This is a genomic window from Cypionkella sp. (assembly GCF_030652235.1).
In the GTDB taxonomy this organism is placed as follows: Bacteria; Pseudomonadota; Alphaproteobacteria; order Rhodobacterales; family Rhodobacteraceae; genus Cypionkella.
In genome coordinates, this window is the sequence record NZ_JAUSBA010000032.1 from 1 (window position 1) to 57211 (window position 57211).

Sequence of the window (57211 nt, forward strand, 5' to 3'; positions counted from 1 at the left end):
GCCAACACCGTCTTCGACAGCTACGATAAAATCCTCGACCAATGCGCCGCAGCCTGGTACTTCTTCGCGAACGAACCGGCAGCGATAACCTCGATCATGTCCAGAGACTGGGCAACGGTCAATATCTAGGGCCGTTGGTATAATTCTATATAATAATTTAATATCATAGCTTTGCCATAATAACCTCATGTGTTACATGAGGTCTTTATGGCTGCTCTATTGCGTCGGGTGTGGCGCGGCTGCGCTCGGTCAGTGTGATGTAAAGCGCGCAGGCGATCAGCACGGCGACGCCGAGGAAGGTCAGGGCATCGGGGAAGTCGCCGAAGAAGTACCAGCCGACGACGGTGGCGACCACCATCTCGGTATAGGCCAAAGGGGCCAGCAGCGAGGCCTCGGAATGGTCATAGGCGCGCACGATCAGGTAGTGGCCGAAAGTGGCGATGGCACCTAAGCCTGCGCACATCAGCCATTGCATGGGCGTTGGGCTATGCCAGACGAAGGGCATCGCGAGGCTGAGAAATGCCGCTCCGACGGCATTGGTTTGGAAGGTGGTGACCATGGCGGGCGCGCGGCCCGAAATGTGGCGGGTCATCACGAAATAGATCGCAAGAAAGCTGCCTGCGGCCAGTGCCAGCAGGCTGCCGGGGTTCATAGCGACAAAGCCGGGGCGGATGATGATCAAGGTGCCAATGAAGCCCACGGCGACGGCGGCCCAGCGGCTGCGTGGCACGGCTTCTTTCAGCACCAGCGCGGACAGCACGGTGACGATGAGCGGCTGCACGAAGAAGATCGCCAGCGCGTCGGCGATCGGTAGGTACTTCAGCGACAGAAAGAAGCAAAAGGTAGCGAGGATCAGGAAGGTGGCCCGCAGGCTGTGGTAGACGGGGCGGTCGGGGATCAGGCCTTTCGCGCCTTTGTGGGGCAGCGCGAAGGGCAGGGCCACCAGCGCGCCGACGCTGAGCCGCGCCCAGACGATTTGCAGCACCGGCACGCCCTGCTGGCCAAGGAATTTCGCGAAAACGTCGATGAAGGGCAGACTGGCCATCGCGCCCAGCATGAAGGCAACGCCGATCAGTGGCGAGGCGGGCGGGCGGGGCATGGTCTGGCGTCCTGCAACGGGGGGCCTTTCGGGGCGTTGGTGTCTGTCTAGGGGGGGCGGGTTGCGGGGTCCAGCCTGTTTGCGACATCGTGGCCGGGGATAGCCTTGGTGCTGACATTGTCAGTCTGGCTGGCGGCGGATGGCTGCGGCGCTGCGATTTTGGGCGATCTGCTGAAAAATCACGCGGATTTGTGGACGCGGCCCGGTTGTAGGGAGTTTCGGCCTTCACCCTGCCGGGGGCGCTGCTATGATGGTTCGAAATTGCAATGCAGGCCTGCCATGCCCTCCGCTACGTCAAACGCCATGCGCCGCCCCGTTGTCGGGATCATCGGCAATGCGCACACCATGAACGAGCGCTATGAGGTGCATGCCGCCGGGCATATCAACTCGGAAGCGGTGGCGGAGGTGGCGGGTTGTGTGCCGCTGATCGTGCCTGCCGATCCTCGGTTTGTCTCAGTCGCCGATCTGATGGCGGTGTGTGATGGGTTTTTGCTGACCGGGGGCCGCCCGAATGTGCATCCCGATGAATATGGTGAGCCGGAAACCCCGGCGCATGGCGCGTTTGATCGCGGCCGCGATGCGATCACGCTGCCGCTGATCCGGGCTTGCGTTGAAAGCGGGCAGCCGTTTTTGGGGGTATGCCGGGGGTTTCAGGAGGTCAACGTGGCCATGGGTGGCTCGCTTTATCCCGAGATCCGCGATTTGCCGGGACGATTGAACCACCGGATGCCGCCGGATGGCACGATGGAAGAGGTGTTCGCGCATCGCCATGTGGTGAAATTCACCGAAGGCGGGGTGTTTCATCATCTGATGGGGGCGTCCGAAGTGATGACCAATACGCTGCACGGGCAGGGTGTGGCGCGGGTGGGGGGCCGGATTGTGATTGACGGCACCGCTCCGGATGGCACGCCTGAGGCGTTGTATGTCAAGGATGCGCCGGGGTTCACGCTGTCGGTACAGTGGCATCCCGAATGGAATGCGGCGAATGATCCGGTGTCGCAGCCTTTGTTCAGGGCGTTTGGCGATGCAGTGCGGGCTTGGGCGGCGCGCGTTTAGGATTGCTTAACCAAAGCGCGGCAGAATTTGTGCATGTCCGCTTTGCCCCCGATCCGTGAGCAGCAATTTTTCAGGGAGCTTTTGGGCTCGTAAGCCGCGATGAGCGGCGCAATCATCCGACGCAAGGTTCGCCATGTGGAACGCTACATTGGGCGCGAGGCGTTCTTTTCAGAGACAAAACGGCGGGGGTTTCCGGTGGTGAAAAATGCCGGGCAGTTTGTGATTTTATGTGACAACAAGCCGATCCGACGGCTTTGATCGGCGATTTTCGCGCGAAAAGCGTCTGCGGAATTCGCGCGAATTCCGATCCCGATTGGCGTTGTTGGCGCAAACATTGGCGGTATACTGCGGCCAGAATATGGGGAGAATGATGATGAAGCGTTCGCGTATCAATGAAATTATGGCTGCGGCAGAGGACCTGATCGGCCAATTTGGCTTTGTCTTGCCACCCTTTGCCAACTGGACTCCGGCTGAGTTCAAGGCGGTCAAACCGGTTGCTTCGCGGCTGATCGAGGGGCGTTGTGGCTGGGATATCACCGATTACGGCCAAGGCCGCTTTGATCAGATGGGGCTGTTTTTGTTCACCTTGCGCAATGGCTCTCTGGCGGATCTGCAACGCGGCGGTGGCATGTGCTACGCCGAAAAGCTGTTGATTTCGCGGCAAGATCAGCTTTCACCGATGCACACCCATGTCATTAAGGCCGAAGATATCATCAACCGGGGCGGGGCCACGCTGGTGGTTGAACTTTATGGTTCGGACGACAAAGGCAACTGGGCGGCGGATCGCGGTGGGCTGGTGCGCTGCGATGGTATTGAGCGGGCTTACAAGCCGGGTGACAAGCTGAAACTTGCGCCTGGCGAGTCGGTGACGCTGATGCCGGGAGATTGGCACGCGTTTTGGGGCGAGGGCGGCGATGTGTTGATTGGCGAGGTTTCCACCGTCAACGACGACGTCACTGACAACGTGTTCCGCGAGCCGATTGGGCGGTTTGCCGATATCGAGGAAGACGTAGCACCCACGCGTCTGCTGGTCAGCGATTACGATAAGTGGCTGTGAGGCTTGCGAAAATCTAAGCATTAAAAAAACCCGCCTCAAACTGAGGCGGGTTTTTTGTTGGCCAAATCGCTTCGCTTATGGCTGCGGGCAGAGGCCGTTAACCAAGGGCACGGCGCAGACAGCAGGGGCTGCCGGAGCCGTCACCACGGGCGCGGTTGTGGCTGCCGGAGCTGTCGCTGCTGGCAATGTAGCCACCGGAGCAGGTGCTGCCGGCGCGGTTACTGCAGGCGCGATTGTGGCTGCCGGCGCGGTCGCTGCTGGTGCTGTAGCCACCGGAGCCGTGGTTGCCGCCGCCGGGGCAGTCGTCTCGGCGGGAACCATGGTCGCATCCGGGGCGATGGTTGCGGCGGGCGATGCCTCAGCGGGGGTGAGTGTCGCCGCTGGCACTGCGGGCAAAGTCGTGGCACCCGGCAACATGGGCGGGGTCGTGCTCAGCACCGGGGCCACGGCCACGGCCTCAACCGGGTCGGGCTTTTTCTTTTTCGGGGCCGGTGGTGGCAGTTTCAGCTTTTCAGGATAACTGCCGTCGGCGTTCAGCACCACGACCTTGGCGCCATCTTGCACGCGGTTGTACAGATCCATCACGTCTTGGTTGATCATGCGGATACAGCCCGATGAGGCGTTCTTGCCGATCGAGAACCATTCCGGCGTGCCATGGATGCGGTAGCCGTAATCCACACCATTGGTGGTCAGATACAAAGCCCGCGCGCCCAGCGGGTTGGTCGGCCCGCCGGGCTGGCCCTTTTCCCATTTCGCAAGCTCGGGGTGGCGCTCGATCATTTCTGGTGGCGGCGTCCATTTCGGCCAATGCGTGCGGTTGGTGATGTTGGCCACACCTGCCCATTGGAAGCCCGCGCGGCCGACAGCGATGCCGTAGCGTAGCGCGGTGTTTTTGCCGTTGATGTAATAGAGGTGGCGCTCGGACGGCGCGATGATGATGGTGCCGACCGCTTCGGCGCTGTCGTATGCGACCTGCTGCACCTGGAATTCCGGCGGCACTTTTTCGACTGGCACCGTTGGCACCGTTATGCCGCCATCGCTGACGCCTGCATAATGCAGCGCATTGTCGGTTGGCACCGGGGCCTGTGCGACACCCGGGGTCGCGCCGGGAAGAGTTGTGCCCGGCACGCAGGCTGCGAGTGTCAGCGACAAAGCTGTCGCTGCCAGAAGTTTAACCGTCAAAAAACGCATCCGTCAGCCTATCACAAAATGGGGCGGCAGAGGAGTGCCGCCCGGATTCTCTTGTAAAGACGCTAGTGGAGCCGAAAAGCAAGGTCAAAGCCCTTGTTTCCAACATGCATATAATCACAAACCCGTGGGGTAGCGCGCATCAGGGCCGCGCCACAGGCTTGTGCATCTGGTGCGCCGTTACAGAGTCGTACGCAGATGCCAAAGTTCGGGAAACAGCTCGACATCCAGCATCCGGCGCAAGTAGCTGACACCGCCAGTGCCGCCGGTGCCGCGTTTCAACCCGATGACACGCTCGACCGTGGTGACGTGGTTGAAGCGCCAGCGGCGGAAGTAATCTTCGAAATCGACCAGCTTCTCTGCCAACTCGTAGGCCTGCCAGTATTGCGTGGGGTCGCGGTAGACGGTTTCCCAGACCCGTTGCACGCCTTCATGCACCGTCCAAGGCTGGCGCAGATCGCGGTTCAGCACCTCGTCGGGCACCGGCAGGCCCGCGCGGGCGAGGTGGCGCAGAGCCTCATCATAGAGGCTAGGGCGGGCGAGTTCGGCTTCCAAAAGGGCGGTGAGGTCGGCGCGGTGGGCGTGGGGCTTTAGCATGGCCAAGTTGCGGTTGCCGACGGCATATTCGATCAGGCGGTATTGCCAAGATTGAAAGCCCGAGGATTGCCCCAAACCTTCGCGGAAGGTGGTGTAATCCGACGGCGTCATGGTGCGCAGCACGTCCCAGGCATTGTTCAACTGCTCAAAAATCCGGGAAATCCGGGCGAGCATCTTGAAGGCTTCCGGCGCGCGGTTGTCGGCGATGGCCTGACGGGCAGCGTTGAGTTCGTGCAGCGCCAGTTTCATCCACAGCTCAGACGTCTGATGCTGGATGATGAACAGCATCTCATCATGCGCCGGGGTCAGTTGGCGTTGGGCGCTGAGGATCTGGTCGATGTGCAGATAATCGCCGTAAGACATCCGCCCGTCGAACGACATCTGCGCGCCCTCAGAGGCGGGGTTGTAGGGGGGGGCGTGCATCGGGCAGCCGGATTTTGGATCGGTGGTCATTCATACTCTCCTGTCATTTGGGTTTCCCCCGAATGGGGCGTCAGGCGAAGGAATGAGTTTGGCAGTTCAGCACCGAAAGATTGCCGATGGTGCGCCATTGGGCGATCCATCCGGCGGGGCGGCAAAGCGCGGCACTTGTAGCTTTCACATTGGTTAAAATACTCCCGCCGGAGGCTTCGGCGGCGGGCCGGGGAGCCTCCGGCGGGAGTATTTTTGCCAAGATGAAATTCGAAGGCATCAGGTGACTTTCGCGCGGGTTTTGTAGTCGGGTCGGTCCCAGAGGTTGTTTTGCATGATGTCGGCGATGATTTTGATCGCCTTGTCAACGTCAGCCGCGTCGATGAACAGGGGCGTGAAGCCGCAGCGGATGATGTCGGGCGCGCGGAAATCGCCGATCACGCCGCGGGCAATCATGGCTTGCATGATGGCGTAGCCTTCGGGGTGGCTAAACGAGACTTGGCTGCCGCGATCTTGGTGGTTGCGGGGGGTGGCGAGGGTCAGGCTGGGGCAGGCGGCTTCGATACCGGCGATGTATTGGTCTTGCAGGCGCAGCGAGGCGGTCCGCAATTCGGTCATGTCAACCGTGTCCCAGATATCCAGCGAGGCTTCCAAAGCGGCGAGTTGCAGGATCGGCGGGGTGCCGACGCGCATCCGCTCGGCCCCCGTCGCGGGGCGGTAGTCGAGATCGAAGGCGAAGGGGGCGGCGTGGCCTTGCCAGCCGGAAAGCGCCGGGCGGGCGATATCGGCATGACGGGGGGCGACGTAGATGAACGCGGGGCCGCCGGGGCCGGAGTTGAGGTATTTATAGGTGCAGCCGACCGCGAAATCGGCGTTGCATTTGGCCAGCTCAACTTGGAACGCGCCTGCCGAATGTGCCAGATCCCAGATGGTGAGCGCGCCGTGCTGGTGGGCGCGGGCGGTGATCGCGGCCATATCATGGCGGCGTCCGGTACGGTAATCGACTTCGGTGATCATGGTGACGGCCACGCTGTCGTCAATTGCTTCCAGAACGTCCTCGGGGGCGACGGTTTTCAGTGTGTAGCCGTTGCCCAAGGTGCGGCAGAGCCCCTCGGCCATATAGAGATCAGAGGGGAAATTGCCGGTGTCCGACAGGATCACCTTTCGGGTCGGGTTCATCTCAAGGCAGGAGGCCAGCGCCTGATAGACCTTGATCGACAGGGTGTCGCCCATCACCACATGGCCCGCCTCGGCCCCGATCAGGCGGGCAATGCGGTCGCCGACGCGCATCGGTTTGTCCATCCACGCGGCTTTGTTCCACGCGGTGATCAGCATCTCGCCCCATTCGGACGTGACCGTCTGCGCCACCCGTGCGGCGGTTGCGGTCGGCAACGGCCCCAGCGAATTGCCGTCGAGATAGATCATGCCCGTGGGCAGGTGGAACTGGGCTTTGGTGGCGGCGAAATCGGTCATGGCAGGCTCCTTCAGGCACAGCGTCGCACGGCGGTTTGGGGGCAGCAATAGGTGGAATGGGTAAAAATTTCAAGCTTGAAATTGTTTCGATTCGAGCCGGCCTGCGCGGGGTAAGAAGAGTGTTTGCGCTATCAGGCGGCTTTTTTGGTAGCGTCTTGAAATGCAATGATATTCAGCGGCGGGAAATTCGTCTGTCTGGATGGTTTTGCGCGGAATTTTCGCCCCAAGCGTGGGCTGGGGCCGCTGTCATCTGTTGAAGCCGACAGGTTTTTCGCCAAAAGCGGCAATCAAGCGTTGAACTATCGGGCGGCAATGCTAAGCCTCAGGGGGATTTGGCGGTCACGGTTGCTCCTTGAACCGCGCAAACTACGGGGGAACACGGTGAAAATAGGTGCGTTGAGCGAGATTTTTGCGGGCGAAAACCGGGTGGCGATGACCCCGGATTCAGGCCTGCAACTGATGAAACTGGGGCATGTTTGCGTCATTCAGGCCGGGGCGGGGGCGAAGGCGGGGTTTGCGGACGCTTTATACGCCAAGGCGGGGGTTGAGGTTCTGGCATCGGCTGCCGAGGTGATTGCGGCGGCGGACGTGCTGGTGAAGGTGCGCGGGCCGGAAGTGGCCGAGGCGCAGGCTTTGCGCGAGGGTCAGACGCTGATCTCGATGTTCTGGCCTGCGCAGAACCCGGAGTTGTTGGAGATCGTCAAGGCACGCGGTGCGACCGTGGTGGCGATGGATATGGTGCCGCGGATCAGCCGCGCCCAGAAGATGGACGCGCTGTCGTCGATGGCGAATATCGCGGGCTATCGCGCGGTGATCGAGGCCGGGTCGAACTTTGGACGGTTCTTCACGGGCCAAGTGACGGCGGCGGGCAAGGTGCCTCCGGCCAAGGTTTTGGTGGTCGGCGCGGGTGTGGCTGGGCTGGCGGCGATTGGCACCAGCGTGTCGTTGGGCGCGATTGTACATGCGTTTGACGTGCGACCGGAAGTGGCCGAGCAGATTGAATCGATGGGCGCTTCGTTTGTCTATCTGGAGTTTGACGCCAGCGAGTTGCCCGATGGGGCCGCGACGGGCGGCTATGCGGCGCCCAGCAGCCCTGCCTTTGCGGCCAAGCAACTGGCGAAATTCCGCGAGCTTGCGCCAGAGATGGACATTGTGATTACCACCGCGCTCATCCCCGGACGGCCCGCGCCAAAGCTGTGGACCGCCGATATGGTGGCTGCGATGAAGCCGGGCTCGGTCGTGGTTGACCTTGCCGCCGAGCGCGGCGGCAACTGCGATCTGACGGTGATGGATCAGAAGATCGTGTCCGAGAATGGTGTCACGATTGTCGGCTATACCGATTTCCCCAGCCGGATGGCGGCACAGGCAAGTACACTTTATTCCAACAATATCAGGCACATGCTGACAGATCTTACACCAAAGAAAGACGGTGTGATTGATCATAACATGGGCGATGACGTGATCCGAGGCGCGACAGTGGCGAAGGATCACGAGATCACCTTCCCGCCGCCGCCGCCAAAGATTGCGGCGATTGCGGTGCAAAAGCCGAAAGAGAAGGTCAAGGAATTGACCCATGACGAGAAGCGCGCGGCAGAGACGGCGGCGTTTAAGACGGCGACCCGCAATCAAGTTGCGATGCTGGTGATCGGCGGCGGGTTGATCCTGCTGGCGGGGCTTTATGCGCCTGCGGCCTTCATGTCGCATTTTATCGTGTTTGTGCTGTCGGTTTATGTGGGCGTTCAGGTGATCTGGAACGTCAGCCATTCCTTGCACACGCCGCTGATGGCGATCACCAATGCGATTTCCTCGATCATTATCTTGGGCGCGCTGATGCAGATAGGCTCGGGCAACTGGTTGGTTGTGATCCTTGGCGCTTTGGCGGTGTTCATGGCGGGGATCAATATTTTCGGTGGCTTTATGGTCACAAGGCGCATGCTTGCCATGTTCCAGAAGTCGTAAGGGAGCGCACATTATGGAATATGGATTCACCACGGCGGCCTATGTGGTCGCAGCCGTTTTGTTCATTCAGTCCTTGGGTGGGCTTTCGGGGCAGGAAAGTGCCAAGCGCGCGGTTTGGTATGGCATCGTCGGCATGGCGCTGGCGGTGGCGGCGACTTTGTACGGGCCGGGGGCAAGTAACTGGTTGATCTCATTGGTTATGATTTCCGCAGGTGGTGCGATTGGCTGGGTTGTCGCACAGCGCGTGCAGATGACCGAGATGCCGCAGCTGGTGGCGGCGATGCACTCGTTGGTTGGTTTGGCGGCAGTGTTCATCGGCTATAACACGCATATTGAGATGGTGCGGGTTGTGGGCATGGACGAGGCTGCGCGGGCGGCCTTGAACGGCTTTGCGGCGGTGATTGCGCATAAATCTGGGGTCGAAGTGTCGATCCTGCGGGTGGAAACCTTCCTCGGCGTGTTCATCGGGGCGGTGACGTTTACCGGCTCGGTGGTGGCCTTTGGCAAGCTGGCGGGCAAGGTGGATGGCAAGGCGAAAAAGCTGCCGGGCGGGCATCTGCTGAACGCGACGGCGGCGCTTGTGTCGCTGGTGCTGCTGGTGGCCTATCTGCAAACCGGATCGACCTTTGCGCTGCTGGGCATGACCGTGGCCGCGTTGTTCATCGGCTATCATCTGATCATGGGGATCGGCGGGGCGGATATGCCGGTCGTGGTGTCGATGCTGAACAGCTATTCCGGCTGGGCTGCTGCGGCGATTGGTTTTTCGCTGTCGAACGATTTGCTGATTGTTGTCGGGGCTTTGGTGGGGTCTTCGGGCGCGATCCTAAGTTACATCATGTGTAAGGCGATGAACCGTTCGTTCATTTCGGTGATCTTGGGCGGCTTTGGCGGCACCACGGGCCCGGCGATGGAAGTCACCGGCGAGCAGGTGGCGATTGATGCCGAAGGGGTTGCGGCGGCTTTGAACGATGCCGACAGCATCATCATCATTCCGGGCTATGGCATGGCGGTGGCGCAGGCGCAGCAATCGGTGTCGGAACTTACGCGGAAATTGCGGGCGGCGGGTAAGACCGTGCGTTTTGCGATCCATCCTGTAGCCGGGCGTTTGCCGGGGCATATGAACGTGCTTTTGGCAGAGGCGAAGGTGCCTTACGATATCGTCATGGAAATGGATGAGATCAACGACGACTTCCCGACGACGGATGTGGCAATCGTGATCGGCTCGAACGACATCGTCAATCCGGCGGCGCAGGAAGATCCGAATTCGCCCATCGCGGGGATGCCGGTGCTGGAATGCTGGAAGGCCAAGCAAGTGTTTGTCAGCAAGCGCGGGCAGGGGACGGGGTATTCTGGAATTGAAAACCCGTTGTTTTACAAAGAAAATACCCGGATGTTCTATGGTGATGCGAAGAAATCTCTGGACGCGTTGTTGCCGATGATCGACTGAGCAAAGCTGCGCGCAAGCACGCAGCCAACCCATGCCCCCCCGGCCTTTGTGCCGGGGGTTTGTTTTTGTGCAACAGCGTGGGTGCATACCCGGGTATTCTGCGAAAATGCTGGCCCTTGTGGCACGGACGCGCCCAAGTGGGTCATTGCTTCTGACGTAAGGTTTGAATGATGACCACCGACCACCCCCTCCGCTATGCTCTCGTCAACGAGCTGCACGCGCGGCCCTTCCCCGCGCTGAGTGCACCCTGCGTGGCGGCGTATATCGCAATCAAGGAACCGGTGGAGGCGCAAAACCGGGATCGCGAGGCGGATCGCGCGCATTTACTGGCGCTGCTGGACCGCAATGGATCGTCGCATCCGCAGCCCGATGCGACGCATTTCTCGGGGTCTTTGGGGCGGGCGGACGTGAAATGGGAAAGCCATACCGAGTTCGTCACCTATTCGGCCTTCACTCCGGTTTTGTCGGCGCGGGCGTTTGACCCTGCCGAGATGGAGGTTTTCCCCGAGGATTGGGTTGAGGCTGCGCCGGGCAAGCGCGTGGCTGCGGTGCTGATCCGGGTCGAGGTGATGGAAGATGAGCCCGCGATGCTGGAAAAGCTGGAGGCATGGTTTGTGCCCGAAAGCCTTGCGGTGGCGCGGGTGGTCGATGGTGCGGCGCTGATTGCTGGGGATTTCAGAATTGATCCGGCAGGCAATATGCGGTTCGCGGTGTTCGTGCAGCCCGACACCGGCGCACGCCGTATTGGCCGGATTGTGCAGCGTTTGTGCGAGGTGGAAACTTACCGCGCCATGTCGATGCTGGGGCTGATGCGGGCGCGCGGGCTGACCGGGCGGTTGAACGCGCTGGACCCACGGCTGTCGGCTTTGGTGTCGGGCTTGGACGGCGTGTCGCGGCCCGCCGAGGCGGCGTTGCATGAATTGCTGGCGATTTCGGCGGAACTTGAGTCTCTGGCGGTGCAGCACAGCTTCCGGTTTGGCGCGACCGGGGCCTATGAGGCGATTGTGAACCAGCGGATTGAGGCTTTGCGTGAGGAGCGCGTTCAGGGGCGGCAGACCTTTGGCGAGTTCATGATGCGGCGCTATGATCCGGCGATGCGGACGGTGAAATCCGCCGAGGCACGGCTGGGCTCGATGGCGGAACGGGCGCAACGCGCGGCGGAACTGCTGCGCACGCGGGTGGATGTAGAACGATCAGCGCAGAACCAGAAGCTGCTGGAAAGCATGGACCGCCGCGCCGATCTGGCGCTGCGCCTACAGCACACCGTTGAGGGATTGAGCGTTGTGGCGATCAGCTATTATGCGGTGACTTTGGCGGGCTATGTTGCCTATCCGCTGATCGAGGAGCTTGGAATTTCCAAGGGCGTGGCGATGGCGGTGCTGACACCGGTGGTGGTGTTGGGCGTGTGGTGGGCGCTGCGGCGGATCAAGGCCCGAATGCAGTAAATTCGCCGCAAAGATTGCGATTCAGGGCGGCTTGGCGCTGGGGTTCGGGCAGGCTGAGCACATGCGCAAGTTTGGTGTAGGCTGCCTCGGGGGTCATATCGTGGCCGTCAATCACACCCGCCTCCAGCAGCAAATTGCCCGCCGCGTAGGTGCCCAAAGCGATGCCGCCCTTGGGCGATTGGCTGATGGCGATGATTGGGGTTTGGCGAGTTTGTGCCGCCAGAAGGCCCGCACGCAAGGCGGGGGTTTCTGGTAGGGTGCCTGCGCCGAACACCCGCAGAACGATGGCATCAAGGGTGGTGAGGGCATGGGCGAGGCAGGCTTCCGACTGGCCGGGGGCCATGCTGAGGATGCCGATCTCGCAGGGTTGGTAGCAGGTAAAGCTGGGGGTCTTGCCCGGTTGCAGCGGCGGTTTGGCGCTGCGGCTGGCGGTGAAGGCATCCAGTGCAGAACTGTGGGCTTTGCGCACCCGCGCGCCATGCAGCAGTTGGCCTGCGAATTGCACCCAGATGCCGGGCGGGGCGGTTTCGGCGGCTTGCAGCGCGTCGGACAGGTTCTGCAAGCCGTCCGATTTCTCCACCGTCAAGGGCCGCATCGCGCCTGTCAGGATCACCGGGCGCTTCAGACCTGCCAGCGCAAAGCACAGAGCGCTGGCGGTGAAGGCCAGCGTGTCGGTGCCATGGGTGACGATGAAGCCGTTGTAATCGCTGTGATTGTCCACGATGGCTTGTGCGATGCGGTTCCAATCGGCGGGGGTGGCTTGTGCACTATCGATCAACGGCAGCAGGGGCAGCAGGGTGACATCTGCCACGCGCAGATCGGCCAATGCAGCCTCGATGACACCCTCAGCGGGGGCAAAGCCTTCGGGCGTCGCCCCCATCCCAATGGTGCCGCCGGTGTGTATCAACAGTGACTTCATTTCAGATCAGCGCCCCCGGATGCGCGGGTCCAAAGCGTCGCGCAATCCGTCTCCGATGTAGTTGACCGACAGCACCGTCAATGAAATCGCAAGGCCGGGCCAGATCACCCGCTCGGGGTAGACCTGCATGTAGGACAGGCCGTCAAACAGCAACCGACCCCATGTCGGGAAATCGGGCGGAAAGCCAAGGCCAAGGAACGACAGCACAGATTCGGTGATGATCGCCTCGGCAATCCCCAAGGTGGCGGCGACCATGACGGGCGAGACGACGTTCGGCAGGATGTGCCGGGTGATGATGCGGCGCGAGGCCGAACCAATCGACCGGGCGGCCAGCACATATTCGCGTTCCTTCAGCGCCAGCACTTCGCCGCGCACAATGCGGGCGGCTTGCATCCAAGAGGTGATGCCGATGGCAAACACGATCAGGGTAAACGCGCCAAGTTCCGGCCCCAAGATGCTGGCCGCGCGGTCGCGGAACAGCATCATAATGACCAGCAATAGCGGCACCAAGGGCAGGGCCAGAAACATATCGGTCAGCCGCATCAGCGGGCCGTCAAGGCGGCGGTAATAGCCCGCCAGCACCCCGATCAAGGTGCCGAAAATAATGGCGATCATCATGGCGACGAAACCCACGGCAAGGCTGACTTTGCCCGCAGCAATCATCCGTTGCAGCATGTCGCGGCCCAACTGATCGGTGCCCAGCGGGAAGCGCAGGCTGGGGCCCTTGTTCTTTGATTTCAGCGCCTCAACCACCGTCAGCTTTTCGGGGTGCCACAGGTAGGGGCCAATCACCACGGCGATAATCAGCAGCGACAGCACGACAAGGCCAAACACCGCGCCCTTATGGCTGCGGAATTGGTGCCAGATCGCGCGCAGCGCGCTTTCAGGTTTTGGGATGGCGGTGATCACCTCAATCATAGCGGATCCTTGGGTCGAGCAAGCCGTAAAGCACATCGGCAATCAGGTTGAAGCTGACGATCAGCACAGCAAAAATGAAGGCGAGGGTCTGCACCATCGGCAAATCGCTGGCATGGATCGCGCCGATCAGCGCAGCGCCGATGCCGTTCACGCCGAACAGGTTTTCGGTGATGATAGCGCCCCCGAAGATCGACGGGATGCCCAGCGCGATCACCGTGACCACTGGGATCATCGAGTTGCGCAGCACATGTTTCAGCACCACCACACGCTCGGTCAGGCCTTTGGCGCGGGCGGTGCGGACATAATCCATCCCCATATTGTCAAGCATGGAGGACCGCATATAGCGGCTGATCACAGCGGCATTGGCAAGGCCCAAGGTCATCACCGGCATCGCCATTTGCTGGAGTTGTTTGACGAAAGACGGCCAGTCTGTGACGCTTAGGTTGGTGTCATACTTGGTCGGAAACCAGCCAAGCGTGACGGCGAAGATGATGATGATCAGGGTGCCGGAAAAGAACGTCGGCACTGAAAAGCCGATCATGGCGAACAGCGTGCCCAACTGATCAAACAGCGAATATTGCCGGTAAGCCGAGTAGATGCCGATTGGCAAAGCGATCATCACGCCAACAAGGTAAGCGGTGCCGATCACCGTCAGGGTCTGCGGGATGCGCTGACCGATGATGGTGAACACCGGGGCGCGCGATTGCCAAGACAAGATGCGCTGCTCACCGCCCGCCCAGTTTGTGCCGAACCAACCGTCGAACAGAGTGGCGGGTTCGACCCAAAAAAACTGCCGCAGCCACAGCACATAGCGCACGAACACCGGTTGATCAGCGCCCAAAGCCTCCATCATTTTGCGACGCACGTCGGGCGGGACGGTCAGCGGGATTTCCGACATCGGCGAGCCGGGGGCGAGATCGACCAGCAAAAAGATCACCAAAGAGATGACCAGAAGCGTCGGGATGGCCAGTAATAACCTGCGGAGCGTGAAGGTGAGCATACGCGGCGACGCCTTTGGTCAGATCTTGGGGGAGGGGTGAGGGTGGAGCAGAGGGTGTAGGGGGAAGGCGCTTGCATAGAGGAAAGTGCTGAAGCTGGTGGAGCGAGCGGGTCGAGGAGAGGTGGTAAGGCCATCGAGAATACAGCCGGGTTCGCAGCAACTGCAAAGGGTGGCGGGGCCCATCACGGGCCCCGCCAAAAGCATTTACTTCACGCGGAACCAATCAGCCACGTTCCACATTTCCGAATCCCAAGCGTTGATTTTCACGCCGCCAAGGGTGTTGGAATGGGCCGACAACGTGCCGCGGTGTACCAACGGGATCACGGTCATGGAGTCTTTCGTCACCATATCATTGAGTTCCTTGGCAATTTTCTGACGCTCGGCCACATCAACCGTGGTGGTCAGAACCTTGACCTTGGCATCATAGGCCGGGTCGCAGAAGCGGTTCATGTTCTCACCCTGCCATTGGTTCTCAGGCGAAGGCGCGTTCACGCACTGGTATTGCGACAGATACGTCTCAGGATCAGTGCCGTCCGAGTTGTTGGCATACATCTCAACATCGGCATAGAACTTCTGGAACGTATCGGGCGAGCCCGCATCGCCGCCGAAGAACACCGACGGGTCGATGGCTTTCAACTCAACATCCACGCCCAGCTCGGTCCACCAATCCTTGATCAAGGCTTGGAAATCCTGACGGATCGGGTTGACGGTAGATTGATAAAGAACGTGCAGCTTCTTGCCGTCTTTTTCGCGGATGCCATCGGCACCGGGAACCCAGCCTGCTTCATCCAGCAGCTTTTTCGCGCCTTCCATATCCTGCGCGATGCAGCCGGTGTTGTCGGAAGCCCAAGCGTCCGGCGCGGGCACCACGTTGCAGGTCGGCTTGCCGCCTGCGCCATAGCCCACGTCCGACAGGATTTGACGGTCGATGGCCTTTGACAGAGCGGTGCGGACCTTGATATCCGACAGGAACGGATGCGGATGCTTTGCGGTCGAACGCTCGCCCTCCGGCAGCGCCGGATCGGGGTCGGTCATGTTCATCTCGATGCGTTCCACCAGCGTGCCGAACGCCACCACGAACTCACCCTTGCCAGCGGCGGTCATCGAGGCTTGGCTGTCGGGCGGAATTTGGGTGTTCCAGGCGTAGTCGAATTCGCCGGTTTCCATCACGGCGCGGGCCGAGCCTTCGGCATCGCCGCCGCCTTTGATCACGGCGGAAGCAAAAGCGGGCTTGGCCGGGTCACGGTATTGGTCGTTCATCGCCAAGGTCACGGTGTCATTGACGGTAAAGCCAGTGACTTTGAACGGGCCAGTGCCGATCGGCATGTTGTTCGGATCGGTACAGGTCGGTGCCGCCGCCCCTTGGCAGGCCGCGAATTGCGCCTTTTGCAGGATCGGCGACAGCGCGCCGACGAAAGCGGTGTAGGGGTTTGGTTTCGGTCCGGTGAAGGTGACTTTCACGGTCGAGGCATCGACAGCCTCAACCTTTGCCACGCCGTCAAATTTCGACAACTGCGCGCAGCCGCCTGCTGGGTCCATGCAATACGCCGCCGTGAACACCGCGTCATCGGCGGTGACGGGCGAGCCATCCGACCATTTCAGATCGGGCAGCAGTTTCCAAGTGATGCTGGTCAGATCGGCCGAGATGCCGCCGTTTTCCAGCGTTGGGATTTCGGTGACCAGTTTCGGGATGATAACGCCATCGGCGTCAAAGCCTGCCAGCGGCTCCAACACCAGCGACGCCGCATAGACGTCCTTGGTGCCCGACGACAGGAACGGGTTCATGATCGAGACGGCCTGCGGGAAGGTGAACTTCACCTCGCCATCAGTGCCACGATCTGCGAAGGCAGCAGGCGCGAACGACAGCGCGCAGGCCGCCCCGAGAAGGGCTGTTTTCAGCTTCATTGATACTCTCCTTGTTGATTGTGCTCTTTGGCCTCAGATGTCCCGGTTGATCCGGTTTGGGGGGCGTAAAGGAAGCAGGCGACATGGCGGCCCGGCTCAACCTCTTGCAATTCGGGTTTCTCGACGTGGCAGCGTGCGAAGGCTTTCGGGCAACGGGTGGAGAAGTTGCAGCCCTTTGGCGGCCTTGCGGGTGAGGGCACATCGCCTTTGAGGATAATGCGCGGGCGGCGGGCCAGCGACGGGTCTGGTTCATTCACCGCCGACAGCAAAGCCTCGGCATAGGGGTGCAGCGGCTTGGCAAACAAATCATCGCGCGGCGACAGTTCGGCAATCCGGCCCAGATACATCACCGCCACGCGGTCGGCGATATGGCGCACCATGGAAAGGTCGTGGCTGATGAACAGATAGGTCAGGCCCAGCTTTTCTTGCAGGTCTTCCAGCAGGTTGACCACCTGCGCTTGGATCGACACATCCAAAGCCGCAATCGGCTCGTCACAGACGATGAACTTCGGGTTCAAGGCCAAAGCCCGCGCGATACCGATGCGCTGGCGCTGGCCGCCGGAAAATTCATGCGGGAAACGGTTGGCAAAGCGGCGGTTCAGACCAACGGCATCCATCAACTCATAGACCCGTTCAAGACGGCGGTCGGCGTTCCACTTGGTATGCTCGACCAGCGGTTCAGAGATAATATCCGCCAAAGTCATTCGGGGATTCAGACTGGCCTGCGGGTCTTGAAACACCATCTGCATCGTCGGGCGTTTGCGGCGCAAAGCTTCCGGCGTAAGCTTGGCAATATCCTCACCCTCAATCACCACAGCGCCTGCGGTCGGCTCGTACAGCCGTAACAGCGCCCTGCCCACGGTGGATTTGCCGCAGCCAGATTCGCCCACCAGCCCAAGGGTTTCCCCGGCTTGAATGTTAAACGACACCCCATCCACCGCTTTCACATTGCCGGTATGGCGGCGCAGGATGCCGGAATAGATCGGGAAATACATCTTCAGCCCGTCAACCTGAACCAAGGGTGTGGTGGCGGCATCAAACATGGCTGGCCTCCCCAAGTGCGGCACGGTGCGGCCTTGCGGGCGCTGCTTGCCGCGATGACGCCTTCAAGGGCGGAAGAGCGGCGTGATCAAACATCAGCAGTCTCCGCTGGGACGGGTGCTGCGACCCAATGGCAGGCAACATCATGGCCTAGGCCCAAGGCCAGTTGATCGACGCCGTGGCGCTTGGGGTTTTCCACCTCACAGCGCTCAAACGCATGGATGCAGCGCGCACGGAAGGCGCAGGCACTGGGCGCGGTGGTCATGATCGGCGGCTGGCCTTCGATCACCTGCAACCGCTTTTCTCGCGCCCCGGTCAGCGAGGGAATGGTTTTCAAAAGCGCCCGCGTATAAGGGTGCTGTGGATTGGCAAACAGGTCTTTCACCGGGGCCTGTTCCACAATCTGGCCGCCATACATCACCATCACCCGATCGGCGATGGCGGCAATCACCCCCAGATCGTGGGTGATCCAGATGATCGCCATGCCCAGCTTGACGCGCAATTCCTTCACCAATTCAAGGATCTGCGCCTGAATGGTCACATCCAGCGCCGTGGTTGGCTCATCGGCGATCAACACATCAGGATCACAGGCCAAAGCAATCGCGATCATCACCCGCTGGCGCATGCCGCCGGAAAATTGATGCGGATAATCGCCCAAGCGCTTGGCCGCATCGGGGATACCGACCAGTTCCAACAGCTCCACCGCCCGCGCCTTGGCCTGCGCTTTGTTCATCCCCATGTGGCGGCGCAAGGGTTCGGCGATCTGAAAGCCGATGTTGAACACCGGGTTCAGGCTGGTCATCGGGTCTTGAAAGATAAAGCCCACCTTGGCACCGCGCACATTGCGCAACTGCTCGGGCGTGATCTTTAGCAGATCAAGATCGCCCAGCATCACCGTGCCCGCGCGAATTTCCGCAGGTGGGCTCGGCAGCAAACCGATCAGCGACATCATCGTCACTGACTTGCCAGACCCACTTTCGCCGACAACACCCAAAAGCTCGCCGCGTTCCAAATGGAAGCTGACATCGTTGACGGCGTGAATCTCGCCTCCACGGGTGCGAAATACGGTTTTCAGCCCCCTCACATCAAGGATGGGCGCGGCCCTATCGGGCATATGTAACTCCCCAGGTCGTTGTTATTCTTTGTTTTTGTCCAAGGTAGGTCGATGCCCCCCCGGTTGTAGCACCAAGTCTTGACGATTTCGCCTCAGCTATCAATCCCGAATTTTGACCTCAATCCAGATTGTTTTTCCGGCGTTTTGTAGTGTTTGGACGGCATTTTGCTGGGATTGACAGGGGCGGTGGCGGGCGGCAGGTTCGCCCACAACATATGGGGGCTGAAAATGGATGAACTGACGCCGCGTCAAGTACTAGACCACCTCGTGAGCTTCCCGACGGTGAGTCGCGGCAGCAATCTTGCTCTGATTGACTGGCTGGAAGCCTATCTCTCGGGCCATGGCATCGCGTCGCATCGGCATTGGAATGAAGACCGCAGCAAAGCCGCTTTGTTCGCGCATGTTGGGCCGTGGGTCGAGGCTGGCGTGGTGCTGTCGGGCCATTCCGATGTGGTGCCGGTGGATGGCCAAGCGTGGTCGTCCGACCCTTGGCTGGTGACCGAACGCGACGGCCGGCTGTATGGGCGAGGCACCTGTGACATGAAGGGCTATGTGGCGCTTGCGGTCTGGGCTTTGGTGCGGGCGCATCTGCAGGGCGTTCAGCGCCCCTTGCAGCTGGCTTTGTCCTATGACGAGGAGCTGGGCTGCACCGGTGCGCCGCCAATGATTGCCGCGATGCAAGCGGTTCTGCCGCAAGCCTCGGCGGCGGTGATTGGCGAGCCAAGCCGGATGAAGCTGATCCACGGCCACAAGGGCGGCACCGGCTATCATGTGCGTGTGAAGGGCTTTGAGGTGCACAGCTCGCTGCTGCCCTACGGCGTTTCGGCAATCATGGAAGGCGCGCGGCTGATCGGCTGGGTGAACGCCAAGAACGCCGAAATTCAAGCGAGGCCGATCACCGAGGTGGCCGCGACGTTTTATCCGCCGTTCACCACGCTGCATGTCGGCATGATCCAAGGCGGCACCGCGCATAACATCACGGCTGGCGATTGCACCTTTGCGGTCGAGATGCGGGTGGTGCCGGGCGAGGATTCAGACGCTTTGGCGGCAGAGTTTGAGGCCGAAGCGGCGCGGTTGGATGCCGCATTGAAAGCGGTGCGACCCGAAGCGGGCGTGCATCTGGAAAAGTTTTTCGGCGTGCCGGGGTTGCGGCCCGAAGTGGATGGCGCCGCCGAGATTTTGGTGCGGCAACTCACTGGGGACAATACCGTCGGCGTGGTGTCTTACGGCACCGAAGCCGGGCAATTCCAAGACGCAGGCTATTCGGCTGTGGTTTGTGGCCCCGGCGATATTGCGCAGGCGCATCAGGTCGATGAATATCTTGAGCTTTCCGAATGGGACGCCGGATTGCGCTTTATGCAGGGCCTGCTGAGGGAACTCGCCTGATGCAATTCCCGATCTCGGAAGCCAATAAACCTCGCTTTACCAGTGCCTTGCCTGCGACCTGTGATGTGGTGGTGCTGGGTGGCGGCGTGATCGGCGTGATGACCGCGTGGCATCTGGCCGAGGCCGGATTGAAGGTTGTTCTGTGCGAAAAGGGCCGCATCGCCGGCGAGCAAAGCAGCCGAAACTGGGGCTGGATCCGCCAGCAAGGCCGCGATCTGGGCGAATTGCCGATCATGATCGAGTCGCTGCGAATCTGGAAATCCCTCGCACAAGAATTTGGCGCGGGTCTGGGTTTTCGCCAAGAAGGCGTGATGTATCTCGCGCGATCCGAGGCCGAAATGCAGGGCTTCTCCGACTGGATGGTGCATGCCAAGGCGCATGGCCTTGATACTGAAATGCAATCGGCGGGGCAGGTGCAGGCGGCGATCAAGGGGGCCGAGGCACCTTGGCTGGGCGGGTTGCTGACGCCATCGGATGCGCGGGCAGAGCCTTGGGTGGCGGTGCCGATGCTGGCTGAAGGCGCTGTCGCGCGTGGTGCCACGCTGATCGAGGATTGCGCTGTGCGTCGCTTGGATCGGGCAGGCGGGCGGATTACCGGCGTCTATACCGAAAAGGGCCGCATCGCCTGCGATCAGGTGGTGGTGGCGGGTGGCGCGTGGTCGTCTTTGTTCCTGCGCGCCGAGGGCGTGATCATCCCGCAACTGGCGGTGCTGGCATCGGTGGCCGCGACTGAAACGATGCCCGAGGTCTGCGCCGGCAATGCCGCCGACGACCGCTTTGCCTTCCGCCGCCGTCTGGATGGTGGCTATACGATTGCGCCGGGGGCCAGCCATGATTTCTTCGTAGGCCCGGATGCCTTCCGGCATGTGTTAAGCTATATCCCAGTGCTGAAAAAGGATTTCACCTCGACCAAATTCCGCCCCGCAGCGCCGAAAGACTACCCCGACGCTTGGGGCATCAAGCGCAAATGGCAGGCCGATCAAGTCTCGCCGTTTGAACGTCTCCGGGTGCTGAACCCGGCGCCAAATATGCAAGCTTTGTCGGAGGTGCAGGATCATTTTGCAAAAGCCCTGCCACATCTGGGCCGCCCGAAACTGAAAGCCTCGTGGGCTGGAATGATCGACACCATGCCCGATGTGGTCCCCGTCATCGACCGGGTCGCCGCTATCCCCGGTCTTGTGATCGCCACCGGGATGAGCGGCCACGGCTTTGGCATCGGCCCCGGCATGGGCCGCGTGGTGGCTGATCTGGTGGCCGGTAAGACCGAGGCGCATGATCTGACGCGGTTCCGACTGTCGCGGTTCAGCGATGGCAGCAAGATCGCGCCGGGGCCCAGTTTGTAAGCGCCGCGCTGGCAGAAGCGGCGCACGCTCCGCGGGGAGTATTTCAGAAAGAGCAATGCCTTAAGGTCATCCTCTGTGCCCAAATATCCCCGCCAGAGGCATGGCAGAAGGATGCGTAGGGTGGGGGGGGTTACCCCACCGCTGCGTTCAATCACTCCGCCGCAATTTGGATCACGGGCTCCATCGCGGCAAGCACCTCTGCCGAGAGGTGGCACTTAAGCTGATGGCCGCCCGCCAGCACCTGAACGGGTGGCATCTCGATATCGCACAATCCCCCCGGCACCTGGGATTTCCAACGGCAGCGGGTTTGGAACGGGCAACCGGGGGGCGGGTTCATCGCCGACGGAATATCGCCTTCCAGCACGATGCGCTTGCGGATCACTTTGGTGTCGGCAATCGGCACGGCCGACAGCAACGCCTCGGTATAGGGGTGGTAGGGCGGTTGGAACACTTGATCGGTGGTGCCCATTTCCACCACATGGCCGAGATACATCACCATCACACGGTCGCTGAGGTAGCGGACGATGGAAAGGTCATGGCTGATGAACAGCAGGGTGGTTTTATTTTCTCGCTGAATGTCCATCAACAGGTCGGTGACGGCGGCTTGCACCGATACATCCAAGGCGCTGACGGGTTCATCGGCGACGACCACCTTGGCCCCCCCGGCAAAGGCGCGGGCAATGCCGACGCGTTGTTTCTGGCCGCCGGACAACTGGCGTGGCATCCTGTCGGCGAAGGCGCGGGGCAGTTTCACCAGGTCGAGCAGTTCCAGCATGCGGGCGTATCGTTCGGCGTCCGACTTGCCTTGCTTGAAAATCTCCAAGGCGCGGATGATCTGGCGGCCCACATTCATCGACGGGTTCAGCGTGTCAAACGGGTTCTGGAACACCATCTGCACCGAGGACACCGTGTTGGTGTTGCGCTGCTGGATCGGGGTGGATTGCACGTTTTCATCGAACAGCAAGATCGAGCCGCTGGTCGCAGTTTCAAGCCCCATCAGCACCTTGGCGAAGGTGGATTTACCGCAACCGCTCTCGCCGACGATGGCAAGGGTTTCGCCTTCGCGCGCCTCGAAGCTGAGGGTTTCGTTGGCTTTCACCACCTTAGCCGAGCCGCCGCCGAAGGCGCCTGAGGACACGGAATAGTATTTCCTCAGATCCTCCATCTTCAGCACAACTTTACCGATTGGAGTCTTGGGTTTGCTGGCCTTCAAGGTCATGGGGGCATCCCAGTCGATCTCGGTCCATTTTATGCAGCGGGTGGCGTGGCGGTCGTCACCCGGCACCGGGAACATCGGCACTTCGGCGGCATTGCAGCGGCCATCTTGGAAATAATCGCAGCGCGGGCCGAAGTTGCAGCCCTTCGGGCGCTCATGCGGCAAGGGGAAGTTGCCGGGGATTGCCACCAGCGGATGGCTGTTCTTGTCGGCACCGGGCAGCGGGATCGAGCGGAACAGGGCTTGGGTGTAGGGGTGGCGCATCTTATCAAAAACTTCGATCACATCGCCGGTTTCCACCGCCTCGCCGGAATACATCACGCAAAGGCGGTCGCAGACATCGAGGATCAGGCCGAGGTTGTGACTGATGAACAGCATCGAGGTGCCGTATTTATGGCCCAGATCCTTGACCAGATCGACGATCCCGGCCTCAACCGTCACATCCAGCGCGGTGGTGGGTTCATCGAGGATCAGCAGCGCGGGCTTTGACATAAGTGCCATCGCGATGACGATGCGCTGTTGTTGGCCACCAGACAACTGGTGCGGATAGGCTTGCAGAATGCGGTCGGGGTCGGGCAGGCGCACGTCAGCCACGATCTGGCGGGCGAGATTCCACGCCTCATCGCGCCCCATACCCTGATGGATCATCGGCACTTCGGCCAGTTGCGCGCCGATCTTCATCGCCGGGTTCAAGCTGGCCATCGGTTCTTGATAGATCATCGCGATTTCAGAGCCGCGAATGTGGCGCAACTCTTCCTCACCCATATGGGTCAGATCGCGGCCTTTGAACTTGATGGTACCATCGACGATGCGGCCATTCTTGCCCAGATCGCGCATCACCGCCAAGGCGACCGTCGATTTGCCGCAACCGGATTCCCCCACCAGCCCCATCGACTCGCCCGCCATCACTGAGCAGGAAAAATCCATCACCGCCGGGATTTCGCGCAGCCTGGTGAAAAAGCTGATCGAGAGGTTTTCGATCTCAAGGATCGGTTTGGTTGGGTCCCAGGTGGTGTCAGTCATGGCAGCCTCGCTTTGACGGGAGGGATAGGACCGGGGGCTAGCCCCCGGACCCCCAGGATATTTGAACACAGAGGATGACCAAAAGGGTCAGTCCTTCAGGCTTTCTTCGCGCAATCCGTCGGCCAGCAGGTTCAGGCCCAGCACAAGGCTCATCAACGCAAGCGCTGGGGTGATGGCGGGATGCAGATACAGCGACAACAGTTTGCGGCCATCGTCAATGGTGGAGCCCCAATCCGGGCTTTCTGGGCTAACACCCAGACCGAAGAACCCCAGGGTCCCGAGCAGGATCGTCGTATAGCCGATCCGCAGGCAGAAATCCACGATCAGCGGCCCCCGCGCGTTGGGCAGGATTTCCCACAGCATGATGTACCACGCAGACTCGCCCCGGGTCTGACCAGCGGCGACGTAATCGCGGGCTTTCAGATCCATCACGATGCCGCGCACGATGCGGAACACCGTGGGCGAGTTGACGAACACCACCGACACAAACACGTTCAGCAGGTTCGGGTCCATCGACCACACCCCAAGCGGGTCCAGGTTGAACGCAAGGCCAAAATAGGCCCAAAGCCCGATCACCAAAGTGATGCCGACATAGAGGTTGCGTTTGGGTGGGTTGGTGAAAAAGCGCGAGTTGAACAGGGTGCAAAAGAAGATCACCGGGAAGATGAACAGCACCGCCGCCAGCACCACAGGAATACCGGTATTGCGGATTTCGGGGGTGACCAGCAGGTAGAACAGCAAGATCACCGGGAAGGCCAGCACGAGGTTGGCGAGGAACGACAACACCGTATCCAGCTTGCCGCCGAAATAGCCCGCAGGCAGACCCAGCGTCGCGCCCATGATGAAGGCAAAGGTGGTGGCGGCGGGCGCAATCGTCAGCACCCGGCGCGCGCCCATCACCACGCGGCTGAACACATCGCGGGCGAGATGATCGCCACCCAGCAGGAAATAGGCGTATTGGCCGTCTTTGGGATCAACCAGCGGCGTGCCGGGCAGCGGGTTCTTCACCCGGCCAAATTGCGCGATCGGGTCCAACGTGATGATGAAATCGGCGAAAATCGCGGTGAAGACCCAGAACATCACCAACAAAAAGCCGACCATGCCCACCGGGCTGTCGAACAATTTGCCGTAAAGCCCCAGCTTGCGCTTGTAGCGGATCGACACGGTGAAGGTGATGATCAGCGCGATCCAGACCGGCAGAAACTGCTGCAGGATGCGGGCAATGATCTGGCCCCATGAGAGGAGTTCGGTGTTCATTCTTGCCTCATGCCAGCCGGATACGGGGGTTCAGGAATACATAGCCAATGTCTGAGATCAGCTGCGTGACCAGAACGACGAGGACCGCGACCACCGAACAACCCAAAAGCAGGTCGATGTCATTGTTGCCAGCGGCTTGCACCAGCGTCCAGCCGAAGCCTTTGTAGTTGAACAAAGCTTCGGTGATCACCACGCCATTCAGCAGCCACGGGAATTGCAGCATGATCACGGTGAAGGGTGCGATCAAGGCGTTGCGCAGCGCGTGCTTCAGCACCACATCGCGGAACCTGACACCTTTCAGCCTTGCAGTGCGGATGTATTGCTGGGTCATCACTTCGGTCATCGAGGCCCGCGTCATCCGGGCGATATAGCCGATGCCGTAAAGGGCTATGGTCAGCACCGGCAGAGCGAAGTTCCAGAACGTGATGCCGTCCATGGCGGAGGTCGCAGTGCCCAGAAACAGCGTCCTGCCGCTGATCCAACCCCACTCATTCAGGATCGGTGAGATACCTGCGGTGGCCGAGGCGAAGATTGCCACCAAGATCACGCCCGAAACATATTCCGGCGTCGCCGTGGTGGCGATGGCGATGATTGACAGGCTGCGGTCAAGCCGCGAGCCTTCGCGCATCCCCGACAGCACCCCCATGATCAACGATACCGGGACCATCACGATCATCACCCACATCATCAGCCAACCGGTCGAGCCCAGTTTTTGCAGCACCGATTCCAACACCGGCTTTTTGAACACGGTGGAAAAGCCCCATTCGCCCTGCAACACGCCGCAATAGTTGGGGGCGGCGGCCGGATCGCTGCCCGCCGCGATACAGCGGCCGCGCGTGACACCCTTTTCATCGGTCAGGGTCCAACCGGGGGCAATGCCGATCCACTCCGCATAGCGGCCAAACACCGAACCGCCGTGGCCGTTGCCAACGATCCAATCGGCCACCGCCTGATCGGTCATCCGCACCGAGCCTTCGGTGCGCGCCAGTTTTTCAAGGTTGGGTGGCAAGTTTGTCAGGTAAAACACCACAAACGTCAGCGCCAGCGCAGTCAAGACCATGACGCCTAAGCGCCTTGCCACGAATTTCAACATCAATGGTTCCCCTCTGCGCCAAACGACGGGCCGCTAACTGTGCGTTGTTGCCTGCGTTCAGTCTTTTATAAGTCCGGGTCGAGTGTAGTCGGGACGAGAAGGTCCGGGCACGCGGAGCGCGCCCGGACCATGATCAGCTTAGGACAGCGACCACTTGTAGTGGTGATGCTCGAACGACGGGTGCATGTCGACGTTGACACCTTCCTTGGCGTGGCGGAACAGCGAGCGCCAGTACGGCTGGATGATATAGCCTTCGTCTTGCAGGATCGTCTCCAGCGTCACCATGACTTCGCGGCGGGCATCGGCGTTGTCCAACGACAAAGCCTTGGTCATTGCGGCATCGAAATCCGCGTTCGCCATGCCGGATTCGTTCCACGACCCGGTCGAAGTATAGGCCAGCGACATGTTCTGCACGGCCAGCGGACGGTGGTTCCAGGTGGTCGAGGAGAACGGGTATTTCTGCCAGTCGTTCCAGAACGTCGAGCCCGGCATCACGGTGCGCTTCACAGTCGCCCCTGCGTCGCGCAGCTGGGCTGCGACGGCATCGGTGGTGGCGGCTTCAAAGCCGTCGTCCAGCGAGATGATTTCAAACTCTGTCGTGTCCAGACCAGCGGCTTTCAGCGCAGGCATCAGGCCAGCCGGATCGATCACTTGCGCCGGGATCTGGGCGTATTCCGGGTGAATCGGGCAGGCGTGGTGGTTTTCTGCGGTGGTGCCCAGACCGTTATAGCCCAGTTCCAGCACAACTTTCGGATCAACCGCTTTCTGGATCGCCTGACGCACGGCTTTATCTTTGTAAAGATCTCCGTTGGCCGAGTTCATCCGCACCACGATGGTCGAGGCGGTGACAGCTTCGATTTTCTTCCAGCCCAGACCATCCATCTGCTCGATGAAATCGCCAACGGTCTCATAGTTTGTGTCGATTTCTTCCGAAGACGCCAACTGGACCATCGCAGACGGATCGGTGCCGAAGTCGATGTAGTGGACTTCATCCAGCGGAGCCATGCCACCCCACCACGTGTGGTTCGGTGCGCGCACCAGCACAACCTTTTGCCCAACCGAGACTTCTTGCGGGATGTAAGGCCCGGTGCCAATCGCGTTGGTCGCAGGGTCAGACCCGTCAACATAAGAGCTGTGCACAACAGCCGCAGGATAGTCGGCAAGGTTGGCCACAACGGCAATGTCCGGGATCGACATTGCCAGCTTGACGGTGGCATCATCAACTTTAACTACCGCGCCGTCGCGCAGTTTGCTGACCATTACAGCCGCGCCGGCTTCATCCATCTTGTCGGTGCCATCGGCGTTCTTCGCAGCAACCGACTCGATCAGACCCGCAAAGCGCGAGGCCATTGCGTTGCCTTCAACCGAACCATCGGTCCAGCGGCCAAACATCCGCACCACATCATCGGCGCTGAACGCGTCGCCGTTGTTCCACTTGACGCCCTGACGCACCTTCAAGGTGTATTCGGTGGCATCCGCATTGGCTTCCCAGCTGTCCAGCAGGCGGCCTTCAAAGCTGCCGTCGGCGTTGTACTGGATCAGATATTCCAGCCAGCCGCGATAGACGTTGGCGATCTGCGGCCAATCCGCGGTGCGCGGGTCTTTCTGCGCTTTGACTTCCATCGCGCAGCGCAGAATGCCGCCAACCTTGGCTTCTTGTGCCATTGCCGGGGCTTTCAGCCCGAGCAGGCCATAAGCCGCAGCGGCGGAAACGCCCAAAGCGGTGGTGCGCGACAAAAACTCACGACGGCTCAACTTGCCATCCTGAACTTCTTGCGCATGCATGTAAGCAGCCGGGTGCAAGGCGCGCTCGGTGGTGCGGGTATCGGTCATCGGTATCTCCCTGTAAGGCTATAAGCCTTTACGTTTTTTTGGCCGTTTCTACTCTGGCGCTGCGCTGCAACCGATGCGGCTTTCGGTGGCCCATCCCCACGACGGGCACCCGAAACTTCCGCAATGGCAGTATAACGCTTCACTCACACATTCGGCACCTTTTCCGCCAATTCGTCAACGGCTTGATTCGCCCTTGAGTATAACGTTAGCGACATTTTCATGCCGGAAACAGGGTTCAAACAGCTGCAAAATACAACATGGCCCTGACATCCACCCGGCATACAATGGTGTGCCACGATTTCCGCCCTGTGCGGAACGTTGTCCGCCATTGCGGACGAATCGTTGTAAATGCTCTGGCTGTGCCTGCGGTGCTGCGATTCGATTAGACCGCGCGGCGAAACGCACTTGGCGAAGACCCGGTCAGATGGGCAAACGCGCGGGTGAAATAGGCAGGCGAGGTAAAGCCAAGGCTGGCGCCGATTTGCCCCACAGGCAGCGTGGTTTCCGTCAGCAATTTTCGCGCCTCAAAGATCCGGCGATCCTGCAACAGATCAATCGCCGAGCGCCCGCACGTCTCGCGGCAGCAGCGCGTCAGATGGGTGGCGGTGACGCCCAGATCGCAGGCAAGCTCGCCCACGCCGCGGCCACGGCGAAATTCTTTCTCCAGCAGCGCGGTGAAGCGTCCGACCAAGCGTTTGGCCGCATCCGGGCGCGGGGTCTCTGTGCTGGCTTTGCTGGCTTGGCGTTCAATCCAAACCCCCAACAACCCAAGATAATGCCGCGTCGCGCGATCATGCGCCGGGGTGTCGCTGTCCATCTCACGCTGGATCATGTCCAGCATGACATTGACCTCTTGTTGTGCATGCACTTCGCGGATGCGCAAATGTTGCGGCTCGTCGGGCAATGTGACGGTCGAGTTTTTGCCGAAAAACACCGCCGTGCCAAACACTTGTGGGCCAACTTCAAAGCCATGCATCACGCCGGGCGGAATATAGATCGCATTGTTGGCGGTATAGCCTCGGGTCTGGCCTGCGATGGTGATGCGGCCTTGGCCCTTGGTGAACCACAAAAAACAGCCCTCCGACAACGATCGCATCGCCTCGACCCGCCAACGCCCGCCCGCCGCCAGACGCGGAATCGCGACCAGCCGCATTTGATCGGTATCGGGGCCAGATTTCGCGGCAGATTTCGGGAGAGTCTTGAGGTCAGTCTTGGGCGGGGAGGTCTTCATGATGCGCTGCCTGCATTTGTATTTTTCCAACATGTAGCCGAGGGTTGCAAGACAACCAAAGCAAAAAGATGGCTGACGGCGAAAGTTATCCACAGGGCGCGCGGAAAGCTGTGGAGAACTCTGTGGGCGAAAGCCAAGCGCCTAGGGCAGGGTGATTTCGCGCCAGTGTTTCATCCGCGACCGGAACCAAGTGCGCTGCCGTTTGGCATATTGGCGGCTAGCCAAAGTCGCGGCCTCGGCGGCCTCACTCAGCCCGATCTCGCCACGCAAATGGGCCACCAACTCTGGCGCGCCAATCGCTTTCGCCCAAGCCTGCGCAGGCTGCCAGTGGGGCAGGGTGGCGCGCACCTCGTCCAGCGCGCCCTCGGCCAGCATCCCGGCGAACCGCCGCGCGATTCGGGCATCGAGCCAAGCCACATCGGGCCGGATCACCAGCGCCTCGACGCCCGCAAGCGGCAAGATCGCAGGCCCGGTTGCATCCTGCCACGCGGCCAAACCTCGCCCGGTGCTCGCCTGCACCTCCCAAGCCCGCTGCACGCGAGCGGGGTTCAACGGATCAATCCGCGCCGAAGTATCTGCGTCCAACTCGCACAGCAGTGCCGCAATGCCCTCCGCCGCCAACCGCTGATCCGCCAGCGCCCGCACCGCCACCGGAGTCGCGGGGATATCACTTAACCCTTCGGTCAAAGCGCTGAAATAAAGGCCCGTGCCGCCGACAATCACCACCGGGCGATCCAGCAGCGCTTGCACTTCCCGCAGCCAATGCCCCACAGAATAGGCCTGATCGCGCGCCACATGGCCATAAAGCGCATGGCTTGCCACCGCCTCATCCGCCAGCGATGGCCGCGCCGACAGCACCCGCCAGCAGCCATACACCTGCAACGCATCGGCATTGACCACCACGCGGCCATCCCGTGCCGCAAGTTCCAGCGCCAAAGCCGATTTGCCACTCGCCGTAGGCCCGGCAATCAACACCGGAGCCTCGCGCGAAATTCGGCTCAAATCAAAACCCACGTCAGCCCTTTCACATTGGCATAAATACTCCGCAGCGGTTTGAGGGGGTGAAACCCCCAAGCGTCCAGCGCAGCAAACCGACGCCTCATGTCGCTTCCCCCGTTGAACCTGCCCCCGTTTTGCGACATTTTAGCCGCCAGTCAATCCAGCCCGTCCATTCCTGCCCTTAAACCAAGGATACCCCATGTCTCACCGCAGCGAGCCAAAAGTGACCTACAAGCGGGTCATGCTGAAAATCTCCGGTGAGGCGCTGATGGGCGACCAAGGCTATGGCCTGCACCCGCCCACCGTGCAGCGCATCGCCGAGGAAGTGAAATCTGTCCGCGATCTGGGCGTCGAGATCTGCATGGTGATCGGCGGCGGCAACATTTTCCGCGGTCTGGCAGGCTCTGCCCAAGGCATGGAGCGCACCACCGCCGATTATATGGGCATGCTCGCCACCGTGATGAACGCGCTTGCGATGCAGTCCGCGCTCGAATCGATCGGCGTGTTCACCCGCGTGGTATCCGCCATCCCGATGGATCAGGTCTGCGAGCCCTATATCCGCCGCCGCGCCGTGCGCCACCTTGAGAAAAAGCGCGTCTGCATCTTTGCGGCTGGAACGGGGAATCCTTATTTCACCACCGACACCGCGGCTACTTTGCGCGCCAATGAAATGGCCTGCGAGGCGATCTTCAAAGGCACCAAGGTCGATGGCGTCTATGACAAAGACCCCAAGAAATACCCCGATGCCAAACGCTATGACAACGTGACCTACGATGAGGTGCTGCAAAAGCACCTTGGCGTGATGGATGCATCCGCCATCGCCTTGGCCCGCGACAACGACCTGCCGATCATCGTGTTCAGCTTGGATGAGCCCGGCGGTTTCAAGGGCATTCTGGCGGGGCAGGGCACCTACACACGGGTGCATGGCTGAATCCGGCTTGACCAAAAGGTGGTGGGGGGGGAAACCCACCGCGCCTGCGCCAAAACCCTATACCTGCCAAACCACTTGCTGTTATAGAACGGCAAAAGCCTTGGTTTGGGCAAGAAGACACGAAGGAAGACCCTATGTCGGACGATCTAGAAATTGACCTCGACGCGATCCAGCGCCGGATGGACGGTGCGATGAACTCCCTGAAGGTGGAATTCGCCAGCCTGCGCACTGGCCGCGCTTCGGCCTCGATTGTCGAGCCGATCATGGTCGATGCCTACGGCCAGATGACCCCGATCAACCAGTTGGGCACCGTCAACGTGCCGGAACCCCGCATGGTGGTGATCAACGTCTGGGATAAGGCGATGATTTCCAAGGTCGAAAAAGCCATCCGCGAATCTGGCATCGGCATCAACCCGGTCACCGACGGCCCGCTGATCCGGCTGCCGATTCCCGAGTTGAACGAAGAACGCCGCAAGCAGCTGTCCAAAGTCGCCGCAGGCTATGCCGAGAACACCAAAGTCTCGATCCGCAACGTCCGCCGCGACGGCATGGATCAGATCAAGAAAGCCAAAGCCGCTGGCATGGGCGAGGATGACCAAAAGATGTGGTCGGACGAGGTGCAAGTGCTGACCGACAAAGCCATCCTCGCGGTTGACCGGGCGCTGGAACACAAACAAGCCGAGATCATGCAGGTTTAACGCCTTGGCGCGCAGGCCAACTGCGCGCCACATTCTGTACAAATTTCCAGCCCATATTCGGGCGACTTCACAAGGTAGGGCGCGGTCCTTGGGCGATAAATCCGACACAAAGACCCGCGACGCAGCACATGTCGCCATCATCATGGATGGCAACGGCCGCTGGGCCACCAATCGCGGTTGGCCGCGTCTTGTCGGTCACCGCAAAGGGGCCGAGCGAGTCAAGCAGATCGTCCGCGCCGCCCCCGAAATTGGCATCCAATGGCTGACGATCTATGCGTTTTCCACCGAGAATTGGAAACGCTCCACCGAAGAAGTCCTTGGCTTGATGTCGATTTTTGCCCGCTACATCGAACGTGAGGCCGATCGTCTGGCGGCTGACGGTGTGCGGATGCGCTTCATTGGCGACCGCAGCAAGCTTGACGCCAAACTGCAACGCTTGATGACCGGGATAGAGGACCGCACCGCCAACCTCACCCGCCTGAACCTGACCGTCGCGATCAATTATGGCGGCCGCGATGAGATCACCCGCACCGTCCGTCATCTGGCGTCCGAGGCTGCCGCTGGCCGCATCGACCCCGCCCAGATCAGCGATGCGATGATCAGCCAACACCTTGATACCAAAGGTCTGCCCGACCCCGATCTGGTGATCCGCACCTCGGGCGAGACCCGGACCTCGAATTTCCTGCCATGGCAGGCCGCCTATGCTGAATATGAATTCACCGAAACCCTGTGGCCCGATTTCACCATCGAAGAGTTGGTCGCCATCCTTGCCCGCTTTGGTCATCGGGATCGCCGTTTTGGCGGCGTGGCCACGGCATGAGCCTGCAATCCGCACAATGGGGCGATCTGAAGCCCCGCGTGATTTCGGCGGCGGTGATGCTGGCAGTCGGCGCAGTAGAAATTTGGCTGGGCGGCTGGTGGTTTCTCATCCTGATCACGCTGCTGACGGCGGTGATGATCTGGGAACTCGCCCGGCTGTCGCAGCCCGCTGAACCCCGCATGGCCCTTGCCATCGCAGCACTTGCCGCCCTGTGCATGATCGCGGATGAAGGCTGGCCGTCGCTCTCGGCGTGGATCGTGTTCCCGCTGGTGCCTTTGGCCTTCATGGCCACACCGCGCCGCCAGCAAAAGGCGGTTGCGGCGATTTCGGTGGCCATTCTGGTTTCAGGACACGGTCTGTTCGTGTTGCGCGATGAGGCGGGAATCATCGCCTTCCTCTGGCTTTTGGGCGTGGTGATTGTCTCGGATGTGATGGGCTATTTTGCCGGACGCATCTTGGGTGGGCCAAAGTTCTGGCCCGCAATCAGCCCGAAGAAAACGTGGTCCGGCACGATTGCGGGCTGGATTGGCGCTGCGGTTTTGGGCGCTTGCTTCGTTGTGGCTGGGTACGGCAGCGTCTGGCTGATTGTGTTGTCTCCTTTTGTCGCCTTCGCAGGCCAGATGGGGGATATTGTGGAAAGCTGGCTGAAACGCCGGGTTGGCGCGAAAGACAGCTCTACTCTGATCCCCGGCCATGGCGGCGTGCTGGATCGGTTTGACGCGCTGACCGGGGCAATGGTGCTGGTGATGCTGCTGACGCGGCTGTTTGACCTGCCGATTGGGGGCTAGATGCGCTCGATTTCGGTTTTCGGTGCCACTGGATCGGTCGGCGAAAGCACATTTGATCTGCTGATGCGCGAGGGCGGGGCGGACGCCTACCGCACCGTTGCTTTGACAGGCGGGCGCAATGTGGCGCGCTTGGCGCAGATGGCGATTGCCCTGCGCGCCGAGATCGCCGTGACGGCGTTTGATGACTGTCTGCCCGCCCTGCGTGACGCTTTGGCGGGCACCGGTATTGCCGTGGCCGCAGGCACCCAAGCCGTGCATGACGCCGCCGACCGCCCCGCCGATTGGGTGATGAGCGCGATTGTCGGTGCTGCTGGCCTTGTGCCGGGGATGCGCGCCTTGCGCCACGGCGGCAAGCTGGCGCTGGCGAACAAGGAAAGCCTTGTCACCGCAGGCCAGTTGCTGATGGCGACGGCGGCGGCGAACGAGGCCACGGTGCTGCCCGTCGATAGCGAACACTCCGCAATCTTTCAGGCCTTGGTGGGCGAGGATATGGCGGCGGTAGAGCGTATCATCCTGACCGCCTCGGGTGGCGCGCTGCGCGATTGGCCGATGGCGCGTCTGGCGGGGGCAACCGTCACCGAAGCCCTCGCGCATCCGAACTGGTCTATGGGCGCACGCATCACCATCGACTCGGCTTCGATGTTTAACAAAGCCTTGGAAGTCATTGAAACCCGTGAGTTTTTCGGCGTAGAGCCTGATCAGATCGAGGTGATCATCCACCCCGAGTCGATCATCCACTCGCTGGTTGGTTTCCGTGATGGCGCGGTGATGGCACATCTGGGCGCGCCCGATATGCGCCACCCCATTGGCTATGCCCTGCATTGGCCGCACCGCCAAACCCTGCCCGTGGCGCGTCTGGACCTTGCCGCTTTGGGCGGTCTGACCTTCCGCGCCCCCGATGAGACCCGCTTTCCTGCGCTGCGTCTGGCACGCGAGGTGATGGCGATCCGTGGCCTTGCTGGCGCTGCCTTCAACGCCGCCAAAGAGATCGCCTTGGATCATTTCATCGCGGGCGAGCTTGGTTTCATGCAGATGGCTGCCGTAGTTGAGGCTACACTTAACCGTGTTTCGTCCGATTGCAGCCTTGGAAATGCCGCCCTCACCCTTGAGGATGTGCTGCAAATGGATCATCTGGCACGGATCAAGGCCGCCGAGGCGGTGAAAAGGATAAAGGGCAGCTAGCGTGGATTTCAGCAGCTTTGCGGCGTCATTTGGCGGTGCGGTTTGGTCGGGCCTGTTCTTCATCGTCGCGGTGGCGGTGATCGTGGCGGTGCATGAATACGGCCATTACATCGTTGGCCGCTGGTCAGGCATCCATGCCGAGGTGTTCAGCTTGGGCTTCGGCCCGGTGGTCTATTCCCGCGTCGACAAACGCGGCACCAAATGGCAGATCGCAGCGCTTCCCATCGGCGGCTATGTGAAATTTTTGGGCGACAAAGACGCAGCCTCGGCCCCCGATCAGGCGGCTCTCAGGGGGCTTTCCGCCGAAGAACGCCGCCACACCATGACGGGCGCGCCGCTGTGGGCCCGTGCCGCGACCGTGGCAGCAGGCCCGATCTTCAACTTCATCCTCGCCCTGATCGTGTTCATCGGCCTGATCACCTACACCGGGGTTGCTACTGATGTCCCCGTGGTGGGCCGCGTCAATGCCTCGCCCTTTGTCGGCCAGACCATCCAACCCGGCGATCAGATTGTGGCGCTGAATGGCACCGCGACGCCGGATATTGAAACGTTCGCCACCACCGCCAACGCATTGCCCGCCGCTGCCACCGTCACCTACAGCATTGAACGGGGTGGCCAAACGCTTGACGTGCAAGGCGCGCATCCGTTTCTGCCGATGGTGGGGGCGGTGATGCCGCGCAACGCCGGCGGTGACGCGGGCATCCAAGTCGGCGACGTGATCATCCAAGCCGCGGGCCAGGATGTCACCGCCTTCAGCCAGCTTCCCGCTTTGGTCGAGGCGACGCAAGGCCAACCCATCGCGCTGAAAATCTGGCGTGCGGGCGAAATCCTCGACCTGACGCTGTCGCCCAACCGCCGCGATCTGCCGAAAGATGGCGGTGGGTTTGAGACACGCTGGATGATCGGCCTGTCGGGCGGCATGTTGTTTCAGCCGCAAACCCGCCAGCCGGGGCCTTGGGAAACCGTCACCCTTGCCGTCGATCAAGCCTATTTCACCGCGAAATCCTCGCTGTCCGGGCTGTGGCACATCGTCACCGGCCAGATCAGCACCTGCAACCTGTCGGGCCCGGTCGGTATGGCCGAGGTGATGGGCGACGCCGCCCGCCAAGGGCTCGTGCAGTTCATCGGTTATCTCGGCATGATGTCGCTGGGCATTGGCTTGCTCAATCTGTTTCCGATCCCGGTGCTCGATGGCGGCCATCTGGTGTTTTTCGCCTACGAGGCGGTGTTCCGCCGCCCGCCGGCACCCGGCGTGATGAATATCCTGATGCTGATCGGGCTTATGGCCGTGCTCAGCTTCATGTTCTTCGCTTTGGGCAATGATTTCACCTGCAAATAAGGCCGGATGAACAGCGCTGGTAAACGACCCCAGCCACAGTGCTGCCACATTCCCGGCGTAGGTTTTTCCCATCGTGTGATGCGGAAAGGGCAAGACCATGCAAGCCGTGATGAAAAGCTATAAAGGCCTGTCGCTTCTGGTTTGGTTGAACTGGGATCGCCTGTTCACCATCGGCACTGTGGTGGTCGGCCTGCTGGCGGGTGCCTTCCTTGGCACTGTATTGGTTCAGCCCTGATCCGCTACGACCAAACGCCCGCCCAGATTATCAGCAAAAGCTTACGATTTTCCCGGCCATCCTTTTGACATTGCTTGCGGTTACAGGTAGTCAGATGCACAGGATTTAGTGTATTCAGGAGCGGCTCATGCGGGAAACAGCAAGCGCAGGTATCACGCGCAAGGGTATGCTCCGGGGTGCCTTACGCCCGACACTGCTTGCAATTCTGCTTTCCAGCGCAATGGTTTCTGAACCGTTCCTCACCCGCGCCCATGCTGAAAGCTACAGCTTCAGCAGCGTCACCGTGGAAGGCAACACCCGCGTCGATGCCGCCACCATCCTGAAATACGCGGGAATCGCCCGCGGTGAGACTTTGCAATCCGGGCAGTTGAACGACGCCTATCAGCGGATTTTTGCCTCAGGTTTGTTCGAAACTGTTGATCTTTTGCCACAGGGCGGCACCTTGTTGATCAAGGTCAAAGAGCTGCCGATGCTGAACGTTGTCGACTTTCAGGGCAACAAGCTGGTCAAAGATGAAAAGCTGACCGAACTGGTCAAATCGAAATCGCGGCTGGTCTATAACCCGGCGCAGGCCGAGGCAGATGCGGCGCAAATCTCGGAAGCCTACCGGGTGCAGGGCCGTCTGGCCGCCACGGTTGACCCGAAAATCATCCGCCGCTCGGACAACCGCGTCGATCTGGTGTTTGAGATCACCGAAGGCAAAGTTGTTGAAAACGAAGGCATTTCCTTTGTCGGCAACCGCTCGTTCAGCGATCGCCGCCTGAAACAAGTGCTGCAAACCAAGCAAGCAGGGTTCCTGCGTCAGTTGATCAAATCCGATACGTTCGTGCCGGAACGGCTGGAAGTCGACAAGCAAATGCTGCGCGATTTCTATATGTCGCGTGGTTACATCGACGTGCAAGTGGTTGACGCCACGGGCCAACTTTCGCGCGAACGCGATGCGACCTTCGTGACCTATACCGTTAAAGAAGGCCAAAGCTGGAAGATCGGTCGCGTCAGCACGGTGTCCGAAGTCGAAGGCGTTGATGCCGCCGAATTTGCCGCTGTGCAAAAGATGCGTTCGGGCGTCACCTATTCGCCCTCGATCATTGAAAACAACATCGCCCGGATGGAAAATCTGGCGCTCCGCAAGGGCCTCAACTTTGTCAGCGTCGAGCCGCGTCTGATCCGCAATGAGCGTGGCCAGACTTTGGACGTCGAATATGTCATCAAGCGCGGTCAGAAGGTCTTCGTTGAACGCATTGATATTGAAGGCAATACCACGACACTCGACCAAGTGGTGCGCCGCCAGTTCCGCACGGTCGAAGGCGACCCCTTCAACCCGCGTGAAATCCGTCAGGCGGCTGAGCGTATTCGCGCGCTTGGCTTCTTCACCGATGCCAAGGTCGATGCCAAACCCGGCAGCAACCCCGATGAAATCGTCGTCAACGTCGATCTCGAAGAAAAACCGACCGGCTCGATCAGCTTTGGCGCAAGCTTTGGCACCACCTCTGGTTTGGGCCTGAACGTTGGCTTCTCGGAAACCAACTTCTTGGGGCGCGGGCAGGCTTTTGCGGTCAATATCTCGACCGCTTCGGATACAAAAGACAGCGGCATCTCGTTTGTAGAACCGGCTTTGCTTGGCCGCGATCTAAAGCTGAAACTGGGCGTCTCGTATAACGAGACCAACAACGCCAGTGCGCTTTATGACACCCGCGCGGTCGGGATCAGCACCGGGCTTGAATTCCCGATTTCCGAGCAATCGCGGCTGGAATTGCGCTATAAGGCGTTTCAGGACACGGTGAAGGATGTGACTTCGACCTCTGCGTTGCTGATCGCCGAGGGCGAGCGTGGCGCTGAATTCGGCTCGGGTCTGGGCTATAGCTACACGTTCGACAACCGCGTCACCGGGCTGAACCCGAAAAGCAGCCTATTGTTCCGCTTTGGGCAAGATTTTGTCGGTCTGGGCGGCGATGCAAAATATGTCGAGACCACCGCGCTGGCCGTGGCGGAAACCAAAGTGTTCAACGAAGACGTCACCCTGCGCGCGGTGTTTGAAGGTGGTGCGACCAACAGCTTTGGCGGCTACGACACCCGCGTCACCGACCGTTACTTTGCCAACGGCAAGATGCGCGGCTTTGACACCAACGGCATCGGCCCGCGAACGGCGGCAGGCGATGCTTTGGGCGGCAATTTCTACGCCACCATGAAGCTAGAGGCCGAATTCCCGCTGGGCCTGCCAGAAGAATACGGCATCACAGGCGGTGTGTTCTACGACATGGGCTCGGTCTGGGGCCTCGACAGCAACCCTGACGGCGTCGACGACAGCGCCCATCTGCGTGCCGCCGTCGGTGTTTCGATCCTGTGGACCACGCCAATCGGCCCGTTGCGGTTTAACTTCTCGAATGCGATCAAGAAAGAAAGCTATGACGAAGAGCAAAGCTTCGATCTGACCATCGCGACGAAATTCTGATGCAACGGCAGGCGGCAGGGCTGGCTTTGGCGCTGCTGCTTGGCATGTTCCCACAGGCCTCAACGGCGCAAAGTGTGGTGCAAAAAACCGCCATCGTGACGCTGGATCAGGATCAGTTGTATCTCGGCACCCAATACGGCCGCGCCCTGCAAGCCAAGTTTGAGTCCGAATCCGCCGCTCTGCTCGCCGAAAACCGCAAGATCGACGCGGCGCTTGAGGCAGAAGAACGCGACCTGACCACCAAACGCACCACGATGACCGCGCAAGATTTCCGCCCCTTGGCCGAAGCATTTGACACCAAAGCCAATGACTTACGTAAAGCCCAAGACGTCAAATCCACCGAACTTGCCAAGTCGCGTGACGCGGACAGGCAGGCGTTCTTTCAGGCCGTCGCCCCGATCTTGGGCGATTACATGGTGGAACGGGGTGCTGTCGCCATCCTGGATAAATCCGCCATCGTGGTCAGCCTTGGTTCGATCGACATCACCAAAGAGGTGATCGCCCGCATCGACACCAGGCTGGGTGATGGCAGCAAACCAGCGGACCCCACACCCGCAGCCCCGATTCCCCCGGCCCCTGCGCCCTAAGCCGTACGGCCGCAGGCTTGTTTCACCCGGCGGTTTTCGCTAGTCAGATCACATGCCCCGCCAAGAGGGCCGCACCCTCGGAGAACCCATGACCGACCAGCCCACGCCCGACCAACCCGCAGCCCCGCTGTCCGCTGACCTCGCACTGATTCAGCGCATCATTCCGCACCGCTACCCGTTCCTGCTGGTCGACAAGGTGCGCGACATCTACCCGAACAAATCCTGCATCGGCATCAAGAACGTCACCTTCAACGAACCGCAGTTCCAAGGCCATTTCCCCGGAATGCCGATCTTCCCCGGCGTGATGATCATTGAAGCCATGGCGCAGACCTCTGGCATCCTCGTCGGCCTGTCGATGGATCTGGTCGATAAAAACGCCACCGTGTTCTTCATGGGCGTCGATGCAGTGAAATTCCGCCGCAAGGTTGTGCCCGGTGATGTGATGGAACTGCATGTCACCGCTTTACGCGGCGGCGGTCGGGTGTGGAAATTCTCCGGTCGCGCCATGGTCGATGGCGAACTCGCCTGCGAGGCCGAATTCATGGCGATGTTCGACGTGCCAAAGAAAGCCTAAGCATGTCCATTCACGGAACCGCCCTTGTCCACCCCTCGGCCTTTGTCGAAGAGGGGGCCACGATTGGCCCCGATTGCTTCATCGGCCCCTTCGCACTGATCGGGGCCGAGGTGACACTGGCCCGCGGCGTCACCGTGAAATCGCATGCCGTGGTGACGGGTTGGACCGAGATCGGCGAAGGCACCACGATTTTCCCCTTCGCCTGTGTCGGCGAAGTGCCGCAAGACCTGAAATTCAACGGCGAGCGTACCCGGCTGATCGTCGGGGCACGCTGCAAAATCCGCGAAGGTGCCACCTTGAACACCGGCACGGCGGGCGGCGGTGGCATCACCCGCATCGGCGATGATTGCCTGTTGATGACAGGCGCGCATATCGGCCACGACGCGCAGCTTGGAAACCGCATCGTGCTCGCCAACCAAGTTGCCATCGCGGGGCACTGCCATATCGGTGACGATGTGATCATCGGCGGGCTGTCGGGCATCCACCAATGGGTGCGCATCGGCCGGGGTGCGATCATTGGCGCGGTCACCATGGTCACCAATGACGTCCTCCCCTATGGCCTCGTGCAAGGCCCGCGCGGCGTCCTTGACGGTTTGAACCTCGTTGGCCTGAAACGGCGCGGCGTCGAGCGCAGCGATATTTCCGCCATGCGCGCCGCCTATCAGGCTTTGGCCCAAGGCGAGGGCTCGTTCCTTGACCGCGCCCGCCGTCTGGCAGAAGAAACCGACAGCGATTACGTGCGTGAGATGACCGATTTCATTCTCTCCGCCACCGACCGTTCGTTCCTGACGCCAAAATGAGCAAGCTTGCGATCATCGCCGGGCAGGGTGCTTTGCCCGCTGCTTTGGTGGCCGTGCTGCCAGATCGCCCGATGATCTGCGCGCTGGACGGTTTCGCGCCCGAAGGCCTAGAGGTCGATCAGATCTTTCGCGTCGAACGCCTCGCTCTATTCCTGCGCAGCTTGGAAGACCAAGGCATCGCCCAAGTGATCTTCGCAGGCGCCGTGCAGCGTCCCCGCCTAGACCCTTCGCTGTTTGATCCGCAAACCGCGCAAATGGTGCCGCGCCTGCTCGCCGCCATGCAAGCCGGAGACGACGCCACCCTGCGCGAAGTCATCGCGATCTTCGAGGAAGCGGGCTTTGCGGTGGTAGGCGTCGAAGCCATCGCCCCCGCACTGCTGCCCGCCGCAGGCGTGCTTGCCGGAACCCTTACCCCCCAGCATGAATCCGACGCCGCCCGCGCCGAAGCCATCACCGCCGCCCTTGGTGCGGTTGATGTCGGGCAGGGCTGCGTCGTGGCCCAAGGCCTTTGCCTCGCGGTCGAGGCGCTGCCCGGCACCGATGCCATGCTCGTAAGCCTTAGCCAAATCGCAGCCAACCTGCGCCCGAAAGGCGGCCTCTATTATAAAGCCGCCAAACCCGGCCAAGACCGCCGCATTGATCTGCCCACCATCGGCGTGCAAACCATCCGCCTTGCGGCCGAGGCTGGCCTGTCTGGCATCGCCTTCCAGGCAGGCTCGGTGATCTGCCTTGATCTGGCCGCCATGATCACGGCGGCACAGGCAAACGGCCTGTTGCTATGGGCGCGCTAAGCCTGTTCCTGATCGCAGGCGAACCCTCTGGTGATCGCCTTGGCGCGGCGCTGATGGCAGGGCTGAAAACCCTGCACCCCGATGTACAATTCCAAGGCGTTGGCGGCCCGTTGATGCAGGCCGAAGGCCTTAACAGCCTGTTCCCGATGGAAGAACTTTCGATCATGGGCATCGCGGAAGTGCTGCCGAAGTATTTCCACCTCAAACGCCGCATCCGTGAAACCGCCGCTGCCGCGTTGACCGCAAACCCGTCGGCGATGATCACCATAGACTCCCCCGACTTCTGCCTGCGCGTCGCAAAGATTGTCAAAGCCGCCAATCCGACCCTGCGCACCATCCACTACGTCGCGCCTTCGGTCTGGGCATGGCGCCCCGGTCGCGCCGCCAAAATGGCGAAAGTCATCGACCACGTCCTCGCTTTGCTGCCGTTCGAGCCGCCCTATATGACCGCCGCAGGCATGACCTGCGATTTCGTCGGTCACCCTGTCGTGTCCGAAGCCCTCGCCACGCCCACGGAGGCCGCCCAACTCGCAGGCCAAGGCCCATTGATCCTAACCCTCCCCGGCTCGCGCAAAGGCGAAGTCACCCGTCTCGCCCCGGTGATCGGTGAAACTCTCGCCCTGATAAAAGCCCAACACCCCAACGCCCGCGTCGCCCTGCCCACCGTGCGCGGCGTCGAAGCTCTGGTGCGCAGCCTGACCGCCACATGGCCGATCCAACCTCAGATCATCACCGATCCCGCCCTGAAACGCGCCGCCTTCGCTGCGGCAGATGTGGCGATTGCCGCTTCTGGCACTGTGTCCTTGGAACTTGCGGCCAACAACTGCCCGATGGTGATCGCCTACGACATGCACCCGCTCACGCTCTGGCTGATGCGCCGCGCCGCCCTGATTGACACTGTAACTTTGGTCAACCTCGTCTCAGAGACCCGCACCGTCCCCGAATTCATCGGCGAAAACTGCAAGCCTGCCCTGATCGCCCCGGCCCTAGTCAATCTTCTGGAAAACCCGCACAGCCAAGACGCCGCTATGCACCTCACCATGCAACGCTTGGGGCAGGGGTTCGAGCCCCCCGGCCTGCGCGCGGCAAAATCCGTCCTCGCCGCCCTGCCGGGCCAAATTCTCTAAACTTTAATTAAAATTTGCTTTCATCTTGGCGAAAATACTCCACGGGGGGCCGGGGGTGTGAAACCCCCGGCTAAGGCCAGCCCCTTGCGCTACACATTCCATTAACCAAGAACCCATCTCGCCGAAATAACCCAATATTATCAATGGTCCCGAGTTGGGACCCTCACCGCCCGCGCCAAATCCAGCCGCCGCCAAACACCCGGCTGCCCTCCAGCGCATAGAACACACAAGCCTGCCCCGGCGACACCCCATCCTCTGGATCGAGCAATTCCACCATTGCCTCGGTCGCGGAAATAGGCCGCACCACCGCAGGCCGCGGTGGCCGTGTCGAGCGCACCTTCACATTCAAATGCCACTCCGCACGGCTTTCAAACGCCTCATCGCCCAACCAGTTGATCTCGCGCAGCGGTATCACCCGCGTCGACAAAGCCTCCTTCGGCCCAACGATCACCTGCCGCAAAGCCGGATCCAGCTTCACCACATAAAGCGGATCACCCAACCCCCCGATCCCCAGCCCCTTGCGCTGCCCGATCGTGTAATGAATGACCCCGCGATGCTGCCCCAGCACCCGCCCCGCCTGATCGACAATATCCCCCGGATCCGCCGAACCGGGGCGCAGCTTCTCAATCACCGCCGCATAATCGCCGTTCGGCACGAAGCAAATATCCTGACTGTCCGGCTTATCCGCCACCGACAGCCCATATTTTGCCGCCAATGCCCGCGTTTCCGCCTTCGACCCGAGATGCCCCAAAGGAAACCGCAGGTAATCCAACTGCTCCGCCGTGGTTGAGAACAGGAAATAACTCTGATCGCGGTTCGCATCTGTCGCCATATGCAGTTCTGGCCCATCGCCAACTTTGCGCTGAATATAATGCCCCGTCGCCATGCAATCGGCGTTCAAATCCTTCGCGGTCGCCAGCAAATCCTTAAACTTCACCCGCTCGTTGCAGCGAATACACGGCACCGGAGTAGCCCCCGCCAGATAGGCGTCGGCAAATTCCTCAATCACCGCCTCGCGAAAGGTGTTCTCATAATCCAGAACGTAATGCGGGAACCCCATAAGTTCCGCCACTCGCGCCGCGTCATGGATATCGCGCCCGGCACAGCACGCGCCCTTTTTCGCCAGTGCCGCGCCATGATCATACAGCTGCAAGGTGACGCCGACCACGTCATAGCCTTCTTCGGCCAGTTGTGCTGCCACGACCGAGCTGTCAACGCCGCCCGACATGGCAACGACGACGCGGGTCTCTGCGGGGGGCTTGGCGAAACCAAGCGAGTTCAACGGCTGATCAAACATCATAAAATCCGGGGAGTAGGGCGGCATTGAAGCCATTCGGTCACAATATAAGAAAATGCCACCTACTCTCAACCCCCGGCTTTACGCTTGTTTAAGCCCGTTCCGCCAAACTGCCCCGGCATGAACGAGGAAGCCAAGATGTATCTCAAGAAAGTTGATGGCCCCCGGCAGGTCACTCTGCCCGATGGCAGCATCCTGACGCGCGCCGATTTACCACCTGCCGATACCCAACGTTGGGTGGCCAGTCGCAAGGCTGTGGTGGTCAAAGCCGTGATTTATGGCCTGATCACCGAGGCGGAGGCGTTGGAACGCTATGCTTTGTCAGAGGAAGAATTCGTGCTCTGGCGGCAAGCGGTTGAAACCCATGGCGAAAAAGCCCTGCGCGTCACAACACTTCAAAAGTACCGACAACTTTAGATTGTTTTTGGGATTCATACGGTCACAGTAACGTGTAGTTAACCATTGCCAGCCAAAGTCATTCACGAACAAGACCCTGTGACCGGAGCCTCAGAATGCGAATCTTACTGGTTGAAGACGATCCCACCACATCCCGTAGTATAGAATTGATGCTGACCCACGCGAACTTGAATGTTTATTGCACCGATTTGGGTGAAGATGGCATCGATTTGGCGAAACTTTATGACTACGATCTGATTCTTCTGGATCTTAACCTGCCCGATATGTCCGGGCATGAGGTGCTGCGGCAGTTGCGCCTTGCGCGGATCGAGACGCCGATTTTGATTCTCTCGGGGTCTGATGATACCGAGAACAAGATCAAAGGCTTTGGGTTTGGCGCCGATGATTACCTCACCAAGCCGTTCCATCGTGAAGAATTGGTGGCGCGCATTCATGCGATCATCCGGCGCTCCAAGGGCCACAGCCAGTCGGTGATCAAGACCGGGCGGGTCAATGTCAATCTGGATGCCAAGACGGTGGATGTCGAAGGCGCGACGGTGCATCTGACCGGCAAAGAATATCAGATGTTGGAATTGCTGTCCCTGCGCAAAGGCACCACGCTGACCAAAGAGATGTTCCTGAACCATCTTTATGGCGGCATGGATGAGCCCGAGCTGAAGATCATCGACGTATTCATCTGCAAGCTGCGCAAAAAGCTGGCAGAGGCGACGGGCGGCACCAATTACATCGAAACCGTCTGGGGCCGTGGCTATGTGCTGCGCGATCCAAGCCCGGCTTTGGCCCCGCGGTTGGTCGCCAGCGCTTGATCAAAGCTTTGCCTGCGCTTGCCCATTTCCTGCCCGCCGCATAACTTGGGCGAAACGGAAATGGGGGCGGCAATGGCGGTGGATCTTGAGCAGTTGACCGAGGCCGAAGCCCGCGTGGAACTCGCACGGCTGGCCGAAGCGATTGCGGCAGCCAACCGCGCCTATCACACCCTGGACGCGCCAGAGCTGTCTGATGCCGAGTTTGATGCGCTGAAACGCCGAAATCTGGCGCTTGAAGCGCGGTTTCCGGCCTTGAAACGCAGCGATAGCCCGTCCGAGCAGGTCGGCGCTGGCGTGGCGGATGGCTTTGGCAAAGTCGCGCATGCGGTTCGGATGCTGTCGCTGGAGAATGCGTTTGAAGACGGCGACATCGCCGATTTTGACGAACGGGTGCGCAAGTATCTCGGTGCAGATAGCGCGTTGTCCTACACCGCCGAACCCAAGATCGACGGGTTGTCCCTATCTTTGCGCTATGAAAACGGCGTGCTGGTGCAGGCGGCCACACGCGGTGATGGCGAAGTTGGCGAGAATGTCACCGAAAACGCCCGCACCATCACGGATATACCGCAGCAGTTGACCGATGCGCCACAGCTGTTGGAAGTGCGCGGCGAGGTCTATATGAGCCATGTCGATTTCGCCGCTTTGAACCAAAGGCAGGCGGAAAAGGCAGAGAAAATCTTCGCCAATCCGCGCAATGCTGCGGCAGGCAGCCTGCGGCAACTGGATGCCAGCATCACCGCCGCCCGGCCGTTGCGGTTTTTTGCCTATGCCTGGGGGGCGTTGTCTGCGCCGCTGGCGGCCACCCAATTTGGCGCGATTGAGCGGCTTAACCAGTTGGGATTTAAAACAAACCCGCTGACCGTGCTTTGCGCGGGCCCCGAGGAGATGTTGGCGCAGTATCGCCATATCGAGGTCCATCGGGCGGCTTTGGGCTATGACATCGACGGCGTTGTCTACAAGGTCAACGATCTTGGCTTGCAAGCGCGGCTGGGCTTCCGCTCCGCCACCCCCCGCTGGGCGATTGCGCATAAATTCCCGGCCGAGCTGGCTTGGACCCGGCTGGAGGCGATCGACATTCAGGTCGGCCGCACCGGGGCGCTATCGCCGGTGGCGCGGCTGGCGCCGGTGACGGTCGGCGGCGTCGTAGTGTCGAACGCGACGCTGCACAATGAAGATTACATCGCCGGGCGCGGCGCCAAGGGCAACCCGATCCGCGAGGGCCGCGACATCCGCGTTGGCGACTGGGTGCAGGTGTATCGTGCGGGCGATGTGATCCCAAAGATTGCCGATGTGGACCTAGAGCGCCGCGACGACAACGCGCAACCTTATGTTTTTCCGGGTATTTGCCCGGAATGTGGCTCGGTTGCGCATCGCGAACCCGGCGATGCGGTGCGCCGCTGTACCGGCGGTCTGATCTGCCCGGCGCAGGCGGTGGAGCGGTTGAAACATTTCGTCTCGCGCGGGGCGTTTGACATTGAAGGCTTGGGTGCCAAGCAGATTGAAATGTTTTTTCATGATGCCGATCTGCCGGTGAAAACCCCAGCGGATATTTTTACCCTCGCGGCACGTGACGAGGCCAACGGTCTGAAAAGGCTGAAAAATCGCGATGGATTTGGCGAAGTTTCCGCAAAGAAACTGTTCGCGGCGATTGAGGTCAAGCGCAACATCCCGCTGGATCGGCTGATCTTTGGCCTTGGCATCCGCCATGTTGGCGAGGCTGCGGCAAGCCTGCTTGCGCGACATTATACCACTTGGCATGCCTTCGAGGCAGCGATCACCCACGCTTTGCCGGGCAGCGCGGAATGGGCCGAACTGATTTCGATTGATGGTGTGGGGGCGGTGCTGGCGGGTTCGCTGGTGGCGGCATTTCAAAACGGCTCAGAGCGCGCGGCGATTGACGCTTTGGTAGCCCAGCTTTCCGTGCAATCCGTGCAAGCCCGCGCGCCGGTGGACAGCCCGGTTGCCGGAAAAACCGTGGTGTTCACTGGCACGCTGGAAAAGATGACGCGGGCAGAAGCGAAAACGCGGGCCGAGGCTTTGGGGGCCAAGGTTGCGGGCTCGGTCTCGGCCAAAACCGATCTGCTGATTGCCGGGCCGGGCGCGGGGTCGAAAGCGAAAGATGCCGAAAAACATGGGGTTAAGGTGATTGATGAAGACGGCTGGCTGGCCCTGATAGGTCAGGCATGAGCCGCCCGGAAATTCTGTTTCCGCTGTTTGCCGGGTTAGAGACTTTGGACGGTGTTGGCCCGAAAACCGCGCAGGCCTTTGCGCTTTTGGGGGTGGAAAAGCCGAAAGACCTGCTGTTTTTACTGCCACATTCCGCTGTGGACCGTTCGCGCAAAGCCTCGATCCGCGATGTCGTGCCACCCTGCACGGTAACGGTCGAGGTCGAGGTCGGCAGCCATTTCCCGCCCCGGCAAAAAGGCCGCCCCTACCGGGTGATGGTGCGCGATGCGGCGCTGGAGTTCCAACTGGTGTTTTTCCATGCGCGCGGCGACTATCTGCAAAAGCTGTTGCCGACAGGCCAGCGCCGTCTGGTATCTGGCAAGGTCGAACTCTTTGATAGTATTGCGCAAATGGTGCACCCGGATCATGTGTTGCGCCCCGAAGAGGCCGGCGAGTTGCCGTTGTTTGAGCCGGTCTACCCCTTGACCGCTGGCGTTACCCAACGGCAAGTCGCCAAAGCTGCGGCCTCGGCATTGGCACGCGCGCCGCTGGTGCCAGAGTGGATCGACCCCAACCTGAAGGCGCGTGAGGCTTGGCCGGATTGGCGTGCAGCCTTGGAAACAGCCCATGCGCCACAGGATCAGGCGGGCTTGGCGTTCACGCATCCCGCCCGGCAACGTCTTGCTTATGATGAACTTTTTGCCCATCAACTGACGCTGTCCCTGGCCCGCGCGCATCTGCGCCGGGGCAATGGTGTGGCAAGCGTAGGCTCTGGCGCACTTCACGCCAAAGTTTTGGCCGCGCTGCCTTATGCGCCGACAGCCGCACAAACCCGGGCCGTGGCCGAGATTGCGCAAGATATGGCCCAGCCGTTGCGAATGAACCGTTTGTTGCAGGGCGACGTCGGATCTGGCAAAACCTTGGTGGCCTTCCTCGCGCTGCTGACGGCGGTGGAGGCGGGCGGGCAGGGCGTGCTGATGGCCCCGACCGAAATTCTGGCGCGCCAGCACCGAGAGGGCTTGCTGCCTTTGGCCGAGGCTGCGGGCATCCGTTTAGAGCTGTTGACCGGGCGCGACAAGGGCGCAGAGCGTGCGGCCAAACTGGCGGCCTTGCTGGATGGCCAAATTCAGATCCTACTGGGCACCCATGCGGTGTTTCAAAAGGATGTGCATTTTCATGACCTTCGTCTTGCTGTGGTCGATGAGCAGCATCGCTTTGGCGTCTCACAACGTATGGAGCTTGGCGCGAAAGGGCAGGCGGTGGATGTGCTGGTGATGACCGCCACGCCGATCCCGCGCAGTCTGGCGTTGGCCAGTTACGGCGATATGGATGTCTCGGTGCTGGATGAAAAGCCCGCAGGGCGCAAGCCGATCAAGACGGTGATGATTTCCGGCACGCGGATGGATGAGGTGGTGGGCCACCTCGCCCGCGCCGTGGCCGAGGGGCGGCAGGCCTATTGGGTCTGCCCCTTGGTCGAGGAATCCGAGCTGGTCGATTATGCCAGTGCGGTGGAACGGTTCGAGTCGCTGCGCGCGGCTTTGGGCGATGTGGTGGGGCTGGTGCATGGCCAGATGCCGGTGGCCGAGAAAGACGCCGCGATGGCGCGGTTCGTGGCCGGGATAACCAAGATTTTGGTGGCCACAACCGTGATCGAGGTCGGGGTTAATGTGCCGAATGCCTCGATCATGGTGATCGAGCGCGCCGAAATCTTTGGTCTGGCGCAGTTGCACCAGTTGCGCGGCAGGGTCGGGCGCGGCAGCGTCGAGTCTACATGCCTGCTGGTCTATCAAGCGCCGCTTTCGGAAAGTGGCGCGCGGCGCTTGAAGGTGATCCGCGACACCGAAGACGGCTTTCGGATCTCTGAAGAAGATCTGTCGATGCGCGGCGCGGGCGATCTGATCGGCACCGCGCAATCCGGCCTGCCACGCTTCCGGGTCGCCGATCTGGAGCGGCAAGCCGGGCTGATGGCCGTCGCACAATCAGACGCACGCGCGTTGTTGGCGGTGGACCCTGATCTGAGCAGCCCACGCGGCAAGGCTGCCCGTGTGCTATTATGGCTGTTGGATCAAGATCGTGCGATAAAACTGATCTCTGTCGGCTGAAACCTCACAATCTTGTGTCTGGGGATTGGGAACCAAAGCGTTCTGCATGGGTTGTGTTCTCATAAGTTCACAAATGTTCTTACAAAGTTCTTTACATGCGGTTAAGAACATGAGAACAATATGGCAACAACCAAACGGAGGTCGCAATGTTCACCGAGATTATCGAAATCCTGAAACGGTCCAACTCCAGCCTTATGGCCGAAGCTGTTGGAGTTGTTTCGCTGTTTGCGCTGCTTTTCGCCGGATTGGGCATGTCTGGTACGCTTTGAAGGTTCTGCCTGCGGTCTTGTCGAACCGGGCCTGCGCATCTGTCCCCACGTGATGCGCCGCGTGGCTGCCCAGCCACTGCCTTGGTGAAAGAACGCCACTTTCCGCCGCCATCCGATTGGATGTGCGGCGGTTTTTTTATGCGGCCTCTGCTTGCGCGGCAGCCTCGCAGGCGGCGTCCAGCGCCAAAAGAATAGAGGCGTGGCGATTCTTATACGCGCGCGCTGGGATTAATACTTCGTAACCTTGAAACGGGGCTGCGGGCACCGCGCCATTGTCTTTCAACATGGCGCGCAGCATCTCGCGCGCGGCCTCCAGTTCTGCAAGGCTTCGGCCCAGAATCACCTCACCCAAGATCGCCGCCGAGGCCTGACCCAGCGCACAGGCTTTCACATCCTGCCCGAAATCGACAACACGGCCGTCTTTCATCACCACATCGACAGTCACCATTGATCCGCACAGCGGCGAACGCTTGCGCGCAGTCCCGGTTGGCGCGGGCAGGCGGCCCAGATGCGCAATATCGGCGGCCAGCGCCAAAATCCGCCCTGAATAGAGTGTGACAAGATCGCTGTCGCTGGATCTGACGAGATCACTATCGCTCATGGCTTCCCCTTTTCTAACCCGCAAGATAAGCCGATAGAACGCCTTCGCCAAGGAGAAGCCGATGCAATTCGACCCCACAACGCTGACTTATGACGCCAACGGCCTGATTCCCTGCATTGCACAGGATCACGCTTCGGGTGAGGTGCTGATGATGGCCTGGATGAGCGCGGAATCGCTGGCGCGCACGCTGGAATCCGGGGCGATGACCTATTGGTCGCGTTCGCGGGCCAAGTTTTGGGCCAAGGGTGAAACCTCGGGCCATGTGCAGCGTTTGGTCGAACTGCGGGTTGATTGCGACCGCGATTGTCTGCTGGCACTGGTGACGCAAGTGGGTCCGGCCTGCCACACCAATCGGCGCAGTTGCTTTTACACCGCGGTGCGGGACGGCGGCGAGGTGGTGATTTCCGAACCTTTATAGCCCAACCATACGGCGAATATCGGCGGGCGTCGCGCCTTCGGCACGGTATTTCGACAAAGCTCGGGCATCGTCGCGCTTGGCCAGCCGCTTGCCGTGATCGTCGCGGATCAGGCGATGATGGTGGTAGATTGGCGTAGGCAGACCCAGAAGCCGTTGTAAAAATACGTGAATTCGTGTGGCTTCCGATAGGTCGGCGCCGCGCACCACATGAGTCATGCCTTGTGCAGCATCATCCAGCACCACCGACAGGTGATAAGACGTGCCCATATCGCGGCGCGCGATGACGAAATCACCAACCTCTGTCTGCATATCCTCGGGCGAAAACGCGATAAGCCCGGATTGGCCGTTCGGACCAATCCCGGTTTCGCGATAGGATGTCTGCCAATGCCCACCGCCATGCGCATTGTCGATCCTATGTTCAAAAACCAGATTAGCCGCGATGCAGCCCAAATCGAGCCGAAGATTGGCGTCATTGGGCCTCGGATAGGTTTCGGGAAAGCTCCGCTCGAAAGCCATTTCGCTGCGGCATGTGCCGGGGTAGATTATGCCATCTGGGCCAACAGGAACTTCAGCGCCTTCTTGCGGTGCGGAAAGTGCTGTTTCGATATCGCGACGTGTGCAGCGACAGGGATAGATCAGCCCGCGCAGCCAAAGACCATCAAGCGCCTTTCTATAGTCAACAAGCCGATCTGACTGGCGCTGCGGCGCCTCGTCCCACCAGATGCCAAGCCATTGCAAATCCTCATAAATTTGGATTTCCCATTCTGGCTTGCTGCGGCTGCGATCAATATCCTCAATCCGCAACAGAAATTTCCCACCCTCGGCAACTGCCATGTCATGCGCCAACATCGCCGAATAGGCATGACCCAGATGTAGGGGGCCAGTGGGTGAGGGCGCAAAGCGGGTTACGAAAGCCATTCCGTGAACGATTCTTTTGCGCGGTCGGTATAGGCTTTGTAGCGGTCTTTGCGCCCTTTGCGGCCACCGCGGGCATCGATCGGGGGAAACAGCCCGAAGTTGACGTTCATCGGCTGGAAGGTTTTCGCGTCGGCCCCGCCAGTGATGTGGGTGATCAGCGCGCCCATCGCAGTATCTGGCGGCGGCGGCGGCAATAGGCGGCCTTGCAATTCTGCGGCGGCCATCCGGCCCGCCAGCAACCCCATCGCCGAGGATTCGACATAGCCTTCCACCCCGGTAATCTGCCCGGCAAAGCGGATATTGGGCCGTGATTTAAGCCGCATTTGATCATCCAGCAAGGTGGGTGAGTTGATGAAGGTATTGCGGTGGATGCCGCCCAACCGGGCAAAGCTGGCGTCGTGCAGCGCGGGAATCATTTTGAAAACAGCGGTTTGCGCGCCGTGTTTCATCTTGGTCTGAAAACCGACGATGTTGTAAAGCGTGCCCAATTTGTTGTCGCGGCGCAGTTGCACCACGGCATAGGGCTTCATCGGATTGTGCGGGTTGGTCAGCCCCACCGGCTTCATCGGACCAAAGCGCAACGTCTCGCGTCCGCGTTCCGCCATCACCTCAATCGGCAAACATCCGTCGAAGTAGCCTGCAGTTTCGCCCTCATGAAACTCGGTTTTCTCGGCCGCCAGCAGGGCGTCGATGAAGGCGTAGTATTCGTCCTTGGTCATCGGGCAATTCATATAGGCGGTCTGTTCTTCCACCGTCTCGCCCTTATCGTAGCGGCTTTGCATCCAGGCCAGCGACATATCCACCGATTCCGCATAGACAATCGGCGCAATCGCGTCGAAAAACGCCAAAGCATCGGCCCCGGTCGCGGCACGGATGCTTTGCGCTAGTGCGCCCGAGGTCAAAGGCCCGGTGGCGATGATCCAACTGCCTTGATCTGGCAGTTCGGTCACTTCCTCAAACGACGAGGAAATCAGCGGATGCGCGTTCAGCTTTGCTGTCACAGCCTCGGCAAACGGGTCACGGTCCACCGCCAGCGCGCCGCCTGCGGGCAAACGATGCGTCTCGGCCATCGCCATGATCAACCCATTGGCCGCCCGCATTTCCCAATGCAAAAGCCCCACAGCGTTGCGTTCATCATCATCTGAGCGGAACGAATTTGAGCAGACCATTTCGGCAAAATTACCGGTCCTGTGCGCGAAAGTGCCCACCTGAGGCCGCATCTCGTGGATCACCACGCGCACGCCTTGCTCTGCCGCTTGCCAAGCTGCTTCTGATCCGGCCATGCCGCCGCCGATGATGTGCAATTCTTGTGTCATAGCCGCGATGTAGCCCTGCATGCCGCCCAGATCAAGGTGGCACTAGATCAAGGCGATGCGTTCGCGTTGCGCTGCATCGGGGAAACGGCGATAGAGCCCAACCTCAATCTGCGCGATCATCTGATGCATGTGGTCATATCGTCGCTCGGCGGCCTCATCCGGGGTGGAAAGCGCTGCGAACGCCGCATCAAGGTCGGCCAAGCCTCCGACGTCAATTTCCAGCAGAAAATCGGTATGCGTGCCAGAGGCCAGCCTGAATTTGCGCCGCAACAACCGCCAATCCAGGATCAGCCCTTGGGTTTTCAGATAGCTCATCCAAGCCGCAACCGCCGCCGCAAAGGCCAAAGCGCGGGCACCGTCTTTCAGCTCGATCATGCAGTGATAGATGTTCATGCCGCCTCCTGTCCGCATCAGGAAAGCAGCAATTTGTTGCCAAGCCGTTAAGCGGGCATAAAAAAGGACCGAGGTTTCCCCCGGCCCATCCGCAAACTTTCGTTCAATTCAGCGCTTGTCGACAGCCACAGCACCCGCGCCATGCGCGAACAGCATCAGGAAACCGCCTGCAATCGCCAAGTTCTTCAGGAAATTGGTCATTTGCGCCGGATCGGACGGATTGTGATACAGCACAGCCGCGACGATGCAGAATCCAGCGCCCAGCAGTGCCATAATCCGGGTCTGGAAGCCGAGAAGTATCGACGCACCCAAGGCCAACTCGAAAATAATCGCGGGCCAAGCCAACATCGGCGGCAGACCAGCCGAGGCCATATAGCCCGCAAAACCAGCAACGTCGCTCAGTTTGCCAAAGCCTGCGATCAAAAACAGCGCGGCGATGAAGATGCGCGCAACCAGCGGGGCGTAGGGAGAGAGTTTATCCATGATTGATCTTGATATCCGTTTGCTACGGCCAAGCCCGATATTGGGTTTCGGCATCTGAACGGGTTTAACCTGCGGCAGTTTTGCATGAAATAGGTGTCAGCGCGCGCGTGATCTGCGGGGATGCACAGAAAACCGATCAGTTTTTGGGGCGCGCCCACAGCTTTAGACGATGCTGTTGCGCAAATGCCTCAGGATTGTCGCCCAAATCATATCCCAGACTTGCGGCTTTCTCAAAAAACCCCGGTGCAGGTAGACCCTGCGCCAACCGCCCCGCGCACAAAGCCGCACGCAAAGGTTTACCCGCTGCGGCATCTGTTTCCATCAGGGTTTCAAGCGCTTGCGTCAGTTTCGCAATCGCACCGGGGCCGGGAATCGCCAGATCGCGCGCGAGTTGGCCGTAGGTGGTGGTCTGTTGAAGCGCGGCCAGTTCAGCCAGCCGCGCCTCAAGATTATTCATCAGCCTGTTCAGCAACCCGTGCCACGGAAACCACTTCTTCACCTTTTCCGGTGTTGAATACCTTCACCCCGCCTGCGGAACGCGAGCGGAACGAGATTTGGTCAACGGGCACCCGGATGGATTGCCCGGTGGAGGTGGCAAGCATGATTTGATCGCTCATATCGACCGGGAACGAGGCCACCAGCGACCCGCCGCGCATCGCGCCGTCCATCGCTTTGACGCCCATACCGCCGCGCCCACGCACCGGATAATCGTGGCTGGAGCTGAGCTTACCAGACCCCGAAGTGGTGATGGTCAGGATCAGATCTTCGGCCGCAGACATCTCAGCGTAGCGTTCGGTGGAAAGCTGACCCGCGCTGACGGCGTCTTCATCGTCATCCGCCTCTGCATCATCCTCAACGGCCCCCGCCATCAGGCGACGCTGCTTGAGATAAGCCGCGCGTTCATCAGGTTCGGCCTCAAAATGCCGGATGATCGACATCGACACCACTTTGTCGTCTTTGCCCAAACGCACACCGCGCACGCCCGTCGAGCCCCGCGATTTGAACACGCGGATTTCCTGGGTCGAGAAGCGAATGGCCCGCCCGCCCGCCGTCACCAGCATGATGTCGTCGTTCTCATCGGCAATCGCCGCGTTCACCAAGAACACGCCTTCCGGCAGTTTCATCGCGATTTTGCCGTTGCGCATCACATTGGTGAAATCCGACAGATCGTTCTGCCGCACATCGCCGTCGCTGGTCGCAAACACGATTTGCAGGTCTTGCCAGTCGGCCTCGGGTGCGTCCACAGGCATCAACGCGGCAATGCTAACCCCTTGCGTGATTGGCAGAATATTCACCATCGCCTTGCCTTTGGCCGTCCGCCCCGCCAAGGGCAAGCGCCAGGTTTTCAGCTTGTAGACCATGCCATCGGTGGTGAAAAACAGCAGATTCGTGTGGGTATTGGCGACGAAAAGCGTGGTGACCACGTCGTCTTCCTTGGTCGCCATCGACGACAATCCCTTGCCGCCCCGGTTCTGGCTGCGAAAGTCGATCAGCGGCGTGCGCTTGATATAGCCGCCAGAGGTGATGGTGACGACCATATCCTCGCGCTCGATCAGGTCTTCGTCTTCCATATCGCCGGCCCAATCGACGATTTCGGTGCGGCGCGGCACCGCAAACATCGACTTCACTTCGCTGAGTTCGGTCGAAATGATCGCCATGATCCGTTCACGCGAGCCCAGAATCTCAAGGTAATCCTTGATCTTACCGGCCAGCTCTTGCAGCTCGTCGGTGATCTCTTTCACCCCCATCGCGGTCAGGCGTTGCAGGCGCAGATCCAAAATCGCGCGGGCTTGCAGTTCTGACAGGTTATAGGTGCCGTCGTCGTTGATCGGATGGCTTGGGTCATCAATCAGCTTGATATAGGGGATGATTTCCCCGGCAGGCCAGCGCCGCGTCATCAGCCGTTCGCGCGCTTCCGCAGGGTCCGCCGACGAGCGGATGGTTGCCACCACCTCATCAACGTTGGAAACCGCAACCGCCAAACCGCACAGGATGTGGCTGCGTTCGCGGGCGCGGCGCAACTCATACGCGGTGCGGCGCGCTACAACTTCCTCGCGGAAGGTGATGAAATGTCTCAGAAAATCGGCAAGCGTCAGTTGTTCAGGCCGCCCGCCGTTCAGCGCCAACATGTTACAACCAAACGAGGTTTGCATCGGCGTAAAGCGATAAAGCTGGTTCAACACCACATCCGCTGTCGCGTCGCGTTTCAGCTCAATCACCACCCGCACGCCGATCCGGTCGGATTCATCCTGCACATGGGCGATGCCTTCGATCTTCTTCTCGCGCACTTGTTCGGCGATAATCTCGATCATCCGGGCTTTGTTGACCTGATACGGCACCTCGTCGATGATGATCGCAAAGCGGCCAGAGCGAATTTCTTCAATCCGGGTTTTGGCGCGGATAATCACCGAACCACGGCCCTCCAGATAGGCTTTGCGCGCGCCAGCCCGGCCCAGAATCGTCGCCCCTGTCGGGAAATCCGGGGCAGGGATGATTTCCATCAACTGCTCAATGCTGATGTCCGGATTGGCGATCATCGCCAAAGTGCCGTCGATCACTTCGCCCAGGTTATGCGGTGGGATGTTGGTGGCCATACCCACCGCAATACCACCCGCGCCATTGACCAGCATGTTGGGGAACCGCGCCGGCAGCACAGTCGGCTCGCGGTCTTTGCCATCATAATTGTCTTGGAAATCAACGGTGTCTTTGTCGATATCCGCCAAAAGGAACGCCGCAGGCTTGTCCATCCGCACTTCGGTATAGCGCATCGCCGCCGCGGTATCGCCGTCCATCGAACCGAAATTGCCCTGCCCATCCAGCAAAGGCAGGCTCATCGAGAACGGCTGCGCCATCCGCACCAGCGCATCATAAATCGCAGAATCGCCATGCGGGTGGTATTTGCCCATCGTATCGCCAACCGGGCGCGCCGATTTGCGGTAAGGCTTGTCGTGGCCGTTGTTGGTCTCGTGCATCGCAAACAAAATCCGCCGATGCACCGGTTTCAAGCCATCGCGCAGGTCAGGGATCGCGCGGCTCACGATCACGCTCATCGCGTAATCGAGATAGGCGGTTTTCATCTCGGCGGCGATGTCGATCTGCGGCCCGTCATGCGCCATGCGGATCGGTTTTTCGTCAGCCGTTTCAGGGGTTTCCGGAGTGTCGGTCACTTGGGCCGCGCCTTCCTGTATTGGGTCTAGATATGGTTGCCGCTACCTTACACTATCGCGCATTTGGGGTGCAAGGCAGGCGCGCAAATGGCTTTGGCAGCAGCGCGATGTGAGTGATAACACACTGTTTTCATTGAAAATTAATATGTGGGGCGCAGGATAGGTTTGTGGGCTTTGGAAAGGCAGGCACCCCATGCACGCCACTGAGACGGAATTGATGCTGAAAGGCTACGGGCTGACAACGGCAGAACTATACTACCGGATGCCGGATTACCTTAATGTTCTCAATAGCTTCACTTGGCAAGACTATGATCTTGCCCCGGATTATCCGCAGCTTTTCGGCTTTATCGAGTTTTGGCAAAGCCAGATCGAAGGCCCGCTGCATTCGGTGCGATTCACCCATCGCAAACTGATCGCACCGGGCGAATGGCGCAATGTGGTGGGCGAATTTCGGCTGCATTAGCCGCGCTTGCCATTCCGCCTCGGCGCGCGGATAAGCGCCGCTGAGGTTTTGCAGGCGGCCA

At 60.4% G+C, this 57211-nt stretch carries 51 protein-coding genes; 27 read left to right on the forward strand and 24 right to left on the reverse strand.

Translation table 11 applies throughout. The annotated features are described in order from the left end of the window. Nucleotides 1-205 precede the first annotated feature (205 nt). Entirely contained in the window at nt 206-1099 is an 894-nt protein-coding gene (locus tag Q7V03_RS09665; RefSeq protein ID WP_304925390.1) for a DMT family transporter, read from the reverse strand. A 303-nt stretch (nt 1100-1402) separates the two neighbouring features. Between Q7V03_RS09665 and Q7V03_RS09670 the strand changes: the two genes are divergently transcribed. Continuing rightward, nucleotides 1403-2155, forward strand: coding sequence for a gamma-glutamyl-gamma-aminobutyrate hydrolase family protein (locus tag Q7V03_RS09670; protein ID WP_304925477.1), 753 nt, complete (start codon nt 1403-1405; stop codon nt 2153-2155). Nucleotides 2156-2528: 373 nt separating this feature from the next. Beyond that, entirely contained in the window at nt 2529-3212 is a 684-nt protein-coding gene (locus Q7V03_RS09675; RefSeq protein WP_304925391.1) for a D-lyxose/D-mannose family sugar isomerase, read from the forward strand. 75 nt (nt 3213-3287) lie between these two features. Here the strand turns inward: Q7V03_RS09675 and Q7V03_RS09680 are convergent, their stop codons facing one another. From Q7V03_RS09680 to kynU, 3 genes are all read right to left on the reverse strand, one after another. Further along, a complete protein-coding gene (locus Q7V03_RS09680) occupies nt 3288-4403 on the reverse strand; it encodes a L,D-transpeptidase (protein ID WP_304925392.1) in 1116 nt (371 codons plus the stop codon). 177 nt (nt 4404-4580) lie between these two features. Continuing rightward, complete coding sequence (gene kynA / locus Q7V03_RS09685) at nt 4581-5450, reverse strand: tryptophan 2,3-dioxygenase (protein ID WP_304925393.1); 870 nt, start codon at nt 5448-5450, stop codon at nt 4581-4583. A 237-nt stretch (nt 5451-5687) separates the two neighbouring features. Beyond that, nucleotides 5688-6881, reverse strand: a complete 1194-nt coding sequence (gene kynU, locus Q7V03_RS09690; protein WP_304925394.1) for a kynureninase — start codon at nt 6879-6881, stop codon at nt 5688-5690. A gap of 381 nt (nt 6882-7262) precedes the next feature. Here kynU and Q7V03_RS09695 point away from each other — a divergent pair, with 381 nt between their 5' ends. The 3 genes from Q7V03_RS09695 to Q7V03_RS09705 all read left to right on the forward strand — a co-directional run bounded on the left by Q7V03_RS09695 (nt 7263) and on the right by Q7V03_RS09705 (nt 11732). Next, on the forward strand, nt 7263-8840 hold the full coding sequence (locus Q7V03_RS09695; protein WP_304925395.1) for a Re/Si-specific NAD(P)(+) transhydrogenase subunit alpha: 1578 nt from the start codon (nt 7263-7265) through the stop codon (nt 8838-8840). A gap of 13 nt (nt 8841-8853) precedes the next feature. Further along, complete coding sequence (locus Q7V03_RS09700; RefSeq protein ID WP_304925396.1) at nt 8854-10287, forward strand: NAD(P)(+) transhydrogenase (Re/Si-specific) subunit beta; 1434 nt, start codon at nt 8854-8856, stop codon at nt 10285-10287. Between the two features lie 170 nt (nt 10288-10457). Then, nucleotides 10458-11732 carry a DUF3422 family protein gene (locus Q7V03_RS09705; RefSeq protein WP_304925397.1) on the forward strand — a complete coding sequence of 425 codons (1275 nt, stop codon included), beginning with the start codon at nt 10458-10460 and terminating at the stop codon, nt 11730-11732. On the opposite strand, the gene Q7V03_RS09710 is transcribed toward Q7V03_RS09705, so the two are convergent. The 6 genes from Q7V03_RS09710 to Q7V03_RS09735 form a co-directional block, all read right to left on the reverse strand. Further along, nucleotides 11713-12651, reverse strand: coding sequence for an asparaginase (locus tag Q7V03_RS09710; RefSeq protein ID WP_304925398.1), 939 nt, complete (start codon nt 12649-12651; stop codon nt 11713-11715). The genes Q7V03_RS09705 and Q7V03_RS09710 overlap by 20 nt on opposite strands. Nucleotides 12652-12657: 6 nt before the next feature. Then, nucleotides 12658-13569: an ABC transporter permease gene (locus Q7V03_RS09715; RefSeq protein ID WP_304925399.1), complete on the reverse strand. Its 912-nt coding sequence runs from the start codon at nt 13567-13569 to the stop codon at nt 12658-12660. After that, complete coding sequence (locus Q7V03_RS09720) at nt 13562-14569, reverse strand: ABC transporter permease (RefSeq protein WP_304925400.1); 1008 nt, start codon at nt 14567-14569, stop codon at nt 13562-13564. The genes Q7V03_RS09715 and Q7V03_RS09720 overlap by 8 nt, the downstream gene beginning before the upstream one ends. Before the next feature lie 204 nt (nt 14570-14773). Next, nucleotides 14774-16474, reverse strand: a complete 1701-nt coding sequence (locus Q7V03_RS09725) for a peptide ABC transporter substrate-binding protein (RefSeq protein WP_304925401.1) — start codon at nt 16472-16474, stop codon at nt 14774-14776. After that, complete coding sequence (locus Q7V03_RS09730; RefSeq protein WP_304925402.1) at nt 16471-17517, reverse strand: ABC transporter ATP-binding protein; 1047 nt, start codon at nt 17515-17517, stop codon at nt 16471-16473. Before Q7V03_RS09730 ends, Q7V03_RS09725 begins: the two co-directional genes overlap by 4 nt. 86 nt (nt 17518-17603) lie before the next feature. Then, complete coding sequence (locus Q7V03_RS09735) at nt 17604-18629, reverse strand: ABC transporter ATP-binding protein (protein WP_304925403.1); 1026 nt, start codon at nt 18627-18629, stop codon at nt 17604-17606. A 228-nt stretch (nt 18630-18857) separates the two neighbouring features. On the opposite strand from Q7V03_RS09735, the gene argE reads away from it, so the two are divergent. Together argE and Q7V03_RS09745 are read left to right on the forward strand one after the other, a co-directional pair. Next, the gene (gene argE / locus Q7V03_RS09740) at nt 18858-20015 is read left to right on the forward strand and encodes an acetylornithine deacetylase (protein WP_304925404.1); all 1158 of its coding nucleotides are present in this window, start codon (nt 18858-18860) and stop codon (nt 20013-20015) included. Further along, on the forward strand, nt 20015-21358 hold the full coding sequence (locus Q7V03_RS09745) for an FAD-binding oxidoreductase (protein ID WP_304925405.1): 1344 nt from the start codon (nt 20015-20017) through the stop codon (nt 21356-21358). The genes argE and Q7V03_RS09745 overlap by 1 nt, the downstream gene beginning before the upstream one ends. A gap of 151 nt (nt 21359-21509) precedes the next feature. On the opposite strand, the gene Q7V03_RS09750 is transcribed toward Q7V03_RS09745, so the two are convergent. The 6 genes from Q7V03_RS09750 to miaA form a co-directional block, all read right to left on the reverse strand. Beyond that, the gene (locus Q7V03_RS09750) at nt 21510-23597 is read right to left on the reverse strand and encodes an ABC transporter ATP-binding protein (protein WP_304925406.1); all 2088 of its coding nucleotides are present in this window, start codon (nt 23595-23597) and stop codon (nt 21510-21512) included. Nucleotides 23598-23684: 87 nt separating this feature from the next. Further along, nucleotides 23685-24854: an ABC transporter permease gene (locus Q7V03_RS09755; protein ID WP_304925407.1), complete on the reverse strand. Its 1170-nt coding sequence runs from the start codon at nt 24852-24854 to the stop codon at nt 23685-23687. A gap of 7 nt (nt 24855-24861) precedes the next feature. Continuing rightward, the gene (locus tag Q7V03_RS09760) at nt 24862-25947 is read right to left on the reverse strand and encodes an ABC transporter permease (protein ID WP_304925408.1); all 1086 of its coding nucleotides are present in this window, start codon (nt 25945-25947) and stop codon (nt 24862-24864) included. A gap of 138 nt (nt 25948-26085) precedes the next feature. After that, on the reverse strand, nt 26086-27780 hold the full coding sequence (locus tag Q7V03_RS09765) for an ABC transporter substrate-binding protein (protein WP_304925409.1): 1695 nt from the start codon (nt 27778-27780) through the stop codon (nt 26086-26088). Between the two features lie 382 nt (nt 27781-28162). After that, nucleotides 28163-29011: an AraC family transcriptional regulator gene (locus Q7V03_RS09770; protein ID WP_304925410.1), complete on the reverse strand. Its 849-nt coding sequence runs from the start codon at nt 29009-29011 to the stop codon at nt 28163-28165. A gap of 141 nt (nt 29012-29152) precedes the next feature. Further along, complete coding sequence (miaA, locus tag Q7V03_RS09775; protein WP_304925411.1) at nt 29153-30013, reverse strand: tRNA (adenosine(37)-N6)-dimethylallyltransferase MiaA; 861 nt, start codon at nt 30011-30013, stop codon at nt 29153-29155. 196 nt (nt 30014-30209) lie between these two features. Between miaA and pyrH the strand changes: the two genes are divergently transcribed. The 13 genes from pyrH to lpxB all read left to right on the forward strand — a co-directional run bounded on the left by pyrH (nt 30210) and on the right by lpxB (nt 42334). Continuing rightward, a complete protein-coding gene (pyrH, locus tag Q7V03_RS09780) occupies nt 30210-30941 on the forward strand; it encodes a UMP kinase (RefSeq protein ID WP_304925412.1) in 732 nt (243 codons plus the stop codon). Between the two features lie 134 nt (nt 30942-31075). Beyond that, nucleotides 31076-31639 carry a ribosome recycling factor gene (gene frr, locus Q7V03_RS09785; protein ID WP_304925413.1) on the forward strand — a complete coding sequence of 188 codons (564 nt, stop codon included), beginning with the start codon at nt 31076-31078 and terminating at the stop codon, nt 31637-31639. Between the two features lie 142 nt (nt 31640-31781). Beyond that, complete coding sequence (gene uppS, locus Q7V03_RS09790) at nt 31782-32459, forward strand: polyprenyl diphosphate synthase (RefSeq protein ID WP_370651101.1); 678 nt, start codon at nt 31782-31784, stop codon at nt 32457-32459. After that, on the forward strand, nt 32456-33247 hold the full coding sequence (locus Q7V03_RS09795; RefSeq protein ID WP_304925415.1) for a phosphatidate cytidylyltransferase: 792 nt from the start codon (nt 32456-32458) through the stop codon (nt 33245-33247). Before uppS ends, Q7V03_RS09795 begins: the two co-directional genes overlap by 4 nt. Then, nucleotides 33248-34429 carry a 1-deoxy-D-xylulose-5-phosphate reductoisomerase gene (gene dxr, locus Q7V03_RS09800; RefSeq protein WP_304925416.1) on the forward strand — a complete coding sequence of 394 codons (1182 nt, stop codon included), beginning with the start codon at nt 33248-33250 and terminating at the stop codon, nt 34427-34429. It abuts the gene before it with no gap. Between the two features lies 1 nt (nt 34430). After that, nucleotides 34431-35768 (forward strand): RIP metalloprotease RseP, encoded by a 1338-nt coding sequence (gene rseP / locus Q7V03_RS09805; protein WP_304925417.1) that lies wholly within the window; start codon nt 34431-34433, stop codon nt 35766-35768. Nucleotides 35769-35865: 97 nt separating this feature from the next. Then, nucleotides 35866-36003 (forward strand): hypothetical protein, encoded by a 138-nt coding sequence (locus Q7V03_RS09810; RefSeq protein WP_304925418.1) that lies wholly within the window; start codon nt 35866-35868, stop codon nt 36001-36003. A gap of 127 nt (nt 36004-36130) precedes the next feature. Then, the gene (gene bamA, locus Q7V03_RS09815) at nt 36131-38455 is read left to right on the forward strand and encodes an outer membrane protein assembly factor BamA (RefSeq protein ID WP_304925419.1); all 2325 of its coding nucleotides are present in this window, start codon (nt 36131-36133) and stop codon (nt 38453-38455) included. Then, the gene (locus Q7V03_RS09820) at nt 38455-39042 is read left to right on the forward strand and encodes an OmpH family outer membrane protein (RefSeq protein ID WP_304925420.1); all 588 of its coding nucleotides are present in this window, start codon (nt 38455-38457) and stop codon (nt 39040-39042) included. The genes bamA and Q7V03_RS09820 overlap by 1 nt, the downstream gene beginning before the upstream one ends. 88 nt (nt 39043-39130) lie before the next feature. Then, nucleotides 39131-39616 carry a 3-hydroxyacyl-ACP dehydratase FabZ gene (fabZ, locus tag Q7V03_RS09825; protein ID WP_304925421.1) on the forward strand — a complete coding sequence of 162 codons (486 nt, stop codon included), beginning with the start codon at nt 39131-39133 and terminating at the stop codon, nt 39614-39616. 2 nt (nt 39617-39618) lie between these two features. Then, on the forward strand, nt 39619-40416 hold the full coding sequence (lpxA, locus tag Q7V03_RS09830) for an acyl-ACP--UDP-N-acetylglucosamine O-acyltransferase (RefSeq protein WP_304925422.1): 798 nt from the start codon (nt 39619-39621) through the stop codon (nt 40414-40416). Next, nucleotides 40413-41207, forward strand: coding sequence for an LpxI family protein (locus Q7V03_RS09835; RefSeq protein WP_304925423.1), 795 nt, complete (start codon nt 40413-40415; stop codon nt 41205-41207). Before lpxA ends, Q7V03_RS09835 begins: the two co-directional genes overlap by 4 nt. Beyond that, nucleotides 41195-42334, forward strand: a complete 1140-nt coding sequence (gene lpxB, locus Q7V03_RS09840) for a lipid-A-disaccharide synthase (protein WP_304925424.1) — start codon at nt 41195-41197, stop codon at nt 42332-42334. The genes Q7V03_RS09835 and lpxB overlap by 13 nt, the downstream gene beginning before the upstream one ends. Before the next feature lie 163 nt (nt 42335-42497). On the opposite strand, the gene mnmA is transcribed toward lpxB, so the two are convergent. After that, nucleotides 42498-43631, reverse strand: coding sequence for a tRNA 2-thiouridine(34) synthase MnmA (gene mnmA / locus Q7V03_RS09845; protein ID WP_304925425.1), 1134 nt, complete (start codon nt 43629-43631; stop codon nt 42498-42500). A 138-nt stretch (nt 43632-43769) separates the two neighbouring features. On the opposite strand from mnmA, the gene Q7V03_RS09850 reads away from it, so the two are divergent. From Q7V03_RS09850 to Q7V03_RS09870, 5 genes are all read left to right on the forward strand, one after another. Beyond that, on the forward strand, nt 43770-44048 hold the full coding sequence (locus tag Q7V03_RS09850; RefSeq protein ID WP_304925426.1) for a DUF1153 domain-containing protein: 279 nt from the start codon (nt 43770-43772) through the stop codon (nt 44046-44048). Nucleotides 44049-44143: 95 nt separating this feature from the next. After that, nucleotides 44144-44854 (forward strand): response regulator transcription factor CtrA, encoded by a 711-nt coding sequence (gene ctrA / locus Q7V03_RS09855; protein ID WP_304925427.1) that lies wholly within the window; start codon nt 44144-44146, stop codon nt 44852-44854. 72 nt (nt 44855-44926) lie between these two features. After that, on the forward strand, nt 44927-47041 hold the full coding sequence (ligA, locus tag Q7V03_RS09860; protein ID WP_304925428.1) for an NAD-dependent DNA ligase LigA: 2115 nt from the start codon (nt 44927-44929) through the stop codon (nt 47039-47041). Beyond that, entirely contained in the window at nt 47038-49122 is a 2085-nt protein-coding gene (recG, locus tag Q7V03_RS09865; protein ID WP_304925429.1) for an ATP-dependent DNA helicase RecG, read from the forward strand. The genes ligA and recG overlap by 4 nt, the downstream gene beginning before the upstream one ends. 146 nt (nt 49123-49268) lie before the next feature. Beyond that, entirely contained in the window at nt 49269-49391 is a 123-nt protein-coding gene (locus Q7V03_RS09870) for a hypothetical protein (RefSeq protein ID WP_304925430.1), read from the forward strand. Nucleotides 49392-49527: 136 nt separating this feature from the next. Here the strand turns inward: Q7V03_RS09870 and Q7V03_RS09875 are convergent, their stop codons facing one another. Continuing rightward, complete coding sequence (locus tag Q7V03_RS09875) at nt 49528-49992, reverse strand: iron-sulfur cluster assembly scaffold protein (RefSeq protein WP_304925431.1); 465 nt, start codon at nt 49990-49992, stop codon at nt 49528-49530. Between the two features lie 61 nt (nt 49993-50053). Here Q7V03_RS09875 and hisI point away from each other — a divergent pair, with 61 nt between their 5' ends. Further along, nucleotides 50054-50410 (forward strand): phosphoribosyl-AMP cyclohydrolase, encoded by a 357-nt coding sequence (gene hisI / locus Q7V03_RS09880; RefSeq protein ID WP_304925432.1) that lies wholly within the window; start codon nt 50054-50056, stop codon nt 50408-50410. On the opposite strand, the gene gluQRS is transcribed toward hisI, so the two are convergent. From gluQRS to gyrA, 6 genes are all read right to left on the reverse strand, one after another. Then, a complete protein-coding gene (gene gluQRS, locus Q7V03_RS09885; RefSeq protein WP_304925433.1) occupies nt 50405-51328 on the reverse strand; it encodes a tRNA glutamyl-Q(34) synthetase GluQRS in 924 nt (307 codons plus the stop codon). The genes hisI and gluQRS overlap by 6 nt on opposite strands. Then, complete coding sequence (trmFO, locus tag Q7V03_RS09890) at nt 51316-52644, reverse strand: methylenetetrahydrofolate--tRNA-(uracil(54)-C(5))-methyltransferase (FADH(2)-oxidizing) TrmFO (RefSeq protein WP_304925478.1); 1329 nt, start codon at nt 52642-52644, stop codon at nt 51316-51318. The genes gluQRS and trmFO overlap by 13 nt, the downstream gene beginning before the upstream one ends. Nucleotides 52645-52686: 42 nt before the next feature. Next, nucleotides 52687-53037 (reverse strand): DUF6614 family protein, encoded by a 351-nt coding sequence (locus Q7V03_RS09895; protein WP_304925434.1) that lies wholly within the window; start codon nt 53035-53037, stop codon nt 52687-52689. A gap of 108 nt (nt 53038-53145) precedes the next feature. Further along, the gene (locus Q7V03_RS09900) at nt 53146-53520 is read right to left on the reverse strand and encodes a DoxX family protein (RefSeq protein WP_304925435.1); all 375 of its coding nucleotides are present in this window, start codon (nt 53518-53520) and stop codon (nt 53146-53148) included. A gap of 136 nt (nt 53521-53656) precedes the next feature. After that, nucleotides 53657-53977, reverse strand: a complete 321-nt coding sequence (locus Q7V03_RS09905; protein ID WP_304925436.1) for a hypothetical protein — start codon at nt 53975-53977, stop codon at nt 53657-53659. Then, nucleotides 53970-56687: a DNA gyrase subunit A gene (gene gyrA / locus Q7V03_RS09910; RefSeq protein ID WP_304925437.1), complete on the reverse strand. Its 2718-nt coding sequence runs from the start codon at nt 56685-56687 to the stop codon at nt 53970-53972. Before gyrA ends, Q7V03_RS09905 begins: the two co-directional genes overlap by 8 nt. A 193-nt stretch (nt 56688-56880) precedes the next feature. Here gyrA and Q7V03_RS09915 point away from each other — a divergent pair, with 193 nt between their 5' ends. Beyond that, the gene (locus Q7V03_RS09915; protein WP_304925438.1) at nt 56881-57150 is read left to right on the forward strand and encodes an usg protein; all 270 of its coding nucleotides are present in this window, start codon (nt 56881-56883) and stop codon (nt 57148-57150) included. Nucleotides 57151-57211 lie beyond the last annotated feature (61 nt).

Coding starts and splice junctions, on each gene's coding strand:
- Q7V03_RS09905 (WP_304925436.1), bottom strand. CDS start 53,977: ATGAATAATCTTGAGGCGCGGCTGGCTGAACTGGCCGCGCTTCAACAG.
- bamA (WP_304925419.1), top strand. CDS start 36,131: ATGCGGGAAACAGCAAGCGCAGGTATCACGCGCAAGGGTATGCTCCGG.
- Q7V03_RS09760 (WP_304925408.1), bottom strand. CDS start 25,947: ATGTTGAAATTCGTGGCAAGGCGCTTAGGCGTCATGGTCTTGACTGCG.
- frr (WP_304925413.1), top strand. CDS start 31,076: ATGTCGGACGATCTAGAAATTGACCTCGACGCGATCCAGCGCCGGATG.
- Q7V03_RS09895 (WP_304925434.1), bottom strand. CDS start 53,037: ATGAACATCTATCACTGCATGATCGAGCTGAAAGACGGTGCCCGCGCT.
- Q7V03_RS09715 (WP_304925399.1), bottom strand. CDS start 13,569: ATGATTGAGGTGATCACCGCCATCCCAAAACCTGAAAGCGCGCTGCGC.
- lpxB (WP_304925424.1), top strand. CDS start 41,195: ATGGGCGCGCTAAGCCTGTTCCTGATCGCAGGCGAACCCTCTGGTGAT.
- Q7V03_RS09795 (WP_304925415.1), top strand. CDS start 32,456: ATGAGCCTGCAATCCGCACAATGGGGCGATCTGAAGCCCCGCGTGATT.
- Q7V03_RS09810 (WP_304925418.1), top strand. CDS start 35,866: ATGCAAGCCGTGATGAAAAGCTATAAAGGCCTGTCGCTTCTGGTTTGG.
- pyrH (WP_304925412.1), top strand. CDS start 30,210: ATGTCTCACCGCAGCGAGCCAAAAGTGACCTACAAGCGGGTCATGCTG.
- Q7V03_RS09770 (WP_304925410.1), bottom strand. CDS start 29,011: ATGAAGACCTCCCCGCCCAAGACTGACCTCAAGACTCTCCCGAAATCT.
- dxr (WP_304925416.1), top strand. CDS start 33,248: ATGCGCTCGATTTCGGTTTTCGGTGCCACTGGATCGGTCGGCGAAAGC.
- Q7V03_RS09710 (WP_304925398.1), bottom strand. CDS start 12,651: ATGAAGTCACTGTTGATACACACCGGCGGCACCATTGGGATGGGGGCG.
- mnmA (WP_304925425.1), bottom strand. CDS start 43,631: ATGTTTGATCAGCCGTTGAACTCGCTTGGTTTCGCCAAGCCCCCCGCA.
- trmFO (WP_304925478.1), bottom strand. CDS start 52,644: ATGACACAAGAATTGCACATCATCGGCGGCGGCATGGCCGGATCAGAA.
- Q7V03_RS09750 (WP_304925406.1), bottom strand. CDS start 23,597: ATGACTGACACCACCTGGGACCCAACCAAACCGATCCTTGAGATCGAA.
- Q7V03_RS09755 (WP_304925407.1), bottom strand. CDS start 24,854: ATGAACACCGAACTCCTCTCATGGGGCCAGATCATTGCCCGCATCCTG.
- Q7V03_RS09820 (WP_304925420.1), top strand. CDS start 38,455: ATGCAACGGCAGGCGGCAGGGCTGGCTTTGGCGCTGCTGCTTGGCATG.
- uppS (WP_370651101.1), top strand. CDS start 31,782: ATGGATGGCAACGGCCGCTGGGCCACCAATCGCGGTTGGCCGCGTCTT.
- hisI (WP_304925432.1), top strand. CDS start 50,054: ATGCAATTCGACCCCACAACGCTGACTTATGACGCCAACGGCCTGATT.
- Q7V03_RS09665 (WP_304925390.1), bottom strand. CDS start 1,099: ATGCCCCGCCCGCCCGCCTCGCCACTGATCGGCGTTGCCTTCATGCTG.
- kynU (WP_304925394.1), bottom strand. CDS start 6,881: ATGACCGATTTCGCCGCCACCAAAGCCCAGTTCCACCTGCCCACGGGC.
- Q7V03_RS09765 (WP_304925409.1), bottom strand. CDS start 27,780: ATGACCGATACCCGCACCACCGAGCGCGCCTTGCACCCGGCTGCTTAC.
- Q7V03_RS09835 (WP_304925423.1), top strand. CDS start 40,413: ATGAGCAAGCTTGCGATCATCGCCGGGCAGGGTGCTTTGCCCGCTGCT.
- Q7V03_RS09730 (WP_304925402.1), bottom strand. CDS start 17,517: ATGTTTGATGCCGCCACCACACCCTTGGTTCAGGTTGACGGGCTGAAG.
- Q7V03_RS09720 (WP_304925400.1), bottom strand. CDS start 14,569: ATGCTCACCTTCACGCTCCGCAGGTTATTACTGGCCATCCCGACGCTT.
- Q7V03_RS09900 (WP_304925435.1), bottom strand. CDS start 53,520: ATGGATAAACTCTCTCCCTACGCCCCGCTGGTTGCGCGCATCTTCATC.
- kynA (WP_304925393.1), bottom strand. CDS start 5,450: ATGACCACCGATCCAAAATCCGGCTGCCCGATGCACGCCCCCCCCTAC.
- recG (WP_304925429.1), top strand. CDS start 47,038: ATGAGCCGCCCGGAAATTCTGTTTCCGCTGTTTGCCGGGTTAGAGACT.
- Q7V03_RS09725 (WP_304925401.1), bottom strand. CDS start 16,474: ATGAAGCTGAAAACAGCCCTTCTCGGGGCGGCCTGCGCGCTGTCGTTC.
- fabZ (WP_304925421.1), top strand. CDS start 39,131: ATGACCGACCAGCCCACGCCCGACCAACCCGCAGCCCCGCTGTCCGCT.
- Q7V03_RS09675 (WP_304925391.1), top strand. CDS start 2,529: ATGAAGCGTTCGCGTATCAATGAAATTATGGCTGCGGCAGAGGACCTG.
- Q7V03_RS09745 (WP_304925405.1), top strand. CDS start 20,015: ATGCAATTCCCGATCTCGGAAGCCAATAAACCTCGCTTTACCAGTGCC.
- gluQRS (WP_304925433.1), bottom strand. CDS start 51,328: ATGGCTTTCGTAACCCGCTTTGCGCCCTCACCCACTGGCCCCCTACAT.
- ligA (WP_304925428.1), top strand. CDS start 44,927: ATGGCGGTGGATCTTGAGCAGTTGACCGAGGCCGAAGCCCGCGTGGAA.
- lpxA (WP_304925422.1), top strand. CDS start 39,619: ATGTCCATTCACGGAACCGCCCTTGTCCACCCCTCGGCCTTTGTCGAA.
- Q7V03_RS09680 (WP_304925392.1), bottom strand. CDS start 4,403: ATGCGTTTTTTGACGGTTAAACTTCTGGCAGCGACAGCTTTGTCGCTG.
- argE (WP_304925404.1), top strand. CDS start 18,858: ATGGATGAACTGACGCCGCGTCAAGTACTAGACCACCTCGTGAGCTTC.
- Q7V03_RS09875 (WP_304925431.1), bottom strand. CDS start 49,992: ATGAGCGATAGTGATCTCGTCAGATCCAGCGACAGCGATCTTGTCACA.
- Q7V03_RS09850 (WP_304925426.1), top strand. CDS start 43,770: ATGTATCTCAAGAAAGTTGATGGCCCCCGGCAGGTCACTCTGCCCGAT.
- Q7V03_RS09705 (WP_304925397.1), top strand. CDS start 10,458: ATGACCACCGACCACCCCCTCCGCTATGCTCTCGTCAACGAGCTGCAC.
- ctrA (WP_304925427.1), top strand. CDS start 44,144: ATGCGAATCTTACTGGTTGAAGACGATCCCACCACATCCCGTAGTATA.
- Q7V03_RS09735 (WP_304925403.1), bottom strand. CDS start 18,629: ATGCCCGATAGGGCCGCGCCCATCCTTGATGTGAGGGGGCTGAAAACC.
- Q7V03_RS09670 (WP_304925477.1), top strand. CDS start 1,403: ATGCGCCGCCCCGTTGTCGGGATCATCGGCAATGCGCACACCATGAAC.
- Q7V03_RS09700 (WP_304925396.1), top strand. CDS start 8,854: ATGGAATATGGATTCACCACGGCGGCCTATGTGGTCGCAGCCGTTTTG.
- Q7V03_RS09915 (WP_304925438.1), top strand. CDS start 56,881: ATGCACGCCACTGAGACGGAATTGATGCTGAAAGGCTACGGGCTGACA.
- Q7V03_RS09870 (WP_304925430.1), top strand. CDS start 49,269: ATGTTCACCGAGATTATCGAAATCCTGAAACGGTCCAACTCCAGCCTT.